Source organism: Halovivax asiaticus JCM 14624, assembly GCF_000337515.1.
Classification (GTDB): Archaea; Halobacteriota; Halobacteria; order Halobacteriales; family Natrialbaceae; genus Halovivax; species Halovivax asiaticus.
Map to the genome: position 1 here is coordinate 1 of NZ_AOIQ01000010.1, position 54682 is coordinate 54682.

The 54682-nt window shown below is 65.4% G+C and carries 61 protein-coding genes and 1 pseudogene; 21 read left to right on the forward strand and 41 right to left on the reverse strand.

Going from position 1 to position 54682, the window contains the following annotated elements; translation table 11 throughout:
- The 12 genes and pseudogenes from C479_RS05800 to C479_RS16370 form a co-directional block, all read right to left on the reverse strand.
- Positions 1 to 251: twin-arginine translocation signal domain-containing protein (locus C479_RS05800; RefSeq protein WP_007699270.1), on the reverse strand; the 251-nt coding region annotated here is incomplete at its 3' end.
- A gap of 136 nt (positions 252 to 387) precedes the next feature.
- A complete protein-coding gene (locus C479_RS05805) occupies positions 388 to 2160 on the reverse strand; it encodes an MATE family efflux transporter (protein WP_007699272.1) in 1773 nt (590 codons plus the stop codon).
- A gap of 307 nt (positions 2161 to 2467) precedes the next feature.
- On the reverse strand, positions 2468 to 3376 hold the full coding sequence (gnd, locus tag C479_RS05810) for a phosphogluconate dehydrogenase (NAD(+)-dependent, decarboxylating) (protein WP_007699275.1): 909 nt from the start codon (positions 3374 to 3376) through the stop codon (positions 2468 to 2470).
- Positions 3377 to 3435: 59 nt separating this feature from the next.
- Complete coding sequence (locus C479_RS05815) at positions 3436 to 3864, reverse strand: hypothetical protein (protein WP_049907114.1); 429 nt, start codon at positions 3862 to 3864, stop codon at positions 3436 to 3438.
- Positions 3865 to 4093: 229 nt separating this feature from the next.
- Complete coding sequence (locus C479_RS05820; RefSeq protein WP_007699289.1) at positions 4094 to 4558, reverse strand: hypothetical protein; 465 nt, start codon at positions 4556 to 4558, stop codon at positions 4094 to 4096.
- Between the two features lie 105 nt (positions 4559 to 4663).
- Entirely contained in the window at positions 4664 to 5209 is a 546-nt protein-coding gene (locus tag C479_RS05825; protein WP_193788367.1) for a metal-dependent hydrolase, read from the reverse strand.
- Positions 5210 to 5360: 151 nt separating this feature from the next.
- Complete coding sequence (locus C479_RS05830) at positions 5361 to 5840, reverse strand: deoxyuridine 5'-triphosphate nucleotidohydrolase (protein ID WP_007699292.1); 480 nt, start codon at positions 5838 to 5840, stop codon at positions 5361 to 5363.
- Between the two features lie 235 nt (positions 5841 to 6075).
- Positions 6076 to 7170, reverse strand: coding sequence for an anthranilate phosphoribosyltransferase (locus C479_RS05835; protein ID WP_007699294.1), 1095 nt, complete (start codon positions 7168 to 7170; stop codon positions 6076 to 6078).
- Entirely contained in the window at positions 7167 to 8003 is an 837-nt protein-coding gene (cobA, locus tag C479_RS05840) for a uroporphyrinogen-III C-methyltransferase (protein ID WP_007699296.1), read from the reverse strand. The genes C479_RS05835 and cobA overlap by 4 nt, the downstream gene beginning before the upstream one ends.
- The gene (locus C479_RS17065) at positions 8000 to 8869 is read right to left on the reverse strand and encodes a DR2241 family protein (RefSeq protein WP_394295141.1); all 870 of its coding nucleotides are present in this window, start codon (positions 8867 to 8869) and stop codon (positions 8000 to 8002) included. The genes cobA and C479_RS17065 overlap by 4 nt, the downstream gene beginning before the upstream one ends.
- A 75-nt stretch (positions 8870 to 8944) precedes the next feature.
- Positions 8945 to 9763 (reverse strand): annotated as a pseudogene (locus C479_RS17070) (CbiX/SirB N-terminal domain-containing protein); the annotation flags it as partial.
- Positions 9756 to 10073, reverse strand: a complete 318-nt coding sequence (locus tag C479_RS16370; RefSeq protein WP_007699302.1) for a hypothetical protein — start codon at positions 10071 to 10073, stop codon at positions 9756 to 9758. The gene C479_RS16370 and the pseudogene C479_RS17070, both read right to left, overlap by 8 nt.
- A gap of 629 nt (positions 10074 to 10702) precedes the next feature.
- On the opposite strand from C479_RS16370, the gene C479_RS05855 reads away from it, so the two are divergent.
- The 3 genes from C479_RS05855 (at position 10703) to C479_RS05865 (ending at position 16102) form a co-directional block, all read left to right on the forward strand.
- On the forward strand, positions 10703 to 12421 hold the full coding sequence (locus C479_RS05855) for a nitrite/sulfite reductase (protein ID WP_049907120.1): 1719 nt from the start codon (positions 10703 to 10705) through the stop codon (positions 12419 to 12421).
- Positions 12414 to 13805, forward strand: a complete 1392-nt coding sequence (locus C479_RS05860) for a Coenzyme F420 hydrogenase/dehydrogenase, beta subunit C-terminal domain (RefSeq protein WP_007699313.1) — start codon at positions 12414 to 12416, stop codon at positions 13803 to 13805. Before C479_RS05855 ends, C479_RS05860 begins: the two co-directional genes overlap by 8 nt.
- Positions 13806 to 14131: 326 nt before the next feature.
- A complete protein-coding gene (locus tag C479_RS05865; protein ID WP_007699315.1) occupies positions 14132 to 16102 on the forward strand; it encodes an aconitate hydratase in 1971 nt (656 codons plus the stop codon).
- Between the two features lie 81 nt (positions 16103 to 16183).
- On the opposite strand, the gene C479_RS05870 is transcribed toward C479_RS05865, so the two are convergent.
- Positions 16184 to 17122 (reverse strand): hypothetical protein, encoded by a 939-nt coding sequence (locus tag C479_RS05870; protein WP_007699318.1) that lies wholly within the window; start codon positions 17120 to 17122, stop codon positions 16184 to 16186.
- Positions 17119 to 17730, reverse strand: coding sequence for a DUF7344 domain-containing protein (locus C479_RS05875; RefSeq protein WP_007699321.1), 612 nt, complete (start codon positions 17728 to 17730; stop codon positions 17119 to 17121). The genes C479_RS05870 and C479_RS05875 overlap by 4 nt, the downstream gene beginning before the upstream one ends.
- 456 nt (positions 17731 to 18186) lie before the next feature.
- On the opposite strand from C479_RS05875, the gene C479_RS05880 reads away from it, so the two are divergent.
- The 5 genes from C479_RS05880 to C479_RS05895 all read left to right on the forward strand — a co-directional run bounded on the left by C479_RS05880 (position 18187) and on the right by C479_RS05895 (position 22078).
- Positions 18187 to 18675 (forward strand): DUF1102 domain-containing protein, encoded by a 489-nt coding sequence (locus tag C479_RS05880; RefSeq protein WP_007699324.1) that lies wholly within the window; start codon positions 18187 to 18189, stop codon positions 18673 to 18675.
- 4 nt (positions 18676 to 18679) lie between these two features.
- Complete coding sequence (locus tag C479_RS05885) at positions 18680 to 19252, forward strand: hypothetical protein (protein ID WP_007699326.1); 573 nt, start codon at positions 18680 to 18682, stop codon at positions 19250 to 19252.
- Between the two features lie 2 nt (positions 19253 to 19254).
- Complete coding sequence (locus C479_RS16890; RefSeq protein ID WP_275039659.1) at positions 19255 to 19377, forward strand: hypothetical protein; 123 nt, start codon at positions 19255 to 19257, stop codon at positions 19375 to 19377.
- Between the two features lie 269 nt (positions 19378 to 19646).
- A complete protein-coding gene (locus C479_RS05890; RefSeq protein ID WP_083893822.1) occupies positions 19647 to 20798 on the forward strand; it encodes a S26 family signal peptidase in 1152 nt (383 codons plus the stop codon).
- 5 nt (positions 20799 to 20803) lie between these two features.
- Positions 20804 to 22078 carry a DUF5305 domain-containing protein gene (locus C479_RS05895; protein ID WP_007699332.1) on the forward strand — a complete coding sequence of 425 codons (1275 nt, stop codon included), beginning with the start codon at positions 20804 to 20806 and terminating at the stop codon, positions 22076 to 22078.
- A gap of 63 nt (positions 22079 to 22141) precedes the next feature.
- On the opposite strand, the gene C479_RS05900 is transcribed toward C479_RS05895, so the two are convergent.
- The 15 genes from C479_RS05900 to C479_RS05970 all read right to left on the reverse strand — a co-directional run bounded on the left by C479_RS05900 (position 22142) and on the right by C479_RS05970 (position 36480).
- On the reverse strand, positions 22142 to 23899 hold the full coding sequence (locus C479_RS05900; RefSeq protein ID WP_007699334.1) for a hypothetical protein: 1758 nt from the start codon (positions 23897 to 23899) through the stop codon (positions 22142 to 22144).
- Positions 23900 to 24070: 171 nt separating this feature from the next.
- On the reverse strand, positions 24071 to 24910 hold the full coding sequence (locus C479_RS05905; RefSeq protein WP_007699337.1) for a VOC family protein: 840 nt from the start codon (positions 24908 to 24910) through the stop codon (positions 24071 to 24073).
- A gap of 249 nt (positions 24911 to 25159) precedes the next feature.
- The gene (locus C479_RS05910; protein WP_007699341.1) at positions 25160 to 26515 is read right to left on the reverse strand and encodes an MBL fold metallo-hydrolase; all 1356 of its coding nucleotides are present in this window, start codon (positions 26513 to 26515) and stop codon (positions 25160 to 25162) included.
- A gap of 126 nt (positions 26516 to 26641) precedes the next feature.
- Complete coding sequence (locus C479_RS05915; protein ID WP_007699344.1) at positions 26642 to 26923, reverse strand: hypothetical protein; 282 nt, start codon at positions 26921 to 26923, stop codon at positions 26642 to 26644.
- A 91-nt stretch (positions 26924 to 27014) separates the two neighbouring features.
- Positions 27015 to 27449: a DUF7112 family protein gene (locus tag C479_RS05920; RefSeq protein ID WP_007699346.1), complete on the reverse strand. Its 435-nt coding sequence runs from the start codon at positions 27447 to 27449 to the stop codon at positions 27015 to 27017.
- A 17-nt stretch (positions 27450 to 27466) separates the two neighbouring features.
- Positions 27467 to 27871: a 30S ribosomal protein S6e gene (locus C479_RS05925; protein ID WP_007699357.1), complete on the reverse strand. Its 405-nt coding sequence runs from the start codon at positions 27869 to 27871 to the stop codon at positions 27467 to 27469.
- Positions 27872 to 28032: 161 nt separating this feature from the next.
- Positions 28033 to 28536, reverse strand: coding sequence for a PadR family transcriptional regulator (locus C479_RS05930; protein WP_007699360.1), 504 nt, complete (start codon positions 28534 to 28536; stop codon positions 28033 to 28035).
- A 458-nt stretch (positions 28537 to 28994) separates the two neighbouring features.
- Positions 28995 to 29462: a FlaD/FlaE family flagellar protein gene (locus C479_RS05935; protein WP_007699362.1), complete on the reverse strand. Its 468-nt coding sequence runs from the start codon at positions 29460 to 29462 to the stop codon at positions 28995 to 28997.
- Between the two features lie 269 nt (positions 29463 to 29731).
- Positions 29732 to 31453 carry an archaellar assembly protein FlaJ gene (flaJ, locus tag C479_RS05940; RefSeq protein ID WP_007699364.1) on the reverse strand — a complete coding sequence of 574 codons (1722 nt, stop codon included), beginning with the start codon at positions 31451 to 31453 and terminating at the stop codon, positions 29732 to 29734.
- A gap of 2 nt (positions 31454 to 31455) precedes the next feature.
- Positions 31456 to 33135, reverse strand: coding sequence for a type II/IV secretion system ATPase subunit (locus C479_RS05945; RefSeq protein WP_007699367.1), 1680 nt, complete (start codon positions 33133 to 33135; stop codon positions 31456 to 31458).
- A 1-nt stretch (position 33136) separates the two neighbouring features.
- The gene (locus C479_RS05950; RefSeq protein ID WP_049907115.1) at positions 33137 to 33865 is read right to left on the reverse strand and encodes an ATPase domain-containing protein; all 729 of its coding nucleotides are present in this window, start codon (positions 33863 to 33865) and stop codon (positions 33137 to 33139) included.
- Between the two features lie 2 nt (positions 33866 to 33867).
- The gene (locus tag C479_RS05955; protein WP_007699377.1) at positions 33868 to 34335 is read right to left on the reverse strand and encodes a flagellin; all 468 of its coding nucleotides are present in this window, start codon (positions 34333 to 34335) and stop codon (positions 33868 to 33870) included.
- A complete protein-coding gene (locus C479_RS05960) occupies positions 34325 to 34774 on the reverse strand; it encodes a flagellin (protein WP_007699380.1) in 450 nt (149 codons plus the stop codon). Before C479_RS05960 ends, C479_RS05955 begins: the two co-directional genes overlap by 11 nt.
- Before the next feature lie 105 nt (positions 34775 to 34879).
- On the reverse strand, positions 34880 to 36064 hold the full coding sequence (locus C479_RS05965; protein ID WP_007699383.1) for a FlaD/FlaE family flagellar protein: 1185 nt from the start codon (positions 36062 to 36064) through the stop codon (positions 34880 to 34882).
- A 191-nt stretch (positions 36065 to 36255) separates the two neighbouring features.
- Positions 36256 to 36480, reverse strand: coding sequence for a hypothetical protein (locus C479_RS05970; RefSeq protein ID WP_007699386.1), 225 nt, complete (start codon positions 36478 to 36480; stop codon positions 36256 to 36258).
- 16 nt (positions 36481 to 36496) lie between these two features.
- Here C479_RS05970 and C479_RS05975 point away from each other — a divergent pair, with 16 nt between their 5' ends.
- From C479_RS05975 to C479_RS06010, 8 genes are all read left to right on the forward strand, one after another.
- Positions 36497 to 37072: an archaellin/type IV pilin N-terminal domain-containing protein gene (locus tag C479_RS05975; protein ID WP_049907116.1), complete on the forward strand. Its 576-nt coding sequence runs from the start codon at positions 36497 to 36499 to the stop codon at positions 37070 to 37072.
- Positions 37073 to 37077: 5 nt separating this feature from the next.
- Positions 37078 to 37683, forward strand: a complete 606-nt coding sequence (locus C479_RS05980; protein WP_049907117.1) for an archaellin/type IV pilin N-terminal domain-containing protein — start codon at positions 37078 to 37080, stop codon at positions 37681 to 37683.
- 259 nt (positions 37684 to 37942) lie between these two features.
- Positions 37943 to 38284 carry a hypothetical protein gene (locus C479_RS05985; RefSeq protein ID WP_007699394.1) on the forward strand — a complete coding sequence of 114 codons (342 nt, stop codon included), beginning with the start codon at positions 37943 to 37945 and terminating at the stop codon, positions 38282 to 38284.
- 51 nt (positions 38285 to 38335) lie between these two features.
- Positions 38336 to 38863, forward strand: coding sequence for a DUF7500 family protein (locus C479_RS05990; RefSeq protein ID WP_007699397.1), 528 nt, complete (start codon positions 38336 to 38338; stop codon positions 38861 to 38863).
- 78 nt (positions 38864 to 38941) lie between these two features.
- Positions 38942 to 39538 carry a hypothetical protein gene (locus C479_RS05995; RefSeq protein ID WP_007699400.1) on the forward strand — a complete coding sequence of 199 codons (597 nt, stop codon included), beginning with the start codon at positions 38942 to 38944 and terminating at the stop codon, positions 39536 to 39538.
- 83 nt (positions 39539 to 39621) lie between these two features.
- Positions 39622 to 40065: a DUF5807 family protein gene (locus C479_RS06000; protein WP_007699403.1), complete on the forward strand. Its 444-nt coding sequence runs from the start codon at positions 39622 to 39624 to the stop codon at positions 40063 to 40065.
- Between the two features lie 133 nt (positions 40066 to 40198).
- Positions 40199 to 40897, forward strand: coding sequence for a hypothetical protein (locus C479_RS06005; RefSeq protein ID WP_007699404.1), 699 nt, complete (start codon positions 40199 to 40201; stop codon positions 40895 to 40897).
- Positions 40898 to 40944: 47 nt separating this feature from the next.
- Entirely contained in the window at positions 40945 to 42783 is a 1839-nt protein-coding gene (locus C479_RS06010; protein WP_007699408.1) for a S9 family peptidase, read from the forward strand.
- A 108-nt stretch (positions 42784 to 42891) separates the two neighbouring features.
- On the opposite strand, the gene C479_RS06015 is transcribed toward C479_RS06010, so the two are convergent.
- Positions 42892 to 44085: a DHH family phosphoesterase gene (locus C479_RS06015; RefSeq protein ID WP_007699411.1), complete on the reverse strand. Its 1194-nt coding sequence runs from the start codon at positions 44083 to 44085 to the stop codon at positions 42892 to 42894.
- Positions 44086 to 44148: 63 nt separating this feature from the next.
- Complete coding sequence (locus tag C479_RS06020) at positions 44149 to 44595, reverse strand: universal stress protein (RefSeq protein WP_007699413.1); 447 nt, start codon at positions 44593 to 44595, stop codon at positions 44149 to 44151.
- 165 nt (positions 44596 to 44760) lie between these two features.
- On the opposite strand from C479_RS06020, the gene C479_RS06025 reads away from it, so the two are divergent.
- On the forward strand, positions 44761 to 45216 hold the full coding sequence (locus C479_RS06025; RefSeq protein ID WP_007699416.1) for a universal stress protein: 456 nt from the start codon (positions 44761 to 44763) through the stop codon (positions 45214 to 45216).
- A 67-nt stretch (positions 45217 to 45283) separates the two neighbouring features.
- On the opposite strand, the gene C479_RS06030 is transcribed toward C479_RS06025, so the two are convergent.
- The 3 genes from C479_RS06030 to C479_RS06040 all read right to left on the reverse strand — a co-directional run bounded on the left by C479_RS06030 (position 45284) and on the right by C479_RS06040 (position 46644).
- Entirely contained in the window at positions 45284 to 45994 is a 711-nt protein-coding gene (locus tag C479_RS06030) for a GNAT family N-acetyltransferase (RefSeq protein WP_007699420.1), read from the reverse strand.
- On the reverse strand, positions 45991 to 46359 hold the full coding sequence (locus C479_RS06035) for a universal stress protein (protein WP_007699423.1): 369 nt from the start codon (positions 46357 to 46359) through the stop codon (positions 45991 to 45993). Before C479_RS06035 ends, C479_RS06030 begins: the two co-directional genes overlap by 4 nt.
- Before the next feature lie 96 nt (positions 46360 to 46455).
- On the reverse strand, positions 46456 to 46644 hold the full coding sequence (locus C479_RS06040) for a DUF5786 family protein (protein ID WP_007699425.1): 189 nt from the start codon (positions 46642 to 46644) through the stop codon (positions 46456 to 46458).
- A gap of 193 nt (positions 46645 to 46837) precedes the next feature.
- Here C479_RS06040 and sod point away from each other — a divergent pair, with 193 nt between their 5' ends.
- A complete protein-coding gene (gene sod, locus C479_RS06045) occupies positions 46838 to 47440 on the forward strand; it encodes a superoxide dismutase (protein WP_007699427.1) in 603 nt (200 codons plus the stop codon).
- A 173-nt stretch (positions 47441 to 47613) separates the two neighbouring features.
- Here sod and C479_RS16485 read toward each other — a convergent pair whose 3' ends face one another.
- Together C479_RS16485 and C479_RS06050 are read right to left on the reverse strand one after the other, a co-directional pair.
- Positions 47614 to 47778: a hypothetical protein gene (locus tag C479_RS16485; protein WP_015299891.1), complete on the reverse strand. Its 165-nt coding sequence runs from the start codon at positions 47776 to 47778 to the stop codon at positions 47614 to 47616.
- Between the two features lie 68 nt (positions 47779 to 47846).
- Positions 47847 to 48515: a hypothetical protein gene (locus C479_RS06050; protein ID WP_241430168.1), complete on the reverse strand. Its 669-nt coding sequence runs from the start codon at positions 48513 to 48515 to the stop codon at positions 47847 to 47849.
- A 168-nt stretch (positions 48516 to 48683) separates the two neighbouring features.
- Between C479_RS06050 and C479_RS06055 the strand changes: the two genes are divergently transcribed.
- Entirely contained in the window at positions 48684 to 49181 is a 498-nt protein-coding gene (locus C479_RS06055; RefSeq protein WP_007699431.1) for a hypothetical protein, read from the forward strand.
- 27 nt (positions 49182 to 49208) lie between these two features.
- Here the strand turns inward: C479_RS06055 and C479_RS06060 are convergent, their stop codons facing one another.
- From C479_RS06060 to C479_RS06070, 3 genes are all read right to left on the reverse strand, one after another.
- A complete protein-coding gene (locus C479_RS06060) occupies positions 49209 to 49709 on the reverse strand; it encodes a hypothetical protein (protein WP_007699443.1) in 501 nt (166 codons plus the stop codon).
- A 166-nt stretch (positions 49710 to 49875) separates the two neighbouring features.
- On the reverse strand, positions 49876 to 50190 hold the full coding sequence (locus tag C479_RS06065) for a YbjQ family protein (RefSeq protein ID WP_007699447.1): 315 nt from the start codon (positions 50188 to 50190) through the stop codon (positions 49876 to 49878).
- A gap of 145 nt (positions 50191 to 50335) precedes the next feature.
- On the reverse strand, positions 50336 to 51019 hold the full coding sequence (locus tag C479_RS06070) for a DJ-1/PfpI family protein (RefSeq protein WP_007699450.1): 684 nt from the start codon (positions 51017 to 51019) through the stop codon (positions 50336 to 50338).
- Between the two features lie 24 nt (positions 51020 to 51043).
- Between C479_RS06070 and C479_RS06075 the strand changes: the two genes are divergently transcribed.
- Entirely contained in the window at positions 51044 to 51268 is a 225-nt protein-coding gene (locus tag C479_RS06075) for a hypothetical protein (protein WP_049907118.1), read from the forward strand.
- 452 nt (positions 51269 to 51720) lie between these two features.
- On the opposite strand, the gene C479_RS06080 is transcribed toward C479_RS06075, so the two are convergent.
- A complete protein-coding gene (locus C479_RS06080; RefSeq protein WP_007699456.1) occupies positions 51721 to 51921 on the reverse strand; it encodes a hypothetical protein in 201 nt (66 codons plus the stop codon).
- A 72-nt stretch (positions 51922 to 51993) separates the two neighbouring features.
- On the opposite strand from C479_RS06080, the gene C479_RS06085 reads away from it, so the two are divergent.
- Entirely contained in the window at positions 51994 to 53628 is a 1635-nt protein-coding gene (locus C479_RS06085; RefSeq protein WP_007699458.1) for a BCCT family transporter, read from the forward strand.
- A gap of 77 nt (positions 53629 to 53705) precedes the next feature.
- Here the strand turns inward: C479_RS06085 and C479_RS06090 are convergent, their stop codons facing one another.
- On the reverse strand, positions 53706 to 54224 hold the full coding sequence (locus tag C479_RS06090; protein ID WP_007699459.1) for a GNAT family N-acetyltransferase: 519 nt from the start codon (positions 54222 to 54224) through the stop codon (positions 53706 to 53708).
- Between the last annotated feature and the right edge of the window lie 458 nt (positions 54225 to 54682).

Consider the following 54682-nt stretch of genomic DNA (forward strand, 5'->3'; position numbering starts at 1 on the left):
GTCAGCGCGATCGTCGGGTTCTCCTCGCCTTCGATCCCCGACGGCGACTTCCCCTCCCAGTGCGTCGTCATGCCCTTGAACAGGATCTCCGTGTCCGGCTCGATCTCGACGGCACCGCCCCCACTGTCGTCGTTGTTGTCGTCAGAGCTATCGTCGTCACCGTCGCTACTTCCACAGCCTGCCAGAGTGACAGCAGCGAGCGACGCACCAGACGCCTTCAGTACCGTCCGTCGGTTTGTAGCATCGTACATAGGTTCTCCATCAGCAGATTGGTATCGAAACCCGTTCAAAAGTGGGGGCGATTCCCGGCCAGTGGGAGTGGGGCGAATATGTTCGAATTCGTGACCGTATTGCCGATGTGGTGTGGGACCATCGGGCAGCTTGCCGTTATTCGTCACCGGCCGAAACGGCTGACGGCTGCCCGGGCTCATCGTCTGGCCCTTCCGGGTCGTCGATGTACTTCTCTCGCCACGTACCGCGGCTGAACCAGGCGACCCCGACGAGTGCGCCGACGACGTTCCCCAGAGCCATGCCGATCCAGATGCCGGTCGCACCGAGGCCGAACGCACTGATCGTGATCCCGACGACGGGAACCGTCACCGACCAGTTGAACGCGAGGACGAAGACGCTGACGACCCGACCGATCCAGAGGGTGAGCATCGAGATGACCATCGCGGTCCGCGTGTTCCCCGCCCCGCGGAACCCGCCGAGAATTACCTGCGAGACGCCGATGAAGGCAAACTCCACGGTCCGGGTACGGACGTACTCCACACCCAGCCCCTCCACGATCGCGGCGTTTTCCACGTCGGGGCCGATGAACACCGAGACGATCGGTTCCGTAAACGCCAGTGCGACGACCGCAACGAGGAGCATCACGCCGGCGCCGGTCGAGGCCGCGAGCCTGACGGCGCGTGCCGCTCGGTCGGCCCGATCTGCCCCCAGGTTCTGCCCGACCATCGTGTCGATCGCCCGGCCGAGCCCCATCGCTGGGAGGAAGACGAGCGAGATGAGCCGATTCCCGAGCCCGAAGGCCGTCACGACCGGCGGGGCGAACGTCACGATCATCGCCGTCAGCGTGATCATCGCCATCGCCGACATGGCCTGCTCGATCATGCTGGGCGTCCCCAGTCGAACGATGTCGCGAATCACGTCGAGATTGGGAACGAGGTGACTCGTCTCGATATCGGGCCCGCGTGAGGTGGCAAAGAGGACGTAGACGCCGACCGCCGTCGCGACGGCACGCGCACCGATCGTCGCGAGGGCCGCCCCTTCGATCCCCCAGCCGGTGAACCCGGTCAGCTCGTACAGTGTCGCTTCCAGCGCGAGGAAGTCGATCGTCCCGAGCACCGGGACACCTGCGAGCATCCCGAACAGCGGGTTGTCGGCGAACCCGAAGATCAAGAACGGGTCGGCGACGACGTTGACGACGACCGAGACGACCATCACGAGCATCGGCGTCCGGGTGTCGCCGTACCCCCGCATGAGCGCGGAGAAGACGAAGAAGCCACCGACGAGCGGAAGTCCGAGGAAAAAGACCTCCATGTAATCGGCGGCCAGCGGGATCACCGTCGCCTTTGTGTCCGGGTCGCTCGGCAGGATCGACAGCGCCGGGCGCGTGTAGAAGTACCCGACGATGGCGATCACAATCGAGAGGAGACTGACGAACGAGAGCGTCTGGCCCGCGACGAGCCCCGACGATCGATCCCCGCTTGCCCCGGTGTACTGGGCGACCAGAATCGCCCCGGCCGTCGTGAACCCACCGGCGATCGCGATCATGAGAAAGATCAACGGAAACGCCAGGCTGATCGCGCCGACGGACTCCGTCGAGAGCCGACCGAGCCACAGCGTGTCGGCGACGTTGTAGGTAACCTGCAACAGCTGGATGACGACGATCGGCCACGCGAGGTGAAAGAGCGGCTTGACGAGACTCCCCTCGGTGATCGAGGATGATGCCGGATTCGAACCCCCGGCACCAGCGTCGGCGTCCGGGCCGGCAGCCGCTCCGGCAACTCCGTTTGCCGCGTCCGCCGGCGCTTCGTCGGACGGGCCAGCCGACCGGCTATCGGCTGGTGCCGGGTGACCGTCGTCCGGACTCGCGTCCGCAGACTCGGGACGGTCGGATGGAGCGTCGGTCGGGTCGGGGTCGTCTGAGTCGGTCATCGTCTCACGTGAGGGCGGTCGTCGATCGGCTCACAGGGGACCCGCTGCAGGGCGGTGGTGCGGCGAGTCGGGCCGATGGTCGGCGGGCGCTGCGATCGTCTCGATCAGGTGCAGTGGAGCGCAGACCGAGCGACAGGAGACGGACTGGCTGTCGAGACAGCCCACCTGACGGCAGGTACCGAACCCCGTGATAGCGGGATCGGTGCGTACGTACCGGACACTGCCGTCGCCCGCCCATCAATTTTGTGAAATACGCGCGTCCGCGAGAGGCCGGCCGGACGTGCCGTTCCGAACCGGTTGGTTGCATTCAGGACCGTCGTTGGACTTCGTGGCGGCCGAATCCGTAGCGAAGTCGGTTCGCGAGTCTGCGGGAAAACCGACCCTCGTCCGCGCGGGAACCGAACCGCTCGGCGAGTGCCGTATAGATCAGCGGGACCGGAACCTCCTGTTCGAGACCCTCCTGGACGGTCCACGTCCCCGTCGAACCGCCCTCGATCCGGTCGGCGACGTCACCGAGCGCCGTCCCTTCCTCGCGGAACGCCTCCTCGCAGAGTTCGAGCAGCCACGAGCGGATGACCGCCCCGTTGTTCCAGACGCCGGCGACCGCTTCGAGGTCCAGGTCGTATCGACCCTCGTGGAGCAGTTCGAATCCCTCGCCGTAGGCCTGCATGAGTGCGTACTCGACGCCGTTGTGGACCATCTTGACGTAGTGTCCCGCCCCCGACGGCCCCATCCGCGCGTGGCCGTCGGGTCCCGTCGCGACGGCGTCGAAGACGGGTTCGAGTGCCTCGTACGCCCACGCCGGCCCACCGACCATCAGCGAAAAGCCGAGTTCGGCGCCGGCCGGGCCACCGGACGTGCCACAGTCGAGGTAGGCCGCGGGGCAGGCCTCGGCTCGCCGGACGGAGTCCTCGTAGTACGAGTTCCCGCCGTCGACGACCACGTCGTCGCCGTCGAGGTGCGATTCGAGGTCGTCGAGCGCGGCGTCGACGGCTGGCCCTGCAGGCACCATCAACCAGACACAGGACGGGCCGTCCGTCGCCGCGAGTTGTGTCGCCAGGTCGGCCACCGAGTCGGCCGGCTCCGCACCGGCGTCGGCCGCCGCGGCGACGGCGTCTTCGTCCAGATCGAACGCGACCACGTCGTGACCGGCGTCGAGACAGCGGTCCGCGACGATCTGGCCCATCCGTCCGAGCCCAATCAGTCCCAGTTGCATGGCGCTCACTCGATGCGCCGCTGTCGTGAGCGTTGCGGTTTCCCGAGTCGACGAGCGCTTCAGTAAGCGGCCTCTTCGAGGCGCGCCCAACCGACCGCGTCCAGCACGACGATCCGGTCACCCCACCGAACGTACACCCCGTTGTACTCGCCGTCGTCACCGTCGTAGTACGGAACCGTCTCGCGAAGGGTGTCGACGACGCTCCAGGCGCTCTCGTCGGTGAACGTCACTTCCGCCCACGACGCCGCGTCGTCGCTGGCGACGGCACGCTCGATCGCGCGGGTGGCGCCCGGAATCTCCTGCAGCCGATGAGACGTACTGTCGACGACCGTCGCCGTCTGTGGGACCTCCTCGACGATGCGTGCTCCGATACTGGCCTGGACGTGCGCTCGCGAGTGCCTTCGACCAACACGAAGCGCGAATCCGACGAGGGCTGCCGCGCCGACGACCAGCGCCGACAACCCGAGTGTCCTGCCACGGCCCATCATGCACCTACCTGAAATCGAACGGGTAAGTATCTTTCGCGGAAGATTTCAGAAGTGAGAACAGGTGCGTCGCGTCTCGAAAACGGGCGGGACCGGCGGTATCTCGAATCAAGCCAGGAGAAAATGGCTGGCCAGCAACAGGTTAAATGCCACCAGCTTACGATAGATCGACACTGGAATGGGAGGAGGAAAGACACCGGCTCGACGGCAGGATTGGCGATAAACCGCGCACCTAGAACAGCGTGACAGCGTTCGTTGTGATCGCGCCGGCGACAAGCAACAGAGCGACCGAGACGAGCGCCGCGGCGCGGAACAGGAAGAGGCTGTCACGGGCCGGTTCGCGAAGTTGCTTCGCGTCGAGGCCGGTCTCGAAGCGACTCGCTGCGATCTCGACGAGTGCGGTCAGGACGAGCCACAGAAACGTCATGAGCAACACCAGTTGACCGTTCGTCGTCGAGGTCAGGCTCTCACTCGTGTAGATTCGACCGGCAAGGTGGCCGCCGGTCAGCAACAACACGAGCGAGCTCGCTCGGGAGAGACGCTTGAGCGTCCGCAGCAGTGTGTGGAGCGGATCGGTCGTCGTGAACACGCCGTCGCGGGCGGCCGGGACCACCGACAGCGCGACGTAACAGACGCTGCCGGCCCAGATCGCCGCGACGAGAAGGTGGGTCATCCGCGCGAGAACGAGGTCGATCATACTCGAACGACGTGACGACACGCAGTTGAACGTTCCGATGCATCCGACCGGTCGGGACAACCGGACGGTCCTCCCGAAACACCCAACCCGCGACCCGCCGATCCGTTACTCGTCGATCCAGGACGGGAGTCGACGTCTGACGAGCGCGTAGCCGACCGAGCAGAGCAGGCCGAGGCCGACCAGTGGCCGAACGGGGCCATCGAAGACGACGAGGGCAGGAATCGCGAGGATGGCCCCGAGCGCGGCGTCTTCGGGCGCACCATCGTAGCGAATCCACCGCCTGGGGCGGATCCACCGGCCGTGCCAGTGATCGAAGACGGCGCGCTCGATCGGATTCGTCCAAGGGTCGAACCCGGCCCCGCCGCCGATGACGTCCGTCATCGCGTGAAACCAGGCGACGGTCAAAAACGCCGCGAGACCCACGACGGCCGGAGTCGAGACGACCGCCGCCCCGATCATCGCCGCGGCGGCCGGGGCGGCTCCCAGGACCGGGAAGTGAAACGTTCGACGGTGGACGAAGAACAGATCGAGATCCGGCGCGATACCGCCGACGATTGCCCCCGCCGCCAGTGGCGCCGCGACGTCGGGGACGACGACGGCGACCGGCGCCACGAGTGCGAGTCCGACGAGTGCGTGCGTCGTCGCCATCATGCGGTGTGCCCCATCATGTAGCGGTTCCCTCGCGAGTCGTGTGTGTCATGCAGGGTTCCTCTCGCGAGTCCAGCATACGCGGTCCATTCACGGGAGCGACGAATCGGGAACGATCGGAATCGGGCGGTTCCAGATCGGTCGGGCGGCCGGATTACAGATTTTCGCCCTGGTAAGAACCGTCGTAGACGTCCTCGTGCTCGGCCTCGGCGAGGACGAACTGGGCGATTCGGGCGCCGCGTTCGAGTTCGATGTCGTGGTGCACCTGCAACAGTCCCTCGCCGCGCCCTTCGTACCCGGCGTCCCAGACGGCCGTGTTGAGCATGCAGGAGTTGCGCATGAGCGACGAGCGCGGGTAGACGAAGCCGACGTGTCCCTCGGGGACGCTGATCTGCTCGGCGTAACGCGCGACGTAGGTTCCCTCGGGGAGGTAGAACGTCGCAGGGGCCTTCTCGTCGAGTTCTTCGAGGGGACGGGCGACCCGGTCACCGATCTCTTTCCCGTCGCGCGTGATGCGACCCGGTTCGAGCTGTTCGAAGACGACGTCGAGCGTGAGGTCGACCCCGTTCGGCTGTTCCTGTTCGTCCGTCGTCGGCGTGACGTGATCGGCCACGAACGCGCCCGAGCGGTACATGAAAGGACCAGGCGCCGGTATCGCCAAAAGCGTATCGCGTTCGGAGCGCGATGGCGTCGGTCAACACGGGCCACCGTCCCACGCCCCGTCGCGAGATCCGGGTATCCGACGGTTTCGGGACCGTGAGTCCGTCGAAGGTACCGGTTACGGCGGACATTTCGAGGAATCGGGCGGTTCCGACCGGCACGACGCCCGTTTCGCCACCGGGTTGACGAGCGCCGCCGCCGGCCGTCGCTCACCAGTCCGCCGGGTCGAACTCCTGGAGGGCGGTAAGCACGTCGGCAGCCGAACCGTCGGCGACGGCCCCTCGTGCGCGCTCGACCGCCGCCGAAAGGGTCGAAGCGTCGTCGCGAGCATAGATTCGCACGCCCGCGTTGAGTGCGACGGCGTCGGCGACGACACCGTCGCGAGCGCCGGAGACGACGTCACGGGTGACGCGTGCGGCGGTCGCCGCGAGATCGGCTCCGGTGACTTCCGCACCGGCTTCCACGCCGAACGATGCCGTCTCGATCTCGAAGACGTCGACTGCATCGTCGTCCGCGCCGTCGGGGTTCTCACCCTCCTGACCGTCGGGCCACGCCGCAATCCGGGTCGTTCCGGCACGGACGTCGTCGGACCCCTCCTGGCCCTGTACCATCACGACTCGATCGACGTCGACCGTCCGGCTCTCGCGGAGCGTCGCGACCACCTTCTCGGCGAACGGCCGGTGGAAGAAGCTCCCGACGTGGACGGCGGCGGCCGCCGGGTTCGCCAGCGTCTCGATCGTGTTGAGGAACGTCCGCACACCGAGCGCCGCCCGACGCTCGGAGAGGGCGTGAACGCCCGGATTGAATCGAGGGGCATAATAGAAGCCGAACCCGACCGCGTCCACCATCGCGGCGCTTTCGGCCGGTTCGAGGTCGGTCCGAACGCCGAGTTCGTCCAAGACGTGACGAGCGGTCACCCCGTACGTCGTCGGGAGCCGGTCCGCGCTGTGGACCGCGACCGGCGTGCCGGCCGCCGCCGCGACGACGCCGCTCGCGACGCCCAGCGGCGCGGTGTCGGCCTTCCCGTCGTAATTCGCGCCGATATCGACGGGGTCGGCGTCCGGTTCGGCGGTCTCGACCGATACCGTTCGCATCGCGTCGAGAAACCCGGCGAGTTCGACCGGCGTGTTGCGCTTCCACCGGTTCGCCGTCCAGAATCCGCCCAGCGCGACCGGATCGGGGTCGCCGGTCAGGATGCGTTCCATGGCCTCCCGCGCCTGGTCGTATCGCATATCCGACGCCGACCGGGGACCGGACCCGACGACCTCGCTCATCAGCCGATCGAGCGGCCAGTCGTCGGTCATCGCGATCCCCCGTCCGAACGCAGGCGCCCGGCGGTGCCGTCGGCGCACTCGCGAGCCGGCACGGACTGCGACGCATCGATCACCCGTTCGCGAACGTCGACCACGTCGCCGACCACGGTCACGGCCGGCGGTTCGATACCCACATCGACGGCCCGCTCGACGATCGTCGACAGGGTCCCGGTGAGCGTGTACTCCGCGTCCCACGTCGCCTTCTCGACCATCGCGACCGGCGTGTCGGCTGCCACCTCGTGGTCACGGAGGGTCGCGACGGTCTCGGGCAAGCGCCCGACGCCCATGAGAACGACGAGCGTCCCACCCGCGGCGACGGTGTCGGCCAGCGCCGCCCAGTCGAGGGCGCTCTCGGCTTTGGTCGGGTCCTCGTGGCCGGTGACGACCGTCAGGCAGGAGGCGTGATCGCGGTGCGTGACGGGAATGCCCGCGACGGCCGGCGCGGTGACGGCGCTCGTCAACCCGGGGACGACCTCGACGTCGACGCCGGCGGCCGCGAGGAACTCGGCCTCCTCGCCCCCGCGGCCGAAGACGTACGGATCGCCGCCCTTCAGCCGCACCACGTCGCGACCGCCCCGCGTCGCTCGGACCAACAGTCGATTGATCTCGGCCTGGGTGAGTCGCCCCCCGTTCGAGTTCGGCCGCTTTCCCACGTCGACGATCTCGGCCGAGTCCGGGCAGGTACCGAGGAGCTCCGGCGTCACCAGTGCGTCGTGGAGGATCACGTCCGCCTCGTCGAGGCGGCGGCGCGCCTTCACCGTCAACAGGTTGGGATCGCCCGGCCCGGCGCCGACCAGCGCCACCGATCCCGCGGCGCCGCTCATCGGTCGTCACCCCGGGATGACGAGCGGTCGACGTCGTCTGAAGTGGCGTCATCCCAGTTTGGAGCGTCGGCTCCCTCGACCGGAGCGCCGTCGACGACCGACTCACGCGCCCGCTCCAGAACCATCGAGCAGGGTTCGTGACAGGGAAACGATCCGTTCACTCGCGGAACATCGACGGCCTCCCCGTCGTCGTACTCCCAGCGCCGACGCTTCAAACACGCGTCGTCAACACAGCACGTGCGGACGACGGCGTCGACGGCCGACCGGTCGAGCGCGGCGACCCGGTCGTAGATGCCCGTCTGGCGGTCGGCGGTCGCCCGGAAGTTGGTGACGTCGAGCGACCCCTCGCGCTCGCGGGCCCAGTCGGCGATCGTCGCCGGATAGACGGTCTCGACGGCGCGGACGAGCGTCGCCCCGTCGAGTCCGGGGCAGTACCAGCCGGTCGGGAGCGTCGGGGCCGATCGAAGCGGGCGGAACTCGCCCTGCTCGTCGACGCGGACGCGGTCGCGAAGGTCGCGCAGCCGATCGAGTCTGTCGAGCGCGGCAGGGGTCGCTCCACGATCGGCTTCGTGGCGCAGTTCGTACGTTCGGGAGCCGTCGGCCAGCGTCGACCCAGCGACCTGCAGTTCGCCCCACGTGCGCATCACTCGCCCGCCCGATCGCGTCCGGCGTGCGTTCGCCGTCGCTCGCGGTTTCTCCGGATCCGAAGCGGATGGGGGCGACCGGCGAGACGCGGCCCCCGCTTCAGTGCCCCTACGCCCGGCCTCGATCCACCGCAGGAACGTCCGTCCGGACCGGGTCGTCGGTTCTCGGGCGGCAGCCCGAAAACCGAGAGCACCGTCCGCCGTCGAATCGCGACGATTCATCTCCGACGAGTCGCGGCGTCCGTTCGCCGACGAGGCGTGGCGATCGGTCGACGGCGCGAGGGCACGGTCGGATCCGTTATCCGTACCGGCGGCTGCCTCACTCGCTCGCTCGACGATCACGTCCGCGAGACGAGGGTCGGTCCCGACTGGACCGGCATACCAGACGCGGCGGCCGTCGACATCGGTCGGAACTGCATAGTCGCCGGATCCCTCGGCCAGACCCGCAGCGGCCGGAACATCCGCCCGGACGTGTCGGCCCTCGGCGACGAACAGCGGGACCAGCACCACCTCGTCGGTCGCGAAGTGATCGGTCAGGGTACCGACCGAGGGCGACTCGTCCAGGTAGAGCGCTCGCACCTCGTCGAACCGGTCCCAGTCCCGGATTCGCGCCGCATGCGCGCGGGCCGCCGCCGCGCTGTTCTCGTTGCGTTCGGTGCCGTGAGCGACGATCGCGAGGCCGAGGTCGTCACCGAGGTGACGGTCGCCCGCGACGCGGCCGGCCCGTTCGACGATGACGTCGGTCACCGCGTCGTGCGTCCCGACGGGCGACGCGTACCTGACGGTGCCGTCCACGTCCGGGGTCGACTGCCCCCCCAGGCCGAGTTCTCGGGGGATCACTTCCTTCGTGAAGTACCCCGCCGCGATGAACAACGGGACGACGATCGCGTTGTCGGTCTCGACGGTCCGCAGGACCGACCGCGGCGACGGCGCTTCCTTCCAGAGGGCCGTTCGAACGTCGGCGAAGACGTCGCGATCGCGGAGGGTGTCGGCGTGCGCGTAGACGGGAGTCGCCGATCGAGCGTCGTGGTGCGAGCCGTGCCCGACGATCACGAGCGTCGTCGACGCGAGCGGCGCGGACGAACCGACCCGCCGTCCCGAGACGCCCTCAGGCATCGTCCTCCCGCCGTTCGGCGAGGTGTTCCCAGATTTCCGTACAGCCGCTCCCGACGGGAACGTCGCGGAGGTGGGCGGCATCGGCCGCCCGCTCGTCGCGTTCACCGCCCGTTCGTTCGTCGCGTTCCTCGCCTGCCCGCTCGTCGTCCGGCTGCAGGTCGCATTCTCCGTCCCTCAGTTCGTCGGAATCGATCGTCCGTCCGGCGCGGTCCGCCGACGCATCCGTCCCGTCCGACGGGTCCCCTCCGTCCGTTTCGTCCACGCACGAGTCGGCCGTCGAACCCGTCTTCGGACTCGGCTCGTCCGTCATGGCCGATCACCGTGGTGGTTCGCGTCGTCGAACGCCGATTGCAGCAGTCGTGTCGTGCAGGCTCGGGGTGTCGGCATGGGCGAGCCGTCGCGTCGACCGTCTATAGCAGGTCTCACCGCGTCACGTCTGTCCGGCGAACCGACACCGGGTCGATTATTGCCGCCACCCGCGACGGACCGGGCAGACCGTTCGAGGAGGAAACCGAAGAAAATCGGGCATCCATGCCGGATTGGTTGTGAATCGGCGCAGGGACGGTTCGGAATCGAAGCCAGCGCGCGAGGGACGCGACGGTTTCCGTTCGTTCCGAGTGTCACCGGTGGGCGCCCCGGACGGGCGTCCGAGGCCCGACCGGGCGAAACGCCGCCGATCGGTGCGAAGCAGCCGGATGTTTCGGATCCTGGACGCGGACGACGCGCCCGGTAACGGGCGACCGGTCGACGCGAACGGAGCGAATACGTCGGCAAGCGTTGCCACCGTTTCGAACCCCTGTCAGTTCGTGCCTGGACGCCCAGCTACATCCACCGGGGTGTCGATTGACCGCCCACGATGACTCACCCACGAGCGATCGAGTCCGTGACCGCAGTACCGTCCGATCGGCGACCGACGTCGGTTTCCGGGGTGATTCGGCCGTGAACGCCGTCGAGGCGTACAAGCGGGAGAAGCACCCGCTCGACGTGATCGCAGACGTGCGGGAGTACGCCGCGGACGGGTTGTCGTTCGCGGAGATCGAGGAGCGCGCGGGCGACGGCGAGTGGGAGCGGCTGAAGTGGGCCGGCATGTACGCCCACGGCAAGCAGGACGACTACTTCATGCTGCGGACGAAAGCGCCCGGCGGGTTCCTCACCCCTGAACAGGCCGAAGTGATCGGCGAAGTCGCCGACGAGTTCGCGACCGCACCCGAGGCGTTCGGCGGCGCCGAGCAAAACGAGTTGTGGGGCGACGCCTTCCTGGACCTGACCACTCGCCAGGACGTCCAGATGCACTGGATCGAGATCGAAGACGTCCCCGAGATCTGGGATCGATACGACGCGGTCGGGCTCACGACCGTGCAGGGCTGTGGCGACTCCGCACGGAACGTGCTGGGCTGTCCCGCAGCCGGGCTGGACGACCACGAGTGCTTCGACGCCCAGCCGGTCGTCGACGCTGTGACTGACTTCTTCACCGAAAATCGCGAGTACGCCAACCTTCCGCGGAAGTTCAAGCTGACCATCACGGGGTGTGCCCACGACTGCGCCCAGTCCCAGATCAACGACGTGGGGCTGACACCGGCCCAGAAGGACCTCGACGGGGAGCCTTACTACGGCTTCCACGCCCGCGTCGGCGGCGGCCTCTCGGACGGGCCGCGCATGGCCTCGGAACTCGACGTGTTCGTCCGCCCAAAGGACGCCGTCGAGTTCTGCCGCGCCGTCGCCCAGACGTTCAAAGAACTCGGCGACCGCGAGAACCGTGGCGTCTGCCGGATGCGTTACCTCGTCGAACAGCTGGGGCCCGATGCGTTCGAGGAAGCGGTCCGGGACCGGTGTTCGGCCGACCTCCGCGAGCGCGGCGAAGACCTCACCGAGGGGTACGTCGGCGATCACGTCGGCGTCCACGACCAGAAGCAAGCGGGGCTCACGTACGTCGGCTTCAACGTGGTCGGCGGGCGGATGGGCGGCGACGAGTTCGCGGCCGCCGCCCGCGCTGCGCGAAAGTACGGCACCGACGAGGCCTCGGTCAGACTCGCGACCGACCAGAACTTCCTCATCACGCACGTCCCCGCAGAGAACGTCGACGACCTGCTCGCCGAGCCGTTCGCGGCGGACTACCAGCCGAACCCCGGTCCGTTCTCACGGGGGGCGGTCGGCTGCACGGGCAACGAATTCTGTAACTACGCCATCATCGAGACCAAAAAGCGCACGAAACGCTGGGCGCGCGAACTCGACGCTCGTATCGAGACGCCGCCGGGCCTCGACGTCGTGCGGCTGCACATGTCGGGCTGCTCGGCCTCCTGCGCCCAGCCCCAGATCGCGGATATCGGCCTTCGGGGGGAGACGGTGGCGGTGGACGCCGATGCGCTCGATCGCGATGTGACCGCGAACGACGAGGGGGACGCCCTCGTCGAGGGGATGGACATCGGCCTCGGCGGGGCGCTCGGCGGCGACAACGCCTTTCTCGACTGGGTCGAGACGGCCGTTCCCGCCGACGCCGTCGTGCCGGCGCTCGAAGCGCTCTTCGCGGTGTACGTCGCCGAGCGGGCGGGCGGCGAGCGGTTCTACGAGTGGACTCGCCGGACCGATAACGACCGCCTGCGAGCGCTCATGCGCCGGGCCGACGCGCCGGTTTCCCGCGGGGTGGCACACGATGACTGACGACGAGTCGGGGCTCCGGACCGACGGCGGTGCGCGACCGACCAACGTGGACGAGTCGGGCAGTCTCGGCGACGTCGAGTTCACCGAGCCCGCGGTCGGGCAGAGCCAGGACGTGGACAGTCCGGACGCGGATCCGACCGTCAGACCCGGGGTCCCCAACGGGGTGGAACTCGAGACGCCGAGCTACGCCATCCGGGCGGAGATGAACGACATCGAGACGCCCGAGGATAAGACGTGGTTCATGGAGCTCGACGAGGCCGTCATCGAGGCGGATCGCTGCATCCAGTGTGGGACCTGCGTCGCGGCCTGCCCGTCCGATTCCATCGGGGTCGGTGACGACGGCAAACCGGAACTCGTGAAGATGTGCACCGGCTGTTCGCTGTGCTGGGACTTCTGTCCGCGGGGCGGGCTGCGCTACGAGCGCCAGTGGAAGATCACGGGCGGCGACGACAACGTCTCGGGTGCCGGCGATCCGATCACTGAGTTCTCAGCGCGGGTCACCGAGGACTGGCGCCGCGGCGCACAGGACGGCGGCGTCGTCACGTCGATCCTGTCACACCTGCTCGCCGCGGGCGAGATCGACGGCGCGCTCGTCGCCACGGAGTCCGACGAGAATCCCTGGAAGGCCGAATCCTTCCTGGCGACGACCCGCGAGGAGCTGATCGAGAGCGCCGGGTCGTTCTACAACCAGACGATGGCGCTGGGCAACCTCGACCTCTCGCAGTGGGAACACAAGCTGCCCGACGAAGAGCCGGAGGACCTCAGCCTCGCCGTCGTCGGCACGCCCTGCGAGATCGAGGGGATCCGCGCACTGCAGGACTTCGACTGGGACCTGCAGGCCCAGGAGGCCGGCCTCCGGGCCGTCGAGTACCGCATCGCCCTGATGTGTACGAAGAACTTCAACTACCAGCGGCTTCTCGGCGAGGAACTCGAATCGAAGCGGGGAATCTCGCCCGATGAGATCGGGAAGATGGACGTCATCGAGGGAGAGATGCGCGTTTACGACGACGAGCTCGATCTCCTCCTGGCGGAAGACGTTGCGGACTTCCACGACGCCACGCTGAAGGGCTGTGACGAGTGCGCCGACTTCACCGGCTACACGGCGGACCTCACGGTCGGCTCCGTCGGCTCGTCCGACGCGTTCTCCTCCGTCATCGTCCGCACCGAACGCGGCCTGCAGGCGTGGGAGCTCGCCGAACCCGACCTCGAGTACCACGATCTCGAGGACCGAAGCGCCATCGGCAAGCTCCAGAGCTGGGACAAGAAGAAAGCGTTCGACTCGCTCGAACGCCCCTTCGATCCCGACGCGCCGCGGTTCATCGACTACACCGACCACGCCGACTGGTACGACACTGAACTGAATCCCCACGAAGCGGGCCACTGACACCCGGGCGGATCACCCGGCGACGATTCGGGTCGGGCACCGCTCGACGACTCGACTCGATCGCCGTTCGTCGGGTCGGGTCGATCGGCCGCCGCCCCACCGCGTTCGGCGGGCGACGACGGCGTATTCCGACCGGTATCGATGCGGAAAGATCACTCCCGATACCGCACGGCCACCGTCATTCTTGCGTTCGAGCAGCCGTTTCGCGGGTTCGTCACCGTTCGTGCAATATTCGCGCGATCATCCGTGCATCATCCAGATTCGGCGGGCGCAGAGCGTAGAAACACGCTGGTTTTATCAGGGCTGATAGTGGATTTGGAGACGCTATGGGACAAACACTTACCGAGAAGATTCTCGAGGATCACCTCGTCGAGGGCGACCTCGAAACTGGCGAGGAGATCGGCATCGAGATCGATCAGGTCCTCACACAGGACACGACGGGAACGATGGTCTGGCTGCAGTTCGAGGCGATGGGGCTGGACGAAGTCCAGACCGAGATCGCCGCCCAGTACTGTGACCACCAGACCTACCAGTTCGACTTCAAGAACACGGACGACCACCGCTTCCTGCGCTCCGCTGCCGGCACCTACGGCGCTCACTTCTCTCGCCCCGGCAACGGTATCTGCCACAACGTCCACCGCGAGAACTTCGCCGCCCCCGGCAAGACGCTACTGGGTTCCGACTCGCACACGCCGACCCCCGGCGGTCTCGGCGAACTCGCCATCGGTGCCGGCGGGATCGACGTCACGGTCGCCATGGGCGGCGCGCCGTACTACATCGAGATGCCCGAAGTCGTCAACGTCCGCCTCGAGGGCGAACTGCCCGACTGGGCGACCGCGAAGGACGTCATCCTCGAACTTCTGCGACGCCTCACCGTGAAGGGCGGCGTTGGCAAGATTCTTGAGTACACGGGGCCGGGCGTCGAGACGCTCACCGCCCCCGAGCGGATGACGATCACGAACATGGGCACCGAACTCGGTGCGACCTCCTCGATCTTCCCGACCGACGAACAGACCGAGGACTACTTAGAACGCGTCGGCCGCGGCGGCGAGTACGTCCCGCTCCAGCCGGACGACGACGCCGAGTACGACGACGAGATCGTCGTCGACCTCTCGGACCTCGAACCGCTGATCGCACAGCCGTCGATGCCGGACAAGGTCGTCCCCGTCAGCGAGGTCGCTGGCACCGACGTCGACCAGGTCATCGTCGGCTCCTGTACGAACGGCGCCTACGAGGACGTCCTCCCGGCCGCGAAGATGCTCGAGGGACGTGAGGTCAACAAGAAGACCGAGATGATCGTCGCCCCGGGCTCGAAGCAGGCCTCCGAACTGCTCGCCCGCCAGGGCTGGGTCGCCGAGATGATGGCCGCCGGCGTCAACTTCTCCGAGGCGACCTGTGGCGCTTGCATCGGCATCGGCCACGTCCCGGCTTCCAACTCCGTCTCGCTGCGCACCTTCAACCGCAACTTCGAGGGGCGCTCAGGCATCGAGGACGACAACGTCTACCTCTGCTCGCCGGAAGTCGCCGCCGCTGCCGCGCTCAAGGGCGAAATTATCGATCCGCGGGACCTGTCCGACGAGCTCGGCGACTTGGAGGCGCCCGGCTTCGAGCTCGCCGAAGAGTACAACGCCTCGAAGGCCGACCTCATCACCCCCGACGAGGCCGTCGACGACGAGCTCGTCAAGGGCCCGAACATCGGCGAGGTACCACTGCGCGAGGGCATCGACGAGGACATCGAGGGTGAGGTCCTGCTCAAGATGGACGACAACATCACGACGGACCACATCATCCCCGCGACGCAGGACATCCTGATGTACCGCTCGAACATCGACAAGCTCTCGGAGTTCACACTCAGCCGCGTCGACGAGACCTTCGCCGACCGCGCGGCCGAGGCCGACGGCGGCGTCCTGCTCGCCGGCGAGAACTACGGCCAGGGCTCCTCCCGCGAACACGCCGCGATGTGTCCGATGCACCTGGGCGTCGAGGCCGTCCTCGCCCAGAGCTTCGCCCGGATCCACCGCGCGAATCTCTTCAACTTCGGCATCGTCCCGCTCGTCATCGACGAGGACGCCTACGACGGCATCGACCAGGGCGACGAGGTCGAAATCGTCGAGGACGTCGAGACCGGCGTCTCCGAAGGGCGCTCCGAGTTCACCGTGACGGTCAACGGCGACGAGGAGTACACCGCGACGCTCGACGCCTCTCAGCGCGAACGCGACATTCTCGCCGCTGGCGGCAAACTCTCCTGGACCAAGGCACAGGCGCAGTCCGGATCCGACGCACCGGCAGACGACTGACGCTTCCGACCTGTCGGATTTGTCTCTCTGTTTTTCGGCCGTCTGTCGGTTCACGCTCGGTCGATTCGTCGTTCGAGACGGTCACCGCGAGCCCGTCGGAAGCCGAATCGTGACGAGCGGCAGCGAGCCGTCGCTAGTTGCCTCCTCACCGGTGAGGAGAACGTCGAAAGCGCCGGTCACCGAGGTGTCATGGATGGAAGCGTCGCGCTCGCTGACGGTCGCCGTCACGCCTGCGCCCGTTCGAACAGTGGGTGGGCCGACCGACCCGCCGGGATCGGCCGACTCGGTCGAAACGGCAGCCTGATTCGCATCGGCAGCGACCGGCACGGACGGCTGATCGATGGCCGAGGACCGCTCGAACCGAACGAGAAGGCCCCCAGTCTGTCGAAATCCGGGAACGGAAACCTGTCTGCAGCGGATGTGTGCTCCCGATCGGCCGTCGATCACCCCGAGACCGATCGAGTTCGGGCGCGCCCGCCGAGAGAGGACGATTTCGTAGTCTCCAGCCGAGATCACGGCGATTCCCGCAGCGTCGAGCGAGAGCGATCGCCGGAGGGTTGCTGTCGTCTCCCCCGTTTCCGATCGGGCCTGAAACGTCACGGCGTCGGAGACGGGATCGAGCGGGTCTGCTGGCGAGATGGCGACAGTGTGAGCAGTGCCCGGGTCGAGCGCTGGGAGCGTGAGTGGCCGGGTGCCACACCGGGTCGTTCCCCCTCCGAGGCGACGAAATTGCAGCCCGTCGGCCCCAGACCGGAGGGAAACGGTCACCGACTCGGTCAGTCGATTCGCGATCGAAACAGTCGCTGGTGCCGATCGCGAACCCTCGGCGTCGAAGAGGGTGCCACTCGCCTCGACGCCGTCACCGTCCTCGACGAGCCCGAGATACGCGTCCGCATCGTCGGCGGTGGCGACCGACACCCGTCTGTCGATCTCGGTGGTGGACGAGCCGAGGGTTCCGGCCGCCAGTAGCGTCCCCGAACCGAGGATGGCGAGCGCCGCTGCGCGTCTCGTGTACGTCATCGGTGCTCCCGGTAATCAAATTCGACGCCGAGTCGATCCTCGTCGATTCCGAGGCGAGAGCGACGGGCGACGTACCGGTGTGCGAGTGCGAATACGCTGAACGAGACGACGACGAACACCGGGACTGCACGGGCTGGCAAGACGGTGAACGGAACCACCGAGAACGACGAGGCGACGAGGACGAGCACGGAGAGTGCCGCGAGTCCCAGATAGTAATCGCTCCACGGGAGTTCGCGGCCACGAACGACGTCCATGTAGATCTCGACGTTCTCGAGCGCCGCCGTCGGCTCGACCGTGCCACGGTCCCGATCGAAGTCGACGACACCCGACCGATCCAACTTCGGCAGGTGTGATTGCTGCAGTGCCGTGTAGACGCGTTTTCGATCCTTGCTCGAGACGTCTTCGAAGTCGAGTCCGTCTTCCTGCGCGGCGATCTCCTGAGAGATGGTCCCGATATCCAGGGTCGTTCCTTCGCGCAGGAGTGCGTTGAGGATGTGGCGTCGTCGACCGTTCGCCAACAACTCGAACAACTCGTCTTCCGTCAGTCGACGGCTCTCCGCCGGCGACGAGCCGCTCCTGTCGATCGTATCGTGTATCGTGCCCCCCATTCGGACGAAACCAACTATCGTCCATAAAATAAAAGTAACTATTAATATCATTCGAGTTTTGTACCCCCAGTATTATAGTAGCGGACGGTACGGTCTGATCGGCGATAACTCGGGGCGACGGATGGCGTCAGTTGACCACACACACATCGAAGCGTAGGGACGGCATCGTCGAAGGCTGTCAGTGACCGCGCTCAACGGTTCGTTGACCCCAGTCAATGTATCGCCCCAACCAATAATGGAAGAGAAACTATCAATTGACCAGTGATCAACGGGCCCCACATACTGCAGTGCGCCTCGTATTCGAGGGGTTGAGGAACCCACTCGAGTGGTTGACCGTCGGTCAATGCCGACCGGAGTCGAGTCCACTACCGTATTACAATACCCGTCTCACGGGTGGGTCGACTCGTCCCGGAAGGGGCGATACCAACTATGCAACGACGTAAATTCGTAATCGGGATGGGAGCACTGGCATCGGGCGCCGCTGCGATGGTCGGAACCGGCGCGTTCACCTCTGTGACGGCCGCTCGAGATATCGACGTCGCGGTTGCGGACGACGCATCCGCCTACCTGCGATTGAAGGGCACTGATTCACACTACGTCACCGACGACGGCGATGGTGGCACGCTCGCGCTCGACCTCAGCGGCGATAATGCAACGCCATCGGGCGGCTCGGGTGTGAACCCGAACGCCGTGACCGAGTTCGGTTCTCTGTTCGAGATTGCAAATCAGGGGACCCAGCCGGTCACCGTCGAGGTGACGAAATCCGGCCAGCACCCGGATGCAGTCGCGTTCGAGGACGGAAACGGCGACGCACTCGCCGACGGCATCGAGCTCGCCGTCGGTGAGAGCGCCGACATCAGCCTCGTCGTCGACACGACGGACAATGCGATCGACGTCGACGAACAACTGGTCGACTCGGTCGTGTTCCACGCGGTCGATAACTAGGACGATGGAACGACGAACATTCGTCCTGAGTGCCGGTGCGATCGTCGGCGGTGGCGGCCTCGCACTCGGCACCGGGGCGTTCGACAGCGTCGAGGCCGAACGGGACGTCAGCATTACGGTCGCGGACGACGCCGACGGCTACCTGAGTATCCGGCCACACGACGGTCCTAACGGCGCGTACGCGACGATGGACGACGGCGAGCTGGCAGTAGAATTGACCGACGACAACGGCGCCGTCGCCGGCGACGGCGTCAATGCGAACGCTCTGACGGGGGTCGCGAACCTGTTCACGATCCAGAATCAGGGGACGAACGAGGTCGAACTCGCCGTCTCGCCGCTCACGTTCCTCGATGTATCCGGAAGCATCTTCCCGCCGAGCATCGACGGCGTTCTGGGCGTCTTGCTCGTCCCACAGAGCGGCAGTTGGAGTGTCGATCCCGACCGCGGGGTGCTCTCGATCACCGACCTCGCCCCAGGCGAGGAGACCGACTTCAGCCTCGCGGCCGTCGCGTTCCCGGAGAGCGCGATCGACGAAGTGGAAATCGACGACGAACTCCTGATCACTGCGGAGGCCTGACGATGGATACTGCACCGACACTCGCCGACTACGAGGAACTGGCCGACGTCGAGATCGACCTGAGCGACACCGATCTCGACAGGGAAACGATCGACGCGGAACTGGAGCGGCTCTTCGACGCCTAATCGAGGATAATCGTTCGCGGGTGGCTACCGCCCGTCGTCGGTCCAGCGGGCGTCTCGGCCGGCCGCGAAATCTTCGTGAATAGCGCCAACTCGACCGATCAGAGCAGTCGGTGGAAAAATCGACCGACGATGTTCCTGTCCGGAACCGATCCCTGCCGATTCCGGACGTGGTCGCTATTGGGCCAACCGTAACCGAGGTCGGCAGTCCCTTCCTCCGTAAGAACAATAGAAGGTAGAAATAAATGTTTCAAAATAGCATACCGTAATAGATGGGAATAGGCCGAGCGGGTCGGGGATTGGCGGTGGGAGCCGGAGTCGTCGTATGCCTCCTGATAGTCGGCCAAGTACTCGGATACCCGATCCTGCTCGGATTCGTCGAGACGGGGAGCATGGAACCGGAGATTCCCGCTGGAGATGGGTTCGTCGCGATACCGACGGCCGTCAGTGACGACCCGGAGCCGGGCGACGTCGTGGTCTTCGACGCACGTGATATCCAGGGCGGTGGGCTGACCACCCACCGGATCGTCGACGAAACCGGGGCTGGCTACGTCACACGCGGTGACGCGAATCCGTTTACCGATCAGGACGGTGGCGAACCACCGGTCACCGACGAGCAAATTCACGCGACGGCCTGGCAGGTCGACGGGCAGGTCGTGACGATTCCACATCTGGGTACGGTCAGCGCGACGATCAGCCGGTGGGTCGACGGGGTGAACGGTGCCGCCACGGGCGCGCTGGGTGTCCGAAACGGTGTGGGGTCGAGCGGCGGCGCGGCGGTGCTGTTCGTCCTCTCGGTGCTGTGGTACGGCGTCGAGACCCTTCGTGACCGACGCCGCACGACCACACAGTCTCGCTTCGCGTCCGACGAATCTTCCCCGATCGATCCACGATATCTCTGTGCCGGGTTCGCGCTCCTCGTAGTCGTCGCAGGCGCCGGAGCTATGATCGTTCCCGGCGGCACACAGCACTACGACCTCGTCAGTGCCGAGTTCGATTCCGACGACCCGACGGTCGTCAGGCAGGGAACGACCGCGGAGACGACCTACCGGGTCGAAAACGACGGACTCGTCCCCGTCGTCGCGTACGTCGACGGCGGCGATCACGTGCAGGCCGGATCCGAACGGGTGACGGTTGGCCCACGCTCCGCGACCGACGTGGCGCTCGCGATCAGCGCCCCCGACCAGACGGGGTACTACCCGACCGCGGTGACCGAACAGCGGTATCTGCGTCTCCTTCCGAGCCCAGTCCTCGACGCCCTCCACGGGGTGCATCCCGTGGTCGCACAGCTTGCAATCCTCGCCACGCTCGGCGGTGGAACGTACGGACTCGCCCGCGTCCTCTGGCGACGCGTAGACGCCAGCCCACGTGCGGGAGGACAGGCCCGAACCGAGCGTTCGCGACGGCGACCGAACCGACGGTGACTACAATGGAACACGATCCGATCCCACACGAGACTGATTCGACCGACGACCGGCGGCTTCGATTCCGTGCGTTTCTCGCCGAGTACCGACCGATACTGGTCGTGGCGCTGCTCGCCACCGCCGCGATGGGCGGCTGGTTCTGCTACGGTGCCTACGCGGCCCAGCCGGAGACGACAGAGGTACGGACGGACGAAGCCTGGTCGCTCTCCGGCGAGTTCCACCACAGCGCCGAGGTTACAGACTCCACGACGCTCTACGCCGCGGGAACGGTCCTGGAGGATCGACCGCGGTACTTCACCGCCGTGACGCCGACGACCGACGGCGAGTACGCCGTCACCTACGACGCGCCCGACGGGACGGCCGACGTCGACATCTCGATCGATCGATACGTCCAGGCGGTCGAGGGGAACACGGTGTACTGGGAGTCGGCCGAACCGGTCGCGTCGACGACACAGACCGACGTCGAACCGGGTGAGACTGTCACCATCGACCTGGACGTTCCCGTCTCCGACGTCGTCGACCGTATCGAAACGATCCAGGCCGAACTCGGCGCGCGACCCGGCGAGAACAGCGTATTCCTGCAGGCCACCGTCTCGGTCGACGGATCGATCGCGGGCGCCGAGCGCTCGACCAGTGAGACGCATCGGATCCCCATGACCATCGACGGCGGAACGTACGGGTTCGACGACGAGACCATAACGGAACCGTATCGGGACGCCGAAACCGTCACGGTGAGCGAGTCAGCCGGCCCAATCGAGTCGGTCGGTGGACCGCTTTTCCTGCTCGCCGGATTGGGCGGACTCGGCGGGGTTGCCGTCGCGACCCGACGGTATCACGCACTCACAACCGCCGAACGCGAGTGGCTCGACTACCGCGCCGACGTCGACGAACACGGCGAACTGGTCACTCCCGCGAGCCTTCCCGCCGCCGTCACCGATCGGCCTCGCGCGTCGGTCGAATCACTCGCGCACCTGGCCCAGCTGGCGATCGACCTCAGGACCGGGCTCCACTACGACCCACTCGAACGGACGTACCTCGTCGTGGCCGACGAGATCCTCTACAGTTACGAGCCACCGAGGCCGCCGCAGCGCCACTCGTCGGGGACTGTCGACGGGAGTTCCGCCGCTGGCCCCGATCGAGCGAGCAAGACAGGCGAGATCGTTCTCACGAGCGACGAATCGAGTGCCGCCGGATCAGCTCCCGACGAACCGGGCGATGGCGTTTTCACGGCACGCAGCGATGGGACCGGCTCGAACACTGACGGACCGCCAGAGTCGTGAGGAGAGACGGAGACAAGAGAGAGAGAGAGTCGCGACCGATTGCGAGTCCGATACCTGTCCCCGTTAGCCGTCCACCACGAACTCCTCCGTCCGAGATTCGGTGAGTTCGATCTCCCGTTCGTCGGCGATATTGTCGAAGCCCGGGTCGGCCACGTCGGGGGACCACACCTGGATCGTGATGTCCCCGACGAGTTCGGCGCCGCTCTCGCCGAGGCCATCATACTGGAAGTAACCGTCCGCGTTCGTCTCCCGAGGGGCCGAACCCCAGCACGACGAGCCATCGGGTGAACAACTCCAGACGCAGGCGTGGGCGCCTTCCACCGGGTTTCCACTCGCGTCCACGACGCGTACGTCGAGGACGTGCGCTTGGGGGAGTTCGACGTCGCCGAGATCGACCACGCCGTCGATGTCTACGAGGTCGAAGTGGTAGATGTCCGGCATCCCATCTCGTTCCGGGGAGGTCGGATCGCCGTCTTGCTCCTGAATGTACCCGAGTGCGTAGGCTCCCGGGTTCTCGACCTCGGCGCTGAAGTACCCGCCGTGATCCGTGGTCGTGCGGTACTCCTTCGTCGGATGTTCGTTCGAGCGTCGCGGGCCCCGGATCTGTACTCGATCGCCAGTCGCCAGCTCGCCATCCGGGCCGGAAATCGTGCCGGTGATCGCGAGTTCGCCCGCTCCTCGATCGAGTACGAATTCCTCGGTCCGCGGTCCGTCGAGTTCGATCTGGCGTTGGGCTGCGTAATTACCCGGTTCGGGGTCGACACCCGGTTCCCAGACCTGAATTCGGACGGCACCATGTAGTTCGATCCCGGTGACGTCGAGATTCTCGTACTGGAAGTACCCATCAGCATTGGTCTGTTGTCCCCGTCCGATTTCCCAGGAATCACGGTGGAGGAAGTTGACGGGTGCACCCGCTATGGGCGTCCCAGCATCGTCGACGACGCGGACGTCAAGGACGTGGGCGTCCGGGAGTTCGATCGTTCCCAGTTCCAGGACTTCGTCTCCGACCTCAACCGGGTCGAGACTGTAGATGTCCGGCGAGCCGTCCCGTTCTGGCGTGTTCGTTTCCCGCTGCACCCGCTGATTATATCCCAGTGAGTATGTCCCCGGTTCGGTGAACATCGTGTGGAAGGCGCCGTTTTCGTCGGTGTACGTGGTATCGAACTCGGGTGACCCGTCTTGGGGACCGAGCACGTCGAGTTGGTCGTCCGCTCCTGGATCACCGTTCGCCGTGACGATCCGGCCCCTCATTCCCGGAACATCGCTACGTGGCTGTTCGGATGCTGTAAGATCGTGTTCGAAGTACCGGGCCCAATCTGCGGTATCTGGTATCGACTTGGTCCCAGCCCAGACGTCCGTCGTCTGGAACTCCCGCTGGACCACTGCGTGCCCTGCGACGACGACCTGCTCGAGACCGTCGTCGATACCGACGTCGGCGAATTCGATCGTATCAGTGGGACTGTCCGGTTGCGTTACCCGTTCGAATTGGTGTACGTGCGGGTTTCCGTTGTCGTTTCTGGGAATGTCGGAGTCGGCTGATCCAACGTGGAGGGACGCCTGGCTGATCGTCCACGGCGAATCACCGGTCTCGAACGCCACCGTCAGGTGACTCCCCTCCTGTGCGATCGAGACCGTTCCAACGAGCTCGTCCCGGGCGGTGTATAGCCTCGCAGCGTCTTCGTCGGTCGCCGAGTCGCCGTCCGAATCGGTCCCGTTCGGGTCGTTCGTAGGAATGTCGCCGAGACAACCAGCCAGCGTCGCGGTCGCTAGCGTAGCGAATCCAGAAGCAATCGTCGACCGCCTGCTGAAGTGTTTGGCCATAGGAACAGGTCCCTCATCAAGTGATACTCAAACAATAAATTCGTCTTGCATATAATAGTTTCCATCGGCACTATCCCGTCGTGATGCAACATTCTAATAAGGGCAATTGTGGGTTCAACTGGTCGCATTCGATGGCCCCATCACCGTAGTCGAGCATCAGAGCCGTGACGGTCACTCCGACCGTAATCGAATACCGATCTCGTCTGGGTCGGTGAACGCTATCCCTTCGCTGGTATCGGTGACGGCGATATCGGCCTCACGGAAGCGGTTCTTACTGCTCGCAAACGTTTCAGAGTCCGGGACGACGAACTCGAACCACTCGAGGCCCTGGCCACCGGCGGGTTCGGACCGACCGTTCCATGCGTTCACCCCGACGTGGTGGTGATAGTCGCCGATCGAGGTGAAGAGGGCGCCCTGTCCGGCCATCTGGACGCGCAGGCCGAGCATGTCGGCGTAGAACGAGCGCGCGGCGCCGAGGTCGGTCGTCTCGAGGTGGACGTGACCGATCGTCGTGTCCGCCGGTGCGTCGGCCGCCCCATCGGACGCCGCCGCGATAGTGTCGAGGTCGAGCGGGAGCGTTCGCATGCGGATCGACCCGTCGTCCGCTCGCGGCCACACCTCACGGGGTTTGTCCGCGTAGATCTCCACGCCGTTTCCCTCCGGATCGGTGAGGTACAGCGCCTCGCTCACGTCGTGATCGGAAGCGCCCTCGAGTTCCCCGGCCACTCGCACGCGTTCGAGTGCCGCACCGAGTGCGGCCCGGGAGGGAACGAGGAACGCGGTGTGGAACAGCCCCGCCTGCGCGGAACCTCTCGGCGTCGCCTCGGTATCTTCCTGCAGCACGAGCAGGGGCGTTCCGTCGACACCGAGTGCCACCTCGCGCTCCGAACGCGACAGGACGGAGAGGCCGACGACGGTCCGGTAGAAGTCGGTGAGTTCGTCGAGGTCGGCGACGCGGAGTGCGACGCGTCCGATACGTGCGGTGTCCGGAATGGGTGGTGTCTGTGGCATCTGAAGTCGTGGGTGAGTCAAGGGCAGTTTGTCCCAGGTGATGACGCATCACCACCGGCGGGGAACGTGGCTCGGGACGACCGCAGACGTGCGAGGGCGTCCGTACTGTCGTCCGACGAGTGCTGTCGTCCCTCTAGAAGGCCGCGACTGTGTAATACCTTCCCGGCCGCCCCCGTCACCAGGTCACACCGGTGTCACCTGCAGTCCGTCAGTGGCTGGCAGTAGTCGGGAGCCCTGCGAGACGGCCGCTCAGACCGTCGTGACGCTACCGAGTTCCGGAGCCCGGGCCGCGTAGCCGTCCTCGCGTAGGGCCGCGGCGAAGTGTTCACACCGGTCGCCGTGATTGACGAGAATCTCGGCGTCGTCGTAGGCGTCGAGAAAGTCCAGGAGGCCGTTACGGTCGGCGTGAGCCGAGAAGTCGTAGTGTTCGGCCTGTGCGCTGATCGGCATGAGTCGCCCGTCGATCTCGGCGCGACCGGTGTCGAGCAGTTCGCGGCCTGGCGTGCTCTCGACCTGATAGCCCGTGAACGCGATCGTGTTGACCGGGTGGTCCCGGATCTCGGGAACGTAGGTCATGGCCGGGCCGCCGTGGAGCATCCCGCTCGTCGTGACGATCACGGTATTCTGGGCGGCGATCCGCGTTCGTTGTCCGCGAGACGCACCGCGTCTCGCGCGGCCAGCAAGTGCTCCGCTCTTGCGCTGGCCGTCCCGGCCGTCGACGAACCGGGCGTTCGCGGTCGCTCGACGGAGGACGTCCGGGTCGCGCAAGAAGTCCCGGTTTCGCTCGCGGCCGAGCAGGTCGGCGACGCGCGTGCCCATCCCGTCCGCGTAACAATCGATGTCGTGTTCGGCGCAGATGGCCAGCACCTCCTGTGTTCGCCCGATGGCGAAGGCCGGAACGACCACTGTTCCACCTTCCCACAGCGTCGTCCGGAGGCGCTCGACGAACGCGGCCTCGATGTCGGCCCGGGGCGGGCGGGTGGTGTCGGCGTAGGTACTCTCGACGATCACCGCGTCGGCGTCCGGGCGGGCCGTCGATCCGGCGAGCAACTGCTGGTCCTCGGTGTTGAAATCCCCGGAGTAGAGCAACCGGGTCTCGCCGTCGTCGTCATCGGACTGCGTCCGATTGCTCGAGGGACTTCGTCCCTCGCTGACGAGCACGTGGGCGCTCCCGGGGACGTGGCCGGCGTCGTAAAACGTAACGTCGTAGCCGCCGGCATCGGTGCCGCCGAGGACGGGGAACGGCTCGCGATAGCCGTGCGTCTCCGAGACCTGCGTGAGACGAGCGATCTCGGCCTCCGTAAACGGACAGTCGTAGGTCCCACCGTGGAGGTTCAGGGTATCCCTCGCCAGCAAGAGCGCGAGATCGCGCGTCGGCGGCGTCCAGTGGACCGGTGGGCGAGCGTCGCCCGAGAGCAGCGAGGGGAGCGACCCGACGTGATCCAGATGGCCGTGGCTGACGACGACGGCGTCGGGATCTGGGTCGCGGATCGGGAACTGTGGCGGGTCGCCGGAGTCCATCCCGTAGTCGAGCAGCAGGCGATCGTCGACGAGGATGGCGCTCCGCCCGATCTCGCGCGCCCCGCCGAGAAACTCGACCTCCATCTGGGCGAGCTAGGGGCGAGCGCCGTTTGGATCCGTCGGTTCGACGATCGTAACTCACAGTGGCGCCCCCGCAAGCCGTCGACCGGCCTGGCGATCGGATGCGATCTGGTTCGGCGAACGGGAACGTCACTCCGATCGGAAGCGCCGGACCCCGAACTGACCGTAGCCACCGTAGGCGACCTCCAGCGATCCGATCCACCAGTTCCAGCGGTCCGCCGGTGTCCCGTCCGGTGCGTCGGCGAGTTCGTCGAGCACCAACTCGGTCGAGAGCGGGACGCCGACGTCGGCCTCGTACTGCCCGCTGGCTTCGAGGTCGACGGCCTGGCGAACGACGACCCTGGATTCGCCGACCGTGCCACCGTAGGCTGCGCGGAGCCGAACTTCGAGGCGGCCGGGATCGAGACTCACAGGGGCCGTACGACCGCATGATACTTGGGTGGACCGTCACGGTCGTGGCGACGCCGCGGCGGCGACAAATAACCCGTCGAAGCCGATCGACTCAGTCCTCCAGATCCTCGGCGATCGAGGCGAGCGAGTCCGACGGCGGTTCTTTGGCCGCGTACACCGTCGATTCGCCGGGGGTTCGGAGCCCGTAGTAAAAGTCCGCTTCGACGACGTCGAGCAACACCGACGAGCCGTCGTCGATGCCGTTCTCGTCGAGCCACGCCTCGAGCAGGTCCGTTCCCTCGCCAGGCGTTCGAGCGAGACTCGGTGACTCGTAGACGCCCGTGATCGACCGGGTCTCGCCGGTGAGCGCCGGCTCGATGCGAGCCGAGCGTTCGTCACCGTCGACGACCAGCCGGACGACGTCGTCCGCCGGCACCAGCTCGACTGCGTCGGCCGGAATCTCGAGTCGATGGCCGGTCGCCGTGGCCACGCACGACGTCCGAACCGTCTCGACCGACGGGTGGTCGCTGGCGATACGATCTGCCACGAGAACTCGCCTCCGAGTTACTCCTCAGCCTCGTCGTCGCCCTCGCCGAGCAGTTCGTCGATGGCGGTCGAGCCGGACTCGGTGACGGTGGCGTTGATCTGGCTCACGTCGTCTGCGATCTCGCGACCGCGAACCGTGACACGGCGTCGCTCGCCGTCGCGACGCTGGTGGTAGCCGGTCCCGGTTTCGCGCATCATGACCTCGGTAAGCGACGAGCCAGTCACGCCAGCGTGCAGCGGCCGGCCGGTCTCGTCGGACCCGCCCGTGATCTCGAGCGTGTAGCCGTCGAGGCCGAGTGCGCCGCCGTCGACCTCGTCACCGATCGACTTGCCCATGAATCGATTCGCGTCCTGTCCGTCGGCTTCGAGCTGGTAGGCCAGCCCCGAATCCGGGTCGCCGACGACGACATTGAAGGTTGCCATGCGTGGGACAACTCGGCGGTCGCTCAAAAGGACATCGAACCGAGCCGACGGGTCGGGGCGTCAGTGACCCCAGCCACTCGTACAGGGCCGCCACATTTCGGCCGGCTACGTCGTCGAATGCCGTCGCTACCGAACGTTCGAGCCGGAATCGACCCGGAAAACTACAGTCGGGGCAAGAACGCGTACAGCAACAGGCCGAACGCGAGGTGCTGGACCATCGTGCGCTCGACACGACCTCTGACGGCGTCTTCGTCGTCGATCGCGTACTCCTTGGTGCGAACTTTCGCGTGCATCGAGAGGACTTCCTCGTCTTCGAGTGCGTGGAGGCTCGGGTAGACGGTTCCAGGGCTGAGCTGCGTCCCGAAGAACTGGGAGAGGTCCGAGAGGAGTTCCTTGCCGTGGGTCTCGCCGTGCAGCGAGATGAGCATGAGCAGGACTTCCTCTAAGTTTTCTTTGACGATCGCCTCGTCGAACTGGACATCGTCCGTCGGCAGTGCGCCGCGAACCTGCTCCATCAGTTCGTCGATGTCTGCTTCGATATCGTGCGTCGCATCCTCGACGGCGCCGATCGTGATATCGTACGATTCAGTCGAATCTGCGCCCTGAGTCGCCGTTGCGAGCTCGTCGAGCACTGAGTGCGTGTCGTTGGGGGTCGTATCGCGCATAGTCCGATCACCTGTCGGGGAACCGTCGTTCGACGGAGCCGAAGCGATGGTTCGCTCCCGAAGTATCACAGCAGATGAACCCACGGGTTATAAAAAATATGGCCATTCCCAAACCCAGATGTCCACCGAAATCCACACTCTAAGGACATTCATCACCTAACCGGCCATATTCAATGGGAATGTGGGCAAGTTGTGCCAAGAATACGTGAATCGGTCACGATTCAAGTGTGTTGAGGGAACATATAATATTTCGTTTACCAGCAGTCCGATTCCGGCAGTGGACGACGGAATGGGCGGAAGGAAGGCCGAAACGCCGGTTTTAGTCACGCACCGGGAGTGCAACTCAGCCACTCGAACGACTGGTTCTAGCAGCGATACAGTCGGATCGAATATATGATTTGAACGTATACTGTCTCGGCCGGCGGTAGCGATCCACCGATCGGATCCCGATCGAGTGCTCAGTCCGAAAACGTCGAATCATCACGAATAACGCTGACGAGTTGGCCGCCACCGTCCTCGTCGTTGTCGGACTCGTCGTCGATACGGCGATCGACGCGACGTTCGGCCATTCGAGCCACCATGACGTGTTCTTCCAGATCGTCACCGTTGATTCGGGAGATATACTCGAGCGACTGGGCGTGTGCGCCAAAGAGCGTCCCGGAGAGCGATTCGAGCGGATACTCGAGCGTCGTCGGTTCGTCGTAGCGCTTGTTGTGGATCTCCCCCATCGACAGGCCCCGAAGGTACGAGATCATCTGCTCGCGCACGAGCGGGCTGATCCAGCCCAGGTCTTCGTAGTACCGAAGACAGTTGAGCGCACCCGTCGTCCCGAACGTTTCCCCGAGGAAGCGCGCCCACTTGATCGTCGCATCGGTGCGACCGACCGACTGTTCTAAGCTTTCGAGGAGTGGTGTCGATTCCGTCATAGTGGCGACCAGACTACGCAACTAGAGGTCAGGGCGGTCAAAGTAAGTTCCCTCCGTATCGAGCCCTGAGTCGAGTCTCGACAGCGAGGGACCTCCGGGTCCTCGGACCATGCGAACGGACGCTGCGCGCCCGTGAGCAGATCGCGAGACGCATAACACGAGCGGAGAGCATGAACCTTCTGCCGGGGATCCCGGCCAGAGCGGGAGTCCACACGAAAGCCCCGCAACGAAGCGAGGTCGCCAAACTGGGCGAAGTAGGGGAAGATAGTTTAGACGCTCATCACACTGCCGACGACGTGGCCGGTGATGACCGCGACGATCGCCCCGAGCCAGGTGAGAAAGACGAAGTTCACGAGCCCGGAGATGAGGTGACCACGGTCGGTCAACCGGATCATGACCGCCGACAACGCCGCATTGATCAGGATCGTCGCGATCAGCAGGTACTCGATCATCACCAGGTTGTACTGGCCCGTCTGGAGGAGGTTCCCGACCATCTGCTGGTCGATGTCCATCTCGTTGGTGATATCCATCATGAGCTTTACGACTTCGAGTCCGATGAAAAAGGAGAACACGGAGGAGGCCGTGATCCCGTAGAGCACGCCCGTCAGCGTCGTCGTCGCTTGCTGGCGCTTCTCTCTGACCTTGAGGACGTGGCTCTGGTTCGTACTGATGAGCTGCCCGAGCAGTCGCGGATTGCCACCCATCTGTCGTCCCATCACGTACATATCGCCGAACTTCTGGATCAGGTACGAGCCAGTCTCGGCTGCGAAGAGCCGCCACGAACGGACGTTGTCGACGCGCATGTGGAGACGCTTGTAGAGGGCGTCGACGTTCTTGGTGAGTGCGCCAAAGTCTTTCTTGCGCAACGAGGAGAGGACACTCGACGTGGAGGTCTGTTTGACGCTCTCGACGGCACCGAGCGCCCGAATGAACGACGGAAACTCCTGATCCCGCTCTTTGACGTTCTTCTCCTCCTGACGCATTCGCCAGCCGGGGAGCAACAGCGGCGTGACGGGAATCGCCGCCATGACCGGCGCCGGAATGCGATCCGGTGCAATCGGCGTGACCCCGAGAAGGATCGCGAGCACGGCGACACCAAGGAGGAGGCAGGCACCGAACCCGACGACGAGCGCCTGCGGGATACGCTCGGTCGGCCCGCCGCCCGCCGTCTTCTCGATGTACCAGACGGGATCGTACGGCGAGACGACGTGGATCGCGTAGACGAACGCCGCCTGAACGATCGAGAACATCAGGATGGTCGATCCGATCAGGAGCGTCGGGCTCATCCCGATCAAGATCGGCAACACGATGGCGAAGACGAGGATGAACGCCACCGAGAGCATCATCGACATGTACAGCTCCTTCATCACGTCGAGTTTCGCCAGATCCGACTCGTACCGCGTGGTAAACTGCTGAATCATCGAATCTTGTTCCTCGACGAGGAACTCGCTGATCTCCTGGCCGGCGCCGACGGTGTAGGCGAGTCGTTCGAGGAAGTCCGAGAGGAGCGGACTCGACACCTGCTTCGCGCGCATCCGGCAGGCGTCGTCTAAGCTCTGATTCCAGGTGTCGACCAGCGCGACGAGGTAGCCCATCTCCTCGGCCAGCGCCTGATACTCGTCCTCCTCGGCGAGGATCCGGAAGATTTCTACCCGGTTGATGTTCGCCATCGAGAGGACCGTGATGTGGGTCAGGAACAGGTGGAACCGCTGTCTCACCTGCTTCTTTCGGCGGTCCTGGGAGAGTTTCGGATAGATGATGGCAGTGGTCAGTGCGAGGAAGCCGAACGCCACGAGCGGTCCGGCGACGAACAGCGGGAGACCGACCACGAACGGCGCGACGAGCGCGCCCACGAACAGTCCAACCGCGGGCGTGATGACGAGGAGAACGTACCGCTCGATCGACATCCCCATCGTCTCGTACGCGCGGTAGAGCGAGAACAACAGCGACCGCGCACTCAGATCCGGCTGTGACTGGGTCTCCGTCGACATGGTCAGGCGAACTGGTGCATCCCGGTGGGCTGTATGGGCAGCCCTTCGATCCCGTCACGCTGGAAGTCGGAGATCGCCTTGTTGACCTCGTGGTACCCGAGCACGTCCGCGTCGATGAGCTGGCGGATGATCTCCGCTCGTCTGTCGAGTTCGTTGTAAATCTCTCGCGTGTCCGCGTAGCCCAGCAGCGTCGCGATCTGCTCTTCCAGGACGAACGAGTTGTTACGCCCGGTGAAGACGACCTCGTCGTCACGAGGGTCCCAGCGAAACGCCTGCCGAGTGACGACGCCGCCCTCGTAGTCGGAGTAGCCCTCGATCTCCTGGACCGAGGTGACCCGCCGGAGGACGTCGTCCCCTTGCTTGACGCGGTTCTGGAAGAGCGCAACGTCGCAGTTGTCCATGAACGTCTCGGGGACGTTGATCGGCGCGCCGGTAAAGCGCTGGATCATCGAGACGATGTCGCTCGCGTGGAAGGTAAGCATCACCGGGTGGCCCGTCTGGGCCGCCTGGAATGCCATCTGCCCCTCCGCTCCACGGACCTCCCCGACGACGATGTAATCGGGGCGCGATCGCAGTGCAGCGGCGACCAGATCGAACATGTCCACGTCGGCACTCTCGTCGCCCGAGCCCTCCCGGGTCAGGAGTTGCTGCCAGGTATCGTGGGGCGGGACGACCTCGGCCGTGTCCTCAGCGGTATAGATCTTCGAGTCCCGAGGGATGAACGACAGCGAGGCGTTCAGCGTCGTCGTCTTGCCCGACGCCGTCTCGCCGACGACGAAGACGGTCTGCTCGTTCTCCAGACAGAGCCAGAGATAGGCGGCGAGTTCGGGGCTGATCGTCCCCCATTTCGTGATCTGAAAGACCGACAGCGGGATCTCTTCGCCCTGTCGGATGGTCAGCGACGGGCCCTGTACCGAGACGTCGTCGGAGTAAATGATGTTGATACGCGAGCCATCGGGCAGCGTGGAGTCGATGATGGGATCCGAGTCGCTGACCGGGTGGCTCATCCGTTCGCCCATGTTTCGCAGCCACTGTTCGAACTCTTCGGGCGAGCCGAAATCGACGGTGGCGCTGATCATCCCGTACGTGCCGTGATCGAGGTAGCACTGCTTCGGCCCGATCACGTGAATGTCCTCGTTAGCCGTATCGGCCATGACCGGTTCGAGGGGGCCGAGGCCGACGATGTCACGCTGGAGCTGGTAGCGCAACCGGTCGAACCGCTGCTGCGAGATCGAGACCTTGGTCGTTCCGAGGGATTTGAGGCGGCCGATCGACTGGCCGGTAATCCCGCTCGTGACCTCCACGACCTCGTCTAGGAGTGCGTCGAGGTGTTCCTCGAACTCCTCGTCGTTCGTCGGCGCCGGCCGGGTGACGCTCTTGTCGAGGATCCGCTGGCGGATCCGGTCGTACAGCTCCTTGTCTGCCTCGTCGAGCGTCGGTTCGACGCAGTAGTAGGTCGTGTCGATGCCGAGGTCGCCGTAGACGTGACAGAAGATGGGCGCCTCTGCCTCGTAGATGACGTTCGGCCGGTGAGACTCCCACTCCTCGGTCGGCTCGTCGATCAGCGCAGGGTACTCGGTGTACTCCTCGTAGAACCACTCGAGGTGCTCTCCGAGGTGCGGGTGCTCGCTCGCCAGTGCATCCAGTTCGTTCGAAAGTCGTGTCGAGCCAAAGTCAGCCATGTTAAGCCACCGTCCTGCTCACGATCGAGAGGCCACGGCCCTGCTGAACCGTGTACCCGATCGAGTCGTCGACCGGATTTTTCATGTTCTGAAAGCGACGCACCCTGACGTTTCGTCTGATCTCCTGGCCGACCGAGCTCGTCTCGAGCTGGAAGTAGACGTCGACCACGTTCCGAAGCGGCCTGAGGGCGTCGTCGCCGACGCTCGTCGGGTCGACGGTGAAGATCACCGTCTTGTCCTGCTCGGTCACCGACCGAAGGAACGAGACCAGCCGTTGCAGGACGTGGTCCTCGTCGCCAGTGCCGGCGACGGCCTCGTAGCGGGGATCGTTACGAAGCAACGCCGAGAGACTGTCGACGAAGACGACGTCGGCCTGCCACAGCGTCGTCGCCTCCGTAAAGCGCGTGAGGAGTTCCCGCTGCTGGCCATCGTTGTGGGTGTCGATGTCCGCGTGCAGAAACAACAGTTGCTCGCCCAGTAGGTGATCGACCACGTCGTACGACAGCGAGTGCATCTGCTGGACGAACTCCCAGGAGGCCAGTTCGGTCGAGATGTACGTCACGTAAACGTCCTCTTCGGCCATGCCGTAGGAGAAGCGCTGCGAGATAGCGCTCTTGCCGGCCCCGTCTTCCCCTTCGACGAGCACGATCGACCCCTGCGGAATTCCGCCGCCGAACGCACTCTCGACGCGATCACTCCCCGTCAATCCGAGCGGGTAGTGGTCCACCACGTTCAGGCACCCCCGTAGTAGAACTGGAACGTGCTCTCGGACCCTCGAACCGACAGCATGACCCGGTGTTCACCGGCGTCGAGCGGTTCCGAGAGGGAGAGCGTAACCTGAGCGACGGTACCGGCGTTCCACGTCGGCTCTTCGAGCACGGTCACCGAGAGGTTCTCGTTCGAGACGTACCTGCCATCGACGAGCGGATCGAGCTCCGTCCCATCCGACGGGAGCGTCCGGTCGCCCGTGTTCTTCACCAGCAGCGTCACCGTCTGATTGTTGTCTCCGACGATCGCGTCGCTTCCCGGATCGCTGATGATCTCGACGTCCGTCTCGATGTCGTCGCTGACATCACCACTGTAACCGTCGATCGAGCCGCTGAGTTCACCGACGCTCGTGACGAGCGTTCCCGCCACGCTCGCCGCGACGAGCATCGCCGCGATGAACAGGATGAGCGTCGAGATCGATTCACCCGACATTCGTGACCTCCGTCACCGTCTTGGCGACACCGTTTCCGGTGATCACCTTGAGTCGGTTCGGTTCCGTGTTCCGGTCGATGGTCAGCTCGAGCAACTCGCCGGGCTGGACGAGCGTTCGCGCCGAGTCACCCTCGACTGATCGGTCAGATTCGTTCCAGCCGGTGATGAATTGTCCATCGACGAGGAGGTCGACGTGTTCGACCGTGAGCGTGGTCGAGCCGGTGTTCGTGACGTTCACGGTAAGCGTGTCGGTACCGGAGTCGTACGCGCCGTCCACCTCGATCGCCGTATTTCTGACCTCGAGCGCGCGGTCGTCACGCTCTTCTATCGCCGCCGACTGTCGTTCGTAGGCCGTCTCCATCACCGGAAACACCATCCCGATCGCGATCAACACCCCCAGAAAGAGGATGACGACGGCCGCACTGGAACTAAATCCCATCGGCTACCCCCCAAACTGAACGGCGCCAGTCGGCCGAGGCGAATCGAGACCGCTGGCGACAGTCTCGACGCCGGCTCGAACGATATCCGTCAGTACCGACCGACATCAGAGTTCCACCTCTGCGCTGGCCTCGTGGACTTCCTGGAGCTTCATGATGTACTCGTAACTGTCGGCGTGGTCCTCCGCGGTCAGTTCCTCCGGCGTCCGTTCGGGATCGACGTGAATATCGAGGTCCGGCCCGCTGAGGACGGCCTCGAGATGCTGGCGCACGTCGTCGTCGATCCAGCCGATCTCGTGGTAGTACGAAATCGCACGCAGCGTCGCAGACGGTCCACCGGTCCGGACCAGCTCGGTGAGCCACTCGAAGACGAGGAGATCTGCCGCATACGTGTCCGCAAGCGATGAGAGCGTGACGTCCGAGTCGTCGGCATCCGCATCGTCGTCCTCGGTTACGTCGGTAGCTCCTTCCCCAGCTACCTCGTCGGTCGCTTGCACTTCGACGGACGCGTCCGTCGACGTCTCGTCGGATTCGCGGTCTGCATCGGCCGGTTTCCCCGGTTCGTCGTCGAGTTCGTCTTCGAAGGGAATTCGCTGTGGCTCCCCGGCACCGTCCGCCTCCTCGACTGCCGATCGAAGGTCGTCGAAGGAAATCGAGGCTCCACCGGTTTCGGTGGTCTGCTGGTTCAATCCGAACCCTTCCTCGTGATTTTCGCCGAAGACGCCGAAGCCCTCGGCCTCCTCGCCCGCCCCGGTGAACGGGTTGACTTGCTCCGTCAGTCGGTCGTAGACGCCGAGCAGCCGCCGGACGGTGTCGTTTACCTCCTCGATGTCGTCGCTGACGCTCTCCTGGGCGTCGCGAATCGAACCGAGTCGAGTGCCGTTCCGTTCGAGTTCCTCTTCGAGCGTCTCGATACGGTGGTAGAGATCGTCGACCACTTCGTCGTCGTCGAGCTCGTCCGAATCCGGCCGGTCCTGGTCGAACGAGGAAGTGGACTGATCGGTGCTCGATGTGTCGGTGGCGTCCGCTCCCCCTCCCTGTGCACCCTGGGCGTTCGCCGGATCACCAGTCTGGCCCGCTGGCTGCTGTTGGCCGGCCGCGGCGCCCGGCTGTTGGCTCGCCTCGGCGCTCGGTTCGCCGGGAAATCCCTGCCCGGCCGGATCGTCCGTGACGGCGCCCTGTGAGTCGGCCTGTTGCTGGCGCACCTGCTCTCGTTCGCGACCACGGCGGCCACCCGTGTTCCCGAGCAGGTTCTGGAAGAGCTCCCTGAGATTGGCTAACGTTAGATCCATAGGCGTGTGCGCATCGAGCGAGCGTGAGCGTCGAAGTGGGGCGACGCCATCCCTGTCGCGCGAGACGGGTTCATCTACCCATCCCTACCGATACCATCCCTAAAGCCCTACGCGAAGAGTCGGCCGCCGATTCGGCCCGTGTTTCGAGCCGTGAGTCGAGGCTCGATTCGCCGAGTGAAGTGATACGGAGGTTAATAGAAGAACGAGAGAATGTCTTCGTCGGGGTACATCCCCAGATACTGTGATGCCATACGACACAACCGCTCCCAGCGATCGACGGACCGACCGACGGCCCGTCGCCACTTCCGCAGCACCGACGGCTGTGGACGCGACGGGGACTGCCCGTCGACGTGGGCTGACCGCACGGGCGGCAGCGGGGCCGGGTCGACCGGCTCCCGATCGGTTGGGTCACGCATGCAGGGTGTACACATAATGTTCGAAAAGTTAACAAATCCGGAGGAACGCGGTCAGGTCGGTATCGGTACCCTGATCGTGTTCATCGCGATGGTGCTCGTTGCAGCCATCGCAGCAGGCGTATTGATCAGCACCGCCGGGCAACTGCAGGCCCAGGGCGAGGCGACCGGGGAGGACTCGCAATCTCAGGTTTCAGACACGGTTACCGTGGTTCACTCAGTTGGTGAGACAGATTCCAATAACACCGTCACCCAACTGAACTTGACCGTCATGCGATCACCAGGGGCGAGTGCGATCCAGCTCGAAGAGGCGACGATCCATTACACCTCTTCGAGCACCTCTGATACGCTCGTTTCATCGGCCAGCGGCGGAACGGCACCGCACTTCAGCGTTTCGAACCCGGTCCTCACTGAATCCGGCGAGGAGAGCGTGATCACGATCGACCTCACGCAAACCGAGTTCAGTGGAACGGCGACACTCGAAGAAGGTGAAGAAGCGGAACTGAACATCATCGATCAGTCCGGTGCGACGACAGTCTTCGTCGCGCAACCGCCGGATGGAATCACGGCCGATGATAATTACGTCCCAGTGTGATACCAATGAGAGAACAAACCAACCAAACAGATAGTTCCGAACGCGGCCAGGTGGGTATCGGTACCCTGATCGTGTTCATCGCGATGGTGCTCGTCGCAGCCATCGCAGCAGGCGTATTGATCAGCACCGCCGGGCAATTGCAGGCCCAGGGTGAGGCAACCGGTGAAGAATCCCAGGCACAGATCTCCGACAATATTCAGGTGTTGACGTCCAGTGCTGCTGTCGACGACTCGACGGACCCATCAAACGTCGACGAAATTAACCTCGTCGTTGGACCAGCATCTGGAGCAGATACGATCGACCTCACGCAAGCGACGATTCACGCGTTGAGTAGCGATGCGAGTGAAAGTCTCGAGTACGCAGATGCCGACGGCGCTGGTTCCTTCACAACTGAGAACGTGTACGGAACGAGCTCTAGCAATGGCAGCGTGCTCACGTCAAGTGGAGACCGCTCGCAAATAACGATCACTAGCACCGGTTCGAGCGTGATTTCCAACCTCGAGCCGGGCGACAGTGCGACGCTCGAGATCGTCGACCAGTCCGGTGCAACGACCTACGTCGAAGTTCGCCTGCCGTCGTCGTTCGCTGACAAGTCCGAAGTCAGCCTCTAACGACGACTCGTTCGATCACTTTTTTAGTGAGCGAGGACATGCTTGACAGCGACAGTATTCCAGTACGTGTTCGATTATTTTACCGACCGGAACCATCAGCTGTACCCGGTCGTCTGCGACAGGCGTGGTACAGTAACGCTCCAGCCAAGCGGGGAGGTGAAAACGTGTTTTCGGCCGTCGGTTGCCCACGAATCGAATCCTGAAACGAGTCTCGACATCGTGTAAGGCCTTTTCGTGGAACAGTTCGACTATTCTCCCGATGACAGCTACGCGCCGACGCTTCCTCGCTGGAACCGGAGTTACCTCGGTCGCCGCCCTCGCCGGCTGTATGGGCGATGCTGCCGAGATCTCCGTCCAGTCGAGTAACATTCGATTCGACGAAGAGAACCCTGACGGCCCCGCCCAGGTCACGTTCATGCTCGAAACCGACTCCGCACCGCTCGACGTGGCAATTGACGTAACGACCTACGACGAAGACGACGCGGAGGTCGACTCGTTTTCCCACGAGGGAACCATCGAATCGTCGCCGGAAGTCATTCGATTCGAAGTCGATACACCGCAGGAGTTCGACCGCTACGAGTACTCGGTTACCGAACAGTAACCCGCGCCCCGACCGATTCGGACGCGACCGGCAATCAGACCACACCATCCCATGACATCCGATGACGACGGCGTTCTCGATCCCGATGAACTCACCCTCGATCCCGATCAGGTCGATCGACTCGACGACAACCGGTTCGTCGTCCGAGCCGACGACTCGCCGGAGCAACTGCTCGGTGACAGTGGCGCGTCAGGGATGGACGCCGCCGGTACGGGAGACGGTCCGGGCGTCGATGGAGCCGGACTGGGCACCCCGACGAGTGACCGGAAGCGATCCCAGACGACGCCAGACCCGCTTGCCGACGCCTCCCACGAATCGGGCGGCACCGACCGAGCGGACGCGAGTGAGGAGCCACGGGAGCCGACCGACGTGTTGGCAGCCCACGACGCGCCCCACGGGGTCGACATCAGTCTGAAAACCGACGGCGAGGTCGCGCGATTCCAGAGCACCTCCCACGACATCCGAGAAGTCTTCGCGGACATGATGGCCTGGTACGCGACCCAGCTGGACGAGGACGTGACACCGATGGAGGCCCTCGAAGTGCTGATTGCGACGACCGATCTCGACGAGCGGGCGTGACGACGATCCACTACGGCAGCCGATACAGCGCTCGATATCGAACGGCACTATTTCCGGATCGAACGCCGAGCACTAGACATGGCCGACCACGATTTCAGGACGTCGAACAGGTCACGCCGTCACCTGCTGGCCGGCGTCGCCGGCGGTGGACTCGCTGCGATCGCTGGCTGTCTCAGTTCCTCCGACGACGACTCCGAGGGAACCACGATCGAACCCGCCGAACCGCCGATCGAACGCGAGGGAACGCCACCGGAGTTCTACTACTTCCTCGAGGAGAACGGCATCGAGGTCTCGTCACTCGAACGCGACGCGGACGTCCTCTCGCTCACCTACGAATCTGATGCAGCAACGGTCACCGAATCGAACGACGAGATCGGCATCGTCTATCAGGTCTACCGGAGCGGGCTCATCCTCAGAGGCTCCGACGTCGAATATCTCGAGTGTAAGATAGCGAACCCGTTCGCCAAACAGGCCCACAGCTGGGCGATCGATACCGAGTGGATCCACGAGTACGACGGGGCGGACGACGAGGACGACACCAACAGTGAGAACGAATCGACGAGCGATATGGACTCCGACGTACGGACCCTCTGGGCGCTGATTCAACGAACGAAAACGTACGGTGACGAGGGGTTCCCAGACGGCGACGGAAACGAATCGAACGAATCCGAGTAAACACGCGAAAAACGCCCCAGGCGAGAGCGAGACCGACGACGCGAATGACGTCCTTTTTCCCCGTTCGGCACTCACGTGGTCGTATGCCGACCGACCGCGAGGCGTTCCTGGCCGGAGATCGGCCGGACGACGTCGCCATCTACATCGAAGACGACGCGATCGACGACGAGACGAAACTCGAAGACTACGGCGACCGGGTCGCCGACGGCACCCTCCTCGTCGTCGAAGGCGAACAGGGTCGCAACGCCTTCCGCGCCGCAACCGGTCTCGACGCGATGGCCTTCGCGAAGGAAGCGATGGGAACTGACGGCGAGATCGCTGAGACGCTGACCGACGCGACCTGTCCGGAGCACGGTGACGGAGACACCGACGCAGACGACGGACACGACCTCAAGTTCATCTTCGCCTTCAGTGAGGAGCAAAACGAGGACGTCGGCGGGCTCTACGCCGAAGGCGACGTCGTTCACGCCTACGCCCGGTGTACGTGCGGCGAGGCGTACTCGGACAAGTGGGTCGTCGAGGAGTGAGCCGACGACTGGAAGGCGCGATGGAGTGTGGGACGATCGAGCGCAGAAATCGAGCGCCAGTGGGAGTGCGACGGCGCCTTCCCTGACGAATCCGCCCCGCCTATTTTCCCCCTGCTCGCCGTAGCATTCACCCATGAACTCCGTCGAGACCGGGACGTCGACCGAGACCGGATTCGGTCTCTCCGGACGGGACGCCAGAGTCATCGGCGGTGCCACCGGCCTGCTGCTCGTGACGATCGCCGTCATGTACATCCTCGCGACGACGCCGCTGGCCGCCCTCAATCGACGGCTGTTCGCAGCCCCGATCGTCGGCGTCCTCGTCTACGGGGTCGCGATCGGTGGGGGCGAGTACGTCGCCGAGCGGGGCGTCGAACGCGGTAATCTCGCCATTGCCGGGCTCGGAACGGCGATACTGATTCTCGCGTTCGGTACCTTCGGTGCGGGTGTCCTGGCGATCGCCCCACTCGACCTTCGCGTCGAGATCCTCGCCATCACGGCCCTCGTCACGGCGGTGCTCACCGCCCTCATCGCTACGTACGTCTACGGGCGAGCCAAATCGTTCGCCTCGTGGGGCACCTACGCCACCTACGCGTTTCTCGGCGGTATCGGCGCCATCGCGATCGGTACCTTCGTCCTCTCACAGCTCCTGCTCGTCGGGTTCGTCCTGCTCTTTCTCGGATTCTTGCTGCGACTCGGTTGGGAGATCTGGCGCGTCCGCGAGAACACGGTCGCCTCGGCGACGATCCAGGCGATCGGCGTCTACGTGGCCATCGCCGGCGTCTTCGTCCACGTCCTGCAACTCGTCATGCGGTACGTGCTCTCGCGGGAGTGAGTGACCGGTAACCCAACTGTTATTTCGACCCGAGTGTACGTCGGGGTATGCACACACAGGACACACAGGCCGTCGACCCCGAGACACTCGCCCGACTGCCCGAATTCTACCACCCCGTCGTCTCGCCAGACGGCAGTCAGATAGCGTTCTACTACGACGAACACGGTCGGAACGATCTCTACCTGTTCGATCGGGAGCGTGGGAGCTACGAGCAAGTCACCGACGGCGAGGCGCCGCGGAGTGCGCGCTGGCACGTCCAGTGGAGCCGGGACGGGGCCGGCGTCTACATCCATCAGGACGACGCCGGCGACGAGCAGAACGACCTCGTTCGGGTGAACTCCGATGGAATAGTCGAGCCCGTCGTCTCGGTGGACGGCCAGGCCATCTTCATGGACACGACGATGGACGGCCAGACGGTGCTGTACGGCAGCGACGAGGGCGAGCAGATGAACCTCTACCGGTACGACACGGCGCGCGACGAGCGCCAGCAGCTCACCGCCTACGAGCATCCGGTCATGTACGGGGCGTTCAGTCCCGACGACGACCGGATCGCGTACGCCACCAACGAATCGGACGCCCTCGAGAACCGCGACGCGTACGTGATGGCCGCCGACGGGAGCGAGAAGCGCCGGCTCGACATCGGCGAGGACGGATCCGAGTCGATGGTCAGCGGCTGGTTCCCCGACGGCGAGCGAGTACTCGTCTCGGACAACGCCGCCGACCTCCGTCGCGTCGGCATCTACGACCTTCCGACCGACGAAATCGAGTGGCTCGGCCCGCACGAGGCCGAAGAGGGCCCGGCGGCGATCTCGCTAGACGGCCGCTACGTCCTCGTCTCGCGACAGCGCCGCGGGGCGACGATGCCTGTCGTGTACGATCTCGAGACGGGCGAGGCGACCGAACTGGCCGTCGCGGAGGGGGTCGCCTCGATCCCCGGCGGCCGGACGAGTGCGTTCGTCGACAACTCGACGCTCGTCTTCGCCCACTCTCGCCCGGACGCGCGCAAGGAACTGTACGAGTACGACCTCGCAACCCACGAGTACGAGGTTCTGCTCGAGGCGACCTACGGCGACGTCGACCCCGACGCCTTCGTCGACGCCGAGTACGTCACCTACGAGAGCGAGGACGGCCTCGAGATCGGCGGGCTCCTGTACGATCCCCGAGACGGACCGGCCAGAGCGGGCGACGAGACGGCCGTTCCGGGCGTGGTCCACGTCCACGGCGGCCCGCACGCGCGCTCGTCGAAGGCGTTCGGCCTGATCGCTCAGTTCCTCGTCTCCCGCGGCTACGCGGTCTTCCAGCCCAACTATCGAGGGTCGACGGGGCGTGGTCGGACGTTCAAGCAGACAATCCTCGGCGACTGGGGCGGGATGGAGCAGGCCGACGTCGCCGCCGGCGGCCGATGGCTGATGGACCGAGACTGGATCGACGCGGACCGGGTTGCCGTCTACGGCGGTAGTTACGGCGGCTACTCCGTCTACTCGCAGCTGACGCGCTACCCGACGCTGTGGACGACCGGCATCGCCTCGGTCGGCATCACCGACCTCCACCGCCTCTACGAGGAAGACATGCCCCACTTCCAGTACATGCTCCGCCAGCAGATGGGCGATCCGGAGGAGAATTACGAGCTGTGGCGCGACCGGAGCCCGATCGAACACGTCGAAAGCGTCGAGCGACCCATCTACATGATCCACGGCGTCAACGATCCCCGCTGTCCGATCGAACAGGCCCGCATCTTCCGTGACGCGCTCGAGGAACGCGGCTGGACCGAGGGTGCGGACTACGAGTACACCGAACTCGGCGAGGAGGGCCACGGCTCGACTGACATCGAGCAGAAGGTTCGGAAGTTCGACCTCCTCGGCGACTATCTGGAACGGCGGCTCTGACCGACGTCGTCACCACTGCTCGGCGATTGTCTGGAACGGCGGCGCTAACTCATGCTGTCACTACTGCTCGACGAGTACCTAGAACGGCGGCTCCGACCCGCGTCGACGCTACTCCTCGTCAGGCCGGTCGGTTGCCACGACGGCTTCGAACGCCCGCAGGATGACGCGTTTGGTGACCGCACCACGGGTTGTCCAGTGGTTCGCATAATCGAGCATGTCGTCGTAGATGTCGGGTTTGCAGCCCGCGGCCTTCGGATGACCGCCGCCGTTGACGCGGTCGGCGACCTCGTGGCAGCGGTCGAACGTGTCGGTCCCGCGGATCGAGGCGCTCCCGGCGGGTTTGACGACGACGGCGGCGTCGGCACCCTGTTCGCGAAGCGCCTCCGCGACCTCGTTCTGCGAGCAGCGGCCGTAGGTGACGCCGACGGTGTAGGGACCGACCGCGTGGAACTCCGCGCGGTCGACCGCATACTCGATCAGGCGCTCTTTCTCGACGCGACGCTCGGCGAGGAACTCGCGCACCCACTCGGGCAGGTCGGCGCCGTGTTTACGGACGACTTCGACGTACTCCTCGGGATCGGTCCAGTACGCGTAGTCCGCGAGGTCGTCGCTGCGTGCATCCTCGCGGATCCAGAGGTCGTGATCGCGCGTGACGGCGACGAGATCGGTGAGGCGATCGTCGAACGTGGTTTCGAGCGATCGCGCGACGACATCCGCGCTGCACTCCTCGTCGGAGTCGCCGACGACGAGTTCCGCGCCCGCGTCCCGGACGGCCGCCGCGACGTCGTCGTCCCACTGGTGGTGGTCGTACCAGCGAACCGAGTCGGCGACGTTCACCGCCGCATCGAGGTCGTCGGCGACGTACTCGTACCGATCGGGAGCGAGGTCGCAGACGAAGAGGTCGACGCCGGACCTGGCGGCACCGGCGACGCGACCGAGGGCGTCCTCGACGTCGTGGGGACTCGCCGGCACCAGCACCACGTCGTGTGGACCCGGCTCGGGGGCGTCGATCGCCTCGGCCGGAGTGTCGTCCTCGTCGCCTTCGGTGTCGCCCTCGTCGTTTCTCGCGTCCGGCTCCGGCGGTTCCAGCACGTCGTCGTAGGCCTCGCGGATCAGCGCGACGCAGGCCAGCCCATCGGCGTCGGGGTCGGCGACGACGACACACTCGGCGTCGGCGACGGCGGCTTCGATGCGGTCGCTCTCGAGGTCGGCCTCGAGGTCGTCGGGGAGGAAGAAGCCGGCTCCGGGGAGCAGACTCCGGCGCGCCGGGTCGAGATCCGTCGTGTCGAACAGGTCGTCCATGCGCTCCGTTCGCGGAGCGGGGGGAAGAACTCGGCGGTCTCCGGTCGGTCTGTAGTGTGATACTCAGCGTTCGGCTTCCTCGTCCGTGGCGAGCTGGCGCACCGTGAGGACCGGGACCGACGACGTCCTGACGAGGTGTTCGGCGACGCTGCCGAGGAGCTGACGGTGTTCACCGTGGCGCCCGCGCGTGCCAGCGACGATCAGGTCGGCGTCGATCTCGTCGGCGTGGGCCCGGATCTCGGCTTCGGGCCGCCCGTCGCGGATGGCCGTCGAGACGGACTCGGTCGCCACCTGCTGCTCGAAGGAATCGAGCGCCGTCTCCGCCTGCGACTCCAGCGCGGCTCGATACTCCTCGCGGAGCGCCTCGGGAGTGGACGCGAGTTCACCCGTATCCAGCACCGTCACCGCGTGAAGGTCGGCGTCGAAGCGCTCTGCGACGTCGAGGCCGACGTCGATGGCGCGCCTGACGCTTTCGGACCCGTCCGTCGCGACGAGCACTCGCTCGAACATAGGCGTGGGTTCGGATCGCCCGCCCATAATTCCTCCCGTCCACCTCGGCACTGCTCCCTGGCCGACAATCCCTCGTCCCGGCATCGCCCACGCCGCTCGACTCGACGCCTTCGAATCCCCGGCCGAAGAGGGACCTTTTTGATCCCGGTCGACGCACCCTCCGGCATGGACGACACCGCTGCGCTTTCGGTCGAAACGGTGCTCGCTCCCGTCGACGGCAGCGACGCCTCGACGGCCGCGGTCGACGACGCCGTCGAACTCGCCGACCGCTACGACGCCACCGTCCACGTCCTCTTCGTCCTCGGTCGCGAGGTCGTCCTCGGGATGGACGCCGACGCCGTCGAGGAAGCCGACGTTGCCGAGAGCGTCAGGACGTACCTCGCGGACGTGCGGTCCCACGCCGACGACCGCGGCGTCCCGATCACCACGTCGACGGTTCACGGCTTCTCGCGCGAGCGAAAGACGACCCACCCGGGAAGCGTCGTACTGGACACGGCCGACGATGTCGACGCCGACCTCGTCGTCGTCCCGCGGCCCTCGACCGACGGCCCCGCCACCGTCCTGGAAACCGTCGCCGAGTACGTGCTGGGCTATGCGACCCAGCCGGTGCTCTCGGTCTGAGGAGCGGTGGAATCACCGGCACGCACACGGGTCACCGTCGCGAGGCGAGAATCGATACCGTCGCCGATCAGGCCGGATCGAGCTGGATCGACATCTCGATGTCGAATCGCTCCGTTCCCACGGATTCGAACCCGGTCGATTCGTACAGCGAGATCGCCGGGCTGTTCCAGCGTTCGACGGTGAGCCAGACGTGTTCGATCCCGACCGCGGCCGCTTCGCCGAGGAGGTGTTCGAGCAGTGCGGTTCCGACGCCTGCCCCCTGATACTCCTGTAAGACGAAGATCGCGAGTTCCCACTCGTAGCGACCCGGTTCGTCGAGTGCGTCCGACTCGTCGGTGTCGGGGACGAGGACGGCGTGGCCGACGTACTCGATCGATCCGGCGTCGGCGCTGGTGGCGTCTGCGTCCGCGTCGATGTTCCGGTCGGCGCCAGCGTCGTCGTTCCGGTCGACGTCAGCGTCGAGCGTGGACGCGTCCGGTGTCGCTTGGCCAGCCGAGGCGGTCGGCTCCAGCGGCCGAACCGCGACGTTGACACCGGTGTCGATCAGCGGGTCGAGCCAGTCGCGGATCTGCGCCTCGCCGGTCGGCGGGATGCCCTGGGCCCGATCGGCCGGGTTGAATCGATCGTACATCCGCGTGAGCGAGTCGTGGACTGCCCCATCGGTGGCCACCCGTTCGATCGCGAGGTCGCGGCCCTCGGCGTCGGTGTGCGTCGCGGGCGGGGTCGGAAACGGCCCGGCGGGTTCGTCCGGGTACCGTCGCGAGCGTTCCACGTTCATCGGATGAGGGTGACCGGCATCGAGGCGTTCAACAGGACGAACTCCGTGATCGGGCCGAGGCGGATCTTGCCCATCGGCGTCTCGGTCCCGCCGCCGATGACGACGTGGTCGAACCCCTCCCGTTCGGCGAGGTCGACCAGCGCCGGGCCGGGATCGCCCTCGAGTTCGCGGATATCCGCGTCGAACCCGGCCGCTTCGAGGGTCGCTGCCGTCTCCGACCGCATCTCCGCTGGCGATCGCGGGGCGTCGGCTTTGTCCAGGATAGCCACGACCAGCTCGTCACCGACCGCGCTGGCGCGGTCGATGGTGGCCTCCAGGGCCTGGATCGATTCGTCGGTCCCGCCGAGGCCCAGCAACACGTTCATACTCCGCGTTTGCGGGGCCGGGGGAAAATAATTGCGGGGCCACGCACCGATCACGCCGAGCCGTCGCGAGAAGCCGACCGGTTCGAGAGGAGGGCGCTATTCGGCGTCCGTCCGGTCTTTGATCGTCCCGAACTGGTCGAGCGGTTCGTCGGTCGAGTCGTCGGATTCGACCGAGACCGTTCCGTCGTAGTCGTTTCGTGGACCGAAACCGCGGCTTCGTCGTCCACCTCCGGTGTTCGACGATTGCGTCTCCTGTTTGGATTCGTCGTCGCTTCCAAAACCCATACCCGCGCTGGGGTGACCAGTGGCGAAAGTCCGGCGAAATTCACTGATACAGGGACGGTGAATCACGGGATGGGTGAGTATTCGCCGTCAGCGTGGCGCCCTGACGCGAGGGTCCGGGAACAAATAGAATACCCTACAAATATAGATTTCAGCGAGCGTTTATCCTCGACGCCGCCGTCGGTACGTTCGACGCATGACAACGTACGAACTCCCACCGTTACCTTACGAGTACGATGCACTGGAACCGCACATCTCCGAGCAGGTGCTCACCTGGCACCACGACACGCACCACCAGGGCTACGTGGACGGTTGGAACGCCGCCGAGCGGACGCTCGCCGAGAACCGAGACTCGGGGGACGTCGACTCCTCACCTGGCGCGATTCGCGACGTGACCCACAACGGCTCGGGCCACATCCTGCACGACCTATTCTGGCAGAACATGTCTCCCGGCGGCGGCGACAAGCCGACCGGCTCGCTGGCCGAACGCATCGAGGCCGACTTCGGCTCCTACGACGCCTGGAAGGCCGAGTTCGAGGCCGCCGCGGGCGCCGCCGGCGGCTGGGCGCTACTCGTCTACGACAGCGTCTCGAACCGGTTGCGCAACGTCGTCGTCGACAAGCACGATCAGGGCGCGCTCTGGGGATCGCACCCGATTCTGGCGCTCGACGTCTGGGAACACTCGTACTACTACGACTACGGCCCGGATCGCGGCGACTTCGTCGACGCGTTCTTCGCCGTCGTCGACTGGGACGAGCCGACGAGGCGGTACGAATCGGCCACCGAACGCTTCGAGTAAGGACTCGAGCGAGCGATTAGACGCCGATTGGCGGGTCTACCGTGGGTAGGTGGCCCCGATCGCGACGAGTAACGATTGTCGCGGCCCGGCAGTCCGCTTCTGCCTCCGTCCATCTCCATCGAGTTCGCACGAGTCGGCCGCCGAGCGGGTGGCCGGACGCGACGACAGTCCGCTCACCCAGACAGGAACGCGGCGGCGACGATCCCGATCGCCAGTCCGATCGAGAGGCCGAGCGCCGGGTCGTCCATCACGACGCCGAGGAGGAGACCGATCCCCGCGCCGACGGCGATTCCCGCGCCAACCGTCTCGCCGTCGGGCCGGTCGTCGGAGCGTGGCATGGCAAACCGGACACCGCAGCGGCGGAAAACCCCTCCGCCGCGTCTCAGCGCTCGTAGCAGCCTGAACGCTATCGACTCGCCTGAAGCTCGAGCTGGGTGGGCTGCTCACCGCGCCCGGAGACGGCCACCGACAGCGTGTCGGGAACAACCTGGGCAAACACGAGTCGGACGAGCACGGAGACAGGTGTGATCGCCTCGCCGCAGAGGTCCTCGGGTGGGGCGGTTCGCGTCACGGCGAGCGGGAGCTGAGGCCGCCCTGCCTCGTCGACCGTCGGCTCGTCGTCGAGTTCGAGGGCGTAACAGGTCTGGGGCGCAAGCGCCTGGACGTAGACGAGCGTCTCGCCGTCATCGAACGCCGTTTCGGCGACGAAGGCGCGGACGGCGTCGGCGTCAGGGCCGGTGGCGGCCGCGAACGCCGTCTCCGCGGCCGATCTCGAGGCCAGGTAGACACCCCAGACGTCCGTCTCGGCCCCGCGCCCGACGGTCGGGTCGACGACATGATCGCTCACCGCGTAGTCGGTGAGCGTGACCGCTGGGTCGTCGCCGGACGCGTCTGTGCCGGGCGTACCGTCGGCGGACTTGTTCGAGCCGGACTCGGGGTCCGCAGATTCGTTGTCGCCAGTCGGTCCACCGGCGGACTCGTTGTCGCCAGGTTCGTCGGGCCCGGCCGGCCCGCCACCGGAACCGATGCGGTCCCGAAGACAGCCCCCGGCCGTGGCCGCGAGGAGCGTTGCCACGCTGGCGAGTGTTCGACGGCGGTGCATACTCGGTCAGTGGCCGCTATACTCGACAGCGATAAACCGCTTTGTGCTGGCTATCGCGTCTGTTCAGTTCGCGAGAACGAGAGTTACGAGAGGCGTCGCCAGACTCGCCGGACTAATATAGCCACTCCGACAAGACAGGGTATGGAGTCGACCGGCGGCGACCACGCTACCGAGCGCGGCGCGGTTTCTCGACGCCGCGTGCTCGCGATGGGGACGGGCGCACTCGCCGTCGCGACCGCGGGCTGCACACGGCTGAGCGAGATGATCGTCGATCGCGTCGTCGGCGACGTCAACGTGTTCAACACGACTGATGAACCCGTGACCGGCTCGCTCACACTGACCGATCCGAGCGGCGAGACACTGCTCGATACGGAACTGGACCTGACCCCGGACGGGGACGACGGGATCTACGAGGACACGCTGACGACCGCCGGCACGTACGCGATCGCCGTTATGTTCGAGACGGCTGACGGATCCACGTCCGGTGCCGACTCCGGGACGATCGAGGTCAGTGACCCCGACGAAGAACACGTCGTCGTTTTCCTCGGCCAGGCCTACACCGACCAGCCGGTCACGATCGAAGTCGTCGAGGACTTCGCCGAACTGGAGGGGACGATCGAGGGCGACGGTCGGCCCTGATCGGCGTCCACAGCCACCCGACGGGACCTACCCACCGCGCCGGTGGCGCTCGGGGCGCGTGTCCGCATCCGGATCGTGCAGCCAGTAGAAGGCCGGCACGTAGGCGAGCCAGGCGAGAACGTACGCCCCGCCGAGCACGAGACTCCGCGTGTCGAACGCCTGGACGGCGCCGTCGACCAGCCCGATGGCGAGGACGATCGCGACGAGCGCCGCTATCGAGGGATTCTCGAGCCAGTCGTAGACGACGCCGACGAGCGAGCCGATCACGTACGCCAGTGCGTACCGGCCGACGACCGCGCCCGCGGTGTAGAGCCAGAAGTAGACCGTCACCGTCGCGCCGGGATCGAGTCCGACGAGACTCGGGCCGAGGCCGACGAGTTCGACCGACGTGAGCAGACGTCCGACGAACGCCTCGCGGACCGACAGCAGGCTCACGACGGCCAGGATCGCCGTCAGGAGCCCGACGACGCGGCCCGCCTTGACGCCGGTCCGTGCCGGATCGACGCGATCGATCGAGACGTCGCTCATGTGGTGGGCGAACAGCGCTGGAGTGGCGAACAGGTTCGCGGCCGGGGTAGATGACGGCGCGGTAGCGGCCGGGGTGGCTGCCAGTGCGGGAGCCGACGCGGGAAGTGCCAACGAGGTAGCGAACGCGGCAGGTGCCAGCGCAACACCCGCCGAGGTACGACGGCGGTCACTGCAGCGTCACTGCCGTCCCGTAGGCGATGACCTCCGAACTGCCGCCGGCGATCTCCGAACTCTCCATACGGACGTTGACGACCGCGTCGGCGCCCATCGCCTCCGCATCGTCGGTCATCCGGGCGATAGCCTCGTCGCGCGCATCGGTGAGCAGTTCCGAGTACGCCTTGAGCTCGCCGCCGGTGATGTTGCGGATGCTCTGGGTGATGTCGCGGCCGACGTTTCTCGCCTTGACGGTGTTCCCGCGGGCGATGCCGAGTGCTTCTTCGATCTCTTCGTCCGGGATCGTCTCCGTCGTGACTATCTCCATACGAGAATAGTAGGAGAACCAAACAGTTCATCCTTACTATTACGCGCTATCATGTTCGAGCGATCGACCAGACGGACGTCGAGCGATCGGCCAGATAGACGGACCGGCTAGCAGTGGCGGCTTCGCTGGCTCCGAGGTCGGCCGACTACGCGACACCGAGTTCGTCCAGCAACGTCCGGGCCGCCGCGTGCGAGGATTCGGGCCCGCGGCCCGTGATGAGATCGCCGTCGACCTGCACCGAGGTGTCGGCGTCGAGTTCGGCGTCCCAGTTCGCGCCGACGGCGCGGACCTCGTCTTCGACCCAGTAGGGAAGCTTTCGCCCGTCCGGCAGCAGCTCCTGGTCGTCGACGATCCCCTCCTCCCAGGCGTTCGGGAAGCCGGTGACGGTTCTGTCCGCTGCGAGGAACTCGCCGTCGGCGTCTCGCGTAAACGCCAGGAGCCCCACGGCGTGACAGACGACGAGCGCTTTGCCATCCTCGCCCGCGACGGCCTCACTGAAGAGCTCACGGGCGTGGTGATCCTGCGTCACGTCCCACGCCACCCCGTGCCCGCCGGGGAAGAAGACGGCGTCGTAGTCGTCCGCCACGGCGTCGGCGAGCGCGATTGGATCGTCGAGGCGCTCGTCGGAGTCGATCACGGTGCTGACGCGTTCAGCCGTCTCCTCGCCCACCTCGTCCGGGTCGAGCGACATGTCGTCGACGACCGGCGGCTCACCCGTCGGGGTGGCGACGGTGATCTCGACGCCCGCGTCGGATAGCGTCGTGAGCGGGTCGACGCACTCTTCTGCCCAGTAGCCGTGCTCGCTGACGACGAACAGAATTGCAGTCATACAGGAGCGGGAGGTACGGTGGCGATGATTGTAAGCGGCCGGGTCGCGGAACCCGCTGACGGTCGCGTCCTGAGACGGCGTTGCCACATCGACCGGGTCGAGACGGTCTGGCTTCGAATCGCCAAATGCTGGCCACAACGCCTACCAGCCGAGATCGGTCACCAATCGACAATGGGAGAGGATATTTCGGTCCTCCACGTCGACGACAACCCGGCGTTCGGGTCTCTCGTCGAGGCGTTCCTCTCGTGAGGAGCGGACGGATTCAAAATCCACAGCGAGCACACCGTGTGAACCGGTCTCGAACGGCTCGCCGACGACGAGCCGACCGGCGACTGCGTCGGCAGCGATTACGACATGCCGTCGACCTGGGACTCGGTTCAGTCACGGGTCGAGACGAAGGAGACGGTCGAACTCGCCTATCGGGTTCGGACGAAGCAGGGGGACGTTCGCCACGTCGGTGAACGCTGACACGGCTGCCTCGACGATTCGGGCTCGGTCGCTGCGCTCTATGGCCTGATCGTCGACATCACGGAGTGACGTCGCCGACACCCACACGGGCGGCGACAGCTGAATGATCGTTAGACTGGCTGGACCACTGGTCAGACTTATCAGCAATTCACCGTAAGAATGATTTTTCAGCACTGAAAGCGCGGAATTTCGCGTATTCACGGTGAAACCGATGTCTCCTTCAACAGATACTTTTACGCCACGCCGCTGGTCGCCGGGCACATGCAGGTACTCGGCGTACCGGCACGCGACGCGACGAGGCGCGACAGTGGCGGACAATCGACGATGGCGACGGCCCCCGCTTCGTCGACGGATATCGATTCGGCGCCGACGAGGGGCGATTCGGGGTCGGCGGGACACGACCCGCTGTCGGCGAGACACGAACCGACGGGCACAGCACGAGCAAGCGAGGGTGCGGCGGCGGTAGCGCCGGCGAGCCGTAGACACAGATTCGGCGCTGCCAACCCATGAGTGCGATCGAGTCGTTCAAACGGGAGACCGACCTGCCCGTGTTCGCACTCGCAGTAGCTGCCCTCCTCGGGCTCATCGTGGCCATCGTCGGCTGGCCCGACGCCGCGGCGGCGAAGCTGGCGACCGCGAACGAACTCATCGTTGCCAACCTGGGATGGCTCTACCTCTGGGTCGTCTTCCTCTCGTTCGTCTTCGTGGTCTACATCATGATCGGCCCGTGGGGGAAGCTCAAACTCGGCGATCCCGACGACGAACCCGAGTTCTCCTTCTGGCAGTACATCGTGTTGACGTTCACCGCCGGGCTCTCCTCGGGCGGCCTCGAGTTCTGGGGACCGGCGGAACCGCTCGTCCACTACGACACGCGGCCGCCGTACTTCAGCGGCGAGGCGGGGACGTGGGCCGGGATGGCCGACGCGCTCCAGTACGCCATCTTCCACTACGGCCTGTCGGCGTGGGCGACGTACCTCGTGTTCGCGGTGGCGATCTCGTACTACGTCTACCGGAAAGGGGCCGACTTCCGACCCGCCGTCGTCCTCGCGCCGTTCGTCGGCGTCGACAACCTGGACGGCTGGCTCGCGAAGGTAGTCGACGCGCTGATGATCATCGTGATCGTCAGCGGGATCACCGTCTCCTTCGGCCTCGGGATCAGCCAGTTCGCCTCGGGGCTCGGCTTCAAGTGGGGCGTCGCGCTCGGTGACGGCGGGAAGATCGGCCTCGCGCTGCTGGTCGGCGTCCTGTTCTTGCTCTCGGTTCTCGCCGGCATCCAGAAGGGCATCCAGCGCTTCGCCGATCTCAACGTCGTCCTGCTCATCGGGCTGATGGTCGCGACGTTCGCCTTCGGCCCGCTCTCGTCGCTGGTCGACCTCGGGACGCAGGCGGTCACCGGCTACGCGACCGACTTCGTCGGCATGAGCCTCTTCTTCGCACCCGGCGCCGAGGGGGCGAACTGGTTGAGCAACTGGACGCTGTTCTTCTGGCCCTGGTGGCTCACCTTCGCGCCGATGGTCGGCATCTTCATGGCCCGGATCTCGAAGGGGCGGACGCTCCGCCAGCTCGTCGCGGCGGGGCTCTTCGGCTCCTTCGGACTGACCGTCCCCTGGTACGTCGGGACGGGCGGGTCGGCGCTGCTGCTCCAGACCTCCGGCGCGGCCGACCTGCTGGGCGTCTACAACTCGGCTGGCCTGGAGGCCGTCGGCTTCGCCCTCTTCGAGGAACTCCTGCCGTTCGCTGGCCTGTTCTCGGGCGTCCTCCTGCTGCTCGTCGTGAGCTTCCTCATCACCACCATGGACTCCTCAACGCTCAGCCTCGCCATGATCGTCGCCGACGGCGAGTCGCCCTCCTGGATCACGCGCGTCGTCTGGGGCGTCCTCATGGTGTTGCTGACCATCGCGCTGATGCTCGCCGGCGGCATGAGCGTCATGCAGTCGTTTACCATTCTCGTCGGGCTGCCGACGGCGATCCTCTGTGCCGTCGCAATGGTCGGGATGGTGCTGGAATTGGAGCGAGAGGTGCCCGTCTTGGGTGCCGCGCTGGGTGGTGACGATGGCGGGGAACGGACGGATGACACACCGGAATCGACGTCGTCGGTGTCCGTCCAGGGATCGACTGGGCAACCCGCCGACTCGGACTAGGTGGCTTGGGTTCGGCGCGATTGTGAAAATCAGTTCACGACATCACACGAAACGACCCGGTCACGGGCCGGGATCACTTACAGATCGCGGCGATATCGCACGGTCGGGTACGTCCTCCCGTCGATCGCCGTTTCGTCCGTCCCGATCCGCTCGAACCCGCGCGCCTCGACGAACCCGGCGCCGATCTCGTTCCCGTCGAGCATCTCCAGCGTGAGGGCGTCGATGTCGTCCGGGAGTTCGTTCAGCTCGCGCTCGAGCAGGGCCGTCCCGACGCCCTCGCCCCAGCCCTCCGGGTCGACGTAGAGCTCTTTGAGGCCCGCCTCGGTCTCGCCGACGAACGGCTGGGTGTCCTCGCCCCACCGGAGGTGAGCGTAGCCCAGCACCTCACCCTCGTCGTCCTCGGCGACAAGGAAGCCCGCCGGGTCGTCCAAGAGTTGGTCGAACCGACGGTCCACGTGTTCGTCTACGGGATCGCTCGTGACCTGTTTGAGGACGTCCGCCGGGAGAACGTTGGCGTAGGCCTCCTCCCACGCCCGGCCGTTAATCTCGATCGCCGCGCGCACGTCCTCGCGACCGCGGAGCTGTCGAACGTTCATGGCTGGTGGGTTGGAGCGGACGCGACAAAAAACGGAGCGGTCGCGATGGACGATCGAACCGCGAACTCGCGAGTGAGTTTTGACGCAAGGGGTACGTTCCGATGAAAGAGTATCAGGTGTCGCCGCGTTCGACAGTCGCGAGAAACTCCAGTTCGATGCGTCGCAGCACGTTGTAACACAACACGAAATAAGTTTATAAGTCAGTTTCGAGTAGTGTTACATCGAGTGGATCGAGATTCGTCGCTTGCTTTCGTCCCTGTGAACTCACCACCCTCTCGTTCGTAGGGTGTGTACCGAATCGCATTCAGCGGCGTGTACGAACGATTTCCCACTAGAGAAAGGATTATGCTATATTATAATAAAATTATAGCAAATGCGCTTCTCGCCCTGCCACAAATCTCGTTGTCCACAGTTGCTGGAGGGACCCGTCGATGGCTAGACGCGCGAGACGTCGGTCA

What these genes read in the sequence shown, in the direction of transcription:
- C479_RS05805 (WP_007699272.1), bottom strand. Translation starts at nt 2,160, where the DNA reads ATGACCGACTCAGACGACCCCGACCCGACCGACGCTCCATCCGACCGT.
- gnd (WP_007699275.1), bottom strand. Translation starts at nt 3,376, where the DNA reads ATGCAACTGGGACTGATTGGGCTCGGACGGATGGGCCAGATCGTCGCG.
- C479_RS05815 (WP_049907114.1), bottom strand. Translation starts at nt 3,864, where the DNA reads ATGATGGGCCGTGGCAGGACACTCGGGTTGTCGGCGCTGGTCGTCGGC.
- C479_RS05820 (WP_007699289.1), bottom strand. Translation starts at nt 4,558, where the DNA reads ATGATCGACCTCGTTCTCGCGCGGATGACCCACCTTCTCGTCGCGGCG.
- C479_RS05825 (WP_193788367.1), bottom strand. Translation starts at nt 5,209, where the DNA reads ATGATGGCGACGACGCACGCACTCGTCGGACTCGCACTCGTGGCGCCG.
- C479_RS05830 (WP_007699292.1), bottom strand. Translation starts at nt 5,840, where the DNA reads ATGTACCGCTCGGGCGCGTTCGTGGCCGATCACGTCACGCCGACGACG.
- C479_RS05835 (WP_007699294.1), bottom strand. Translation starts at nt 7,170, where the DNA reads ATGACCGACGACTGGCCGCTCGATCGGCTGATGAGCGAGGTCGTCGGG.
- cobA (WP_007699296.1), bottom strand. Translation starts at nt 8,003, where the DNA reads ATGAGCGGCGCCGCGGGATCGGTGGCGCTGGTCGGCGCCGGGCCGGGC.
- C479_RS17065 (WP_394295141.1), bottom strand. Translation starts at nt 8,869, where the DNA reads ATGAATCGTCGCGATTCGACGGCGGACGGTGCTCTCGGTTTTCGGGCT.
- C479_RS16370 (WP_007699302.1), bottom strand. Translation starts at nt 10,073, where the DNA reads ATGACGGACGAGCCGAGTCCGAAGACGGGTTCGACGGCCGACTCGTGC.
- C479_RS05860 (WP_007699313.1), top strand. Translation starts at nt 12,414, where the DNA reads ATGACTGACGACGAGTCGGGGCTCCGGACCGACGGCGGTGCGCGACCG.
- C479_RS05865 (WP_007699315.1), top strand. Translation starts at nt 14,132, where the DNA reads ATGGGACAAACACTTACCGAGAAGATTCTCGAGGATCACCTCGTCGAG.
- C479_RS05870 (WP_007699318.1), bottom strand. Translation starts at nt 17,122, where the DNA reads ATGACGTACACGAGACGCGCAGCGGCGCTCGCCATCCTCGGTTCGGGG.
- C479_RS05875 (WP_007699321.1), bottom strand. Translation starts at nt 17,730, where the DNA reads ATGGGGGGCACGATACACGATACGATCGACAGGAGCGGCTCGTCGCCG.
- C479_RS05880 (WP_007699324.1), top strand. Translation starts at nt 18,187, where the DNA reads ATGGGAGCACTGGCATCGGGCGCCGCTGCGATGGTCGGAACCGGCGCG.
- C479_RS05885 (WP_007699326.1), top strand. Translation starts at nt 18,680, where the DNA reads ATGGAACGACGAACATTCGTCCTGAGTGCCGGTGCGATCGTCGGCGGT.
- C479_RS16890 (WP_275039659.1), top strand. Translation starts at nt 19,255, where the DNA reads ATGGATACTGCACCGACACTCGCCGACTACGAGGAACTGGCCGACGTC.
- C479_RS05890 (WP_083893822.1), top strand. Translation starts at nt 19,647, where the DNA reads ATGGGAATAGGCCGAGCGGGTCGGGGATTGGCGGTGGGAGCCGGAGTC.
- C479_RS05895 (WP_007699332.1), top strand. Translation starts at nt 20,804, where the DNA reads ATGGAACACGATCCGATCCCACACGAGACTGATTCGACCGACGACCGG.
- C479_RS05900 (WP_007699334.1), bottom strand. Translation starts at nt 23,899, where the DNA reads ATGGCCAAACACTTCAGCAGGCGGTCGACGATTGCTTCTGGATTCGCT.
- C479_RS05905 (WP_007699337.1), bottom strand. Translation starts at nt 24,910, where the DNA reads ATGCCACAGACACCACCCATTCCGGACACCGCACGTATCGGACGCGTC.
- C479_RS05910 (WP_007699341.1), bottom strand. Translation starts at nt 26,515, where the DNA reads ATGGAGGTCGAGTTTCTCGGCGGGGCGCGCGAGATCGGGCGGAGCGCC.
- C479_RS05925 (WP_007699357.1), bottom strand. Translation starts at nt 27,871, where the DNA reads ATGGCAACCTTCAATGTCGTCGTCGGCGACCCGGATTCGGGGCTGGCC.
- C479_RS05930 (WP_007699360.1), bottom strand. Translation starts at nt 28,536, where the DNA reads ATGCGCGATACGACCCCCAACGACACGCACTCAGTGCTCGACGAGCTC.
- C479_RS05935 (WP_007699362.1), bottom strand. Translation starts at nt 29,462, where the DNA reads ATGACGGAATCGACACCACTCCTCGAAAGCTTAGAACAGTCGGTCGGT.
- flaJ (WP_007699364.1), bottom strand. Translation starts at nt 31,453, where the DNA reads ATGTCGACGGAGACCCAGTCACAGCCGGATCTGAGTGCGCGGTCGCTG.
- C479_RS05945 (WP_007699367.1), bottom strand. Translation starts at nt 33,135, where the DNA reads ATGGCTGACTTTGGCTCGACACGACTTTCGAACGAACTGGATGCACTG.
- C479_RS05955 (WP_007699377.1), bottom strand. Translation starts at nt 34,335, where the DNA reads ATGTCGGGTGAATCGATCTCGACGCTCATCCTGTTCATCGCGGCGATG.
- C479_RS05960 (WP_007699380.1), bottom strand. Translation starts at nt 34,774, where the DNA reads ATGGGATTTAGTTCCAGTGCGGCCGTCGTCATCCTCTTTCTGGGGGTG.
- C479_RS05965 (WP_007699383.1), bottom strand. Translation starts at nt 36,064, where the DNA reads ATGGATCTAACGTTAGCCAATCTCAGGGAGCTCTTCCAGAACCTGCTC.
- C479_RS05970 (WP_007699386.1), bottom strand. Translation starts at nt 36,480, where the DNA reads ATGCGTGACCCAACCGATCGGGAGCCGGTCGACCCGGCCCCGCTGCCG.
- C479_RS05975 (WP_049907116.1), top strand. Translation starts at nt 36,497, where the DNA reads ATGTTCGAAAAGTTAACAAATCCGGAGGAACGCGGTCAGGTCGGTATC.
- C479_RS05980 (WP_049907117.1), top strand. Translation starts at nt 37,078, where the DNA reads ATGAGAGAACAAACCAACCAAACAGATAGTTCCGAACGCGGCCAGGTG.
- C479_RS05985 (WP_007699394.1), top strand. Translation starts at nt 37,943, where the DNA reads ATGACAGCTACGCGCCGACGCTTCCTCGCTGGAACCGGAGTTACCTCG.
- C479_RS05990 (WP_007699397.1), top strand. Translation starts at nt 38,336, where the DNA reads ATGACATCCGATGACGACGGCGTTCTCGATCCCGATGAACTCACCCTC.
- C479_RS05995 (WP_007699400.1), top strand. Translation starts at nt 38,942, where the DNA reads ATGGCCGACCACGATTTCAGGACGTCGAACAGGTCACGCCGTCACCTG.
- C479_RS06000 (WP_007699403.1), top strand. Translation starts at nt 39,622, where the DNA reads ATGCCGACCGACCGCGAGGCGTTCCTGGCCGGAGATCGGCCGGACGAC.
- C479_RS06005 (WP_007699404.1), top strand. Translation starts at nt 40,199, where the DNA reads ATGAACTCCGTCGAGACCGGGACGTCGACCGAGACCGGATTCGGTCTC.
- C479_RS06010 (WP_007699408.1), top strand. Translation starts at nt 40,945, where the DNA reads ATGCACACACAGGACACACAGGCCGTCGACCCCGAGACACTCGCCCGA.
- C479_RS06015 (WP_007699411.1), bottom strand. Translation starts at nt 44,085, where the DNA reads ATGGACGACCTGTTCGACACGACGGATCTCGACCCGGCGCGCCGGAGT.
- C479_RS06020 (WP_007699413.1), bottom strand. Translation starts at nt 44,595, where the DNA reads ATGTTCGAGCGAGTGCTCGTCGCGACGGACGGGTCCGAAAGCGTCAGG.
- C479_RS06025 (WP_007699416.1), top strand. Translation starts at nt 44,761, where the DNA reads ATGGACGACACCGCTGCGCTTTCGGTCGAAACGGTGCTCGCTCCCGTC.
- C479_RS06030 (WP_007699420.1), bottom strand. Translation starts at nt 45,994, where the DNA reads ATGAACGTGGAACGCTCGCGACGGTACCCGGACGAACCCGCCGGGCCG.
- C479_RS06035 (WP_007699423.1), bottom strand. Translation starts at nt 46,359, where the DNA reads ATGAACGTGTTGCTGGGCCTCGGCGGGACCGACGAATCGATCCAGGCC.
- C479_RS06040 (WP_007699425.1), bottom strand. Translation starts at nt 46,644, where the DNA reads ATGGGTTTTGGAAGCGACGACGAATCCAAACAGGAGACGCAATCGTCG.
- sod (WP_007699427.1), top strand. Translation starts at nt 46,838, where the DNA reads ATGACAACGTACGAACTCCCACCGTTACCTTACGAGTACGATGCACTG.
- C479_RS16485 (WP_015299891.1), bottom strand. Translation starts at nt 47,778, where the DNA reads ATGCCACGCTCCGACGACCGGCCCGACGGCGAGACGGTTGGCGCGGGA.
- C479_RS06055 (WP_007699431.1), top strand. Translation starts at nt 48,684, where the DNA reads ATGGAGTCGACCGGCGGCGACCACGCTACCGAGCGCGGCGCGGTTTCT.
- C479_RS06060 (WP_007699443.1), bottom strand. Translation starts at nt 49,709, where the DNA reads ATGAGCGACGTCTCGATCGATCGCGTCGATCCGGCACGGACCGGCGTC.
- C479_RS06065 (WP_007699447.1), bottom strand. Translation starts at nt 50,190, where the DNA reads ATGGAGATAGTCACGACGGAGACGATCCCGGACGAAGAGATCGAAGAA.
- C479_RS06070 (WP_007699450.1), bottom strand. Translation starts at nt 51,019, where the DNA reads ATGACTGCAATTCTGTTCGTCGTCAGCGAGCACGGCTACTGGGCAGAA.
- C479_RS06075 (WP_049907118.1), top strand. Translation starts at nt 51,044, where the DNA reads ATGATTGTAAGCGGCCGGGTCGCGGAACCCGCTGACGGTCGCGTCCTG.
- C479_RS06085 (WP_007699458.1), top strand. Translation starts at nt 51,994, where the DNA reads ATGAGTGCGATCGAGTCGTTCAAACGGGAGACCGACCTGCCCGTGTTC.
- C479_RS06090 (WP_007699459.1), bottom strand. Translation starts at nt 54,224, where the DNA reads ATGAACGTTCGACAGCTCCGCGGTCGCGAGGACGTGCGCGCGGCGATC.